Raw genomic sequence first — 55,346 nt, forward strand, 5'->3', positions numbered from 1 at the left:
CGGCGCCCGCGGCACCCGCACCGGCAGTCGCCCAGCCTGCGGTGCGAGCTGCGCGCCGTCAGCACGGTCCGGTCCCGCTGATATCGCTCGCGATCCACCGCGACCGAAATCGATCCCTCAATATTCATCTAAACCTGCCTGACCGCGGCGCGCGTCTACTGGGCGGACATGGCCACGGGAGGGAGACGGCGCGGGTGCGGGTCGACGAAGAGCGGGAGTACGTCGAGTACGTCCGGGCCCAGCTGCCCCGGCTGCACCGGGTCGCGGTGCTGGTGCTCGGGGACCGGGACCGCGCCGAGGATGCGGTGCAGAATGCGCTGACCACGCTGTACAAGCGATGGTCGAAACGGGGTGAGATCAGCAACCTCGACGCGTATGTGCACTCGATGGTGGTCCGGGCGTGCCTGTCCGACCAGCGGCGCCCGTGGACGAGGGTGTTCCTGCGCGGCTCGCCGCCCGACACCGAGGTGGACGCGGGCACGAGCCAGGTCGACGACCGGCTCGCGGTGCGGCAGGCATTGAAGCGCCTCCCCGAGCGCCAGCGGCTCGTCGTCGCGCTGCGGTTCCTGTGCGACATGTCGGTCGCGGACGTCGCGCTGGTGCTCGGGCGGTCCGAGGGGACGATCAAGGCGCAGACGTCGGTGGCGCTGCGCACGCTGCGGGAACTGTTCGAGGCGTCCGCGGGCGCCGAGCTGCCGGCGAGGAGGTCAGCGTGAGCCCCGAGGAATTGCTGCAACGGTACGCCGAGCAGGACATCGCCCCCACCCGCCGGTCCGCCGACGACGTCCTCGACGCGGCCAAGACGCAGATCCGGCGCGGACGGACCCGGGTCGCCGTGCTGACGGGCATCGCCGTCGTGCTCGTGGTGGCCGGGGCGGCGTTCGCGCTGCCGTCGCGCAAGCCGGACAAGGGGCTGCCCGCGGTACCGGCGACGCCCTCGCCGAGCTGGACCGAGCGCGAATATCCACCGGCGTTCAGCAAACCCGGCGCCGCGTTGCATTGCACGGCCAAAGCGCTGCCCGATCCGGCCGGAGCCGACCCCGTCCACCGGGCGGTGCAGGCGATGGACCCCACCGGGCGTTGGATTGTCGGCAGCTCCTCGCTCGGGCTGTTGGTCTGGGAGAACGGCCGGGTCAGCATCCCGTCCGGCGGCAAGTACTTCGCGCCCAACGCCGTCGACGCCAGCGGCACCGTCGCCGGGTACGAGGTGCTGAACAAGGGCGGTACGGCGGCCGCGATCTTCCGGAGCAACCGGATCACCCGGCTGCCGACGCCGGAGGAGGTCGGGGCGAGCCAGGCGATGCGCATCGACGCCCATGGCAACGTCCTCGGCTTCGGCGTCATCGGCGGCGACGGGCGGCGCGTGATCCTGTACTGGCCCGCGTCCGGCGGCGTCGTCAAGCTGCAGTCGCCGCCCGAACTCACGGACGAGTCCACCGGGCCGACCGGGCCGAGCGCGATGAACGACGACGGCGTCCTGATCGGCCACGTGTTCCAGGACAAGCGGCGGATGGCGTACCGCTGGAACGCCGACGGCACCGGCACCGTGCTCGACAGCCCGGCGTACGAGGGCATGCAGATGGGCGGCGACTGGGTGGTCGGCGACGGGCTGGTCGGGGCCGACCGGGAGTTCTTTTCCAACAACAAGGGGAATCCTTCGCCGTACTTCCCGCACGTGCGCTGGAATTTGCGGTCCGGCACCGCCGACGCGCTGGGCCGCTTCCAGACGATCGCGGTCAGCGCGAGCGGCCGCCTGGTCGGCATGGGGTACTCCGACTACTTCGGCCCGGCGGTGTGGAGCGACGGCACGGTGACCAAGTTGCCGCTGCTCAAGTCGTGGAAGAAGCCCGAGGTCCGGTACACCGCGATCTCCGCCGACGGCCGCACGATCGTGGCCAGCTCGCGCGAGGACGGCCACGGGGAGTACGACATCGTGCAGTGGACCTGCTGATGGATTTCACCACCCGGCCGCGTCGAGGAGCTCGTCGAGGACCGCCCCGGCGACCTCGGCATCGCGATGCGGACCCTCACCACCCCGCCGCGTCGAGAAGGTCGTCGAGAACGGCGCCGGCGACCTCGGCATCGCGATGCGGACCCTCACCACCCCGCCGCGTCGAGAAGGTCGCCGAGAACGGCGCCGGCGACCTCGGCATCGCGACGCGGACCCTCACCACCCCGCCGCGTCGAGAAGGTCGTCGAGGACGGCGCCGAAGTCGGCGAGGTGCCCGAGCCGGCCCGCCTGCGCGTCGAGGCGGGCCCGGGCGCCGGGGATGCGCGCGGCGAGCCAGGCCCCGTGCTCGAGCGCGAACCCCTGCCAGATCGCGACCGGCGCGCCGATCGCGGCCACGTCGAAGCCCCACGGCCGGACCAGCGCCAGATAGTCGTCGCGCCAGCCCGCCGCCCCGCGGGACAGCCCGAGGCGCACCAGTGCCCCGACCAACTCGCCCAGCCGGTACTCCGAGGCGTACATGCGCGCCCAGGCGGCGGCGAACACCGCGTCGTTGACCAGCCGGTACTGGTCCACGATGGGCTCCAGCTCGGCGATCAGCGCCCCCGGCCCGGACATCGCCGCCCGCAGCGTCTGCAGCTCGTCGGCGCCGATCCCGGTGCACCAGTCGAGCCCGTCGGCGTCGTACGGGGCCACCCCGTTCAGCGACGCCGCCGCCACGCACCGGCCGGGCAGCAGCGCCGCGCCGGCCAGGGCGTGCGGGCCGCCCTCCGACCAGCCGACGGTGACGAACTCGGCGTGCCCAAGGTAATCCAACACGGCGCCGATATCGGCCGCGGTGCTCGCCACCGAGCGGCCCGGCCGCGGGGTCGAACTCGAGTACCCGGGGCGCCCGCAGATCACCGTGCGCAGCCCGCGCGCGGCCGCCGGTTCGGTCAGTAACGGCAGGTCACCGGGGCCGAGCACGGTGGGCAGATGCAGCACCAGCGGGCGGCCCTGCGGGGGTCCGACGGTCACGACCTCCAGGCGGCCCCCGTCGCCGATGTCGATCAGCACCGCGCCACGGTACGGCACGGGGTTTCGTGCTTATCCTTCGGAGTGTGACCATCGCCGCGAGCCCCCCGCCGATCGCGTGGTACGGCGGGAGCTTCGTCTACTACGAGGACGAGCCCGAGCCCGTCCCCACCGACGCGGACCTCGACGCCGCCGCCGCCAAGGCCCGGGAGCGCCGCCTCGCCACGCCCGAACAGTTCGGACCCGAACCGGATCCGCAGCTGCGCACCGGGGTCGTGCTCGGCCGGTTCCTGCCCGTGCACGAGGGCCATCGGTACCTTGTTGAATTCGCCCAGGCGCACGCCGAGCGCGTACACATCTTCGTCCGCATTGCCGAGGACGACCCGATCCCGTGGGAGGTGCGCCGGCACTGGATGGCCGAACTGTTCCCCGGCGTCCCGGTCACCGCCATCGACGGCGGGCAGGACGAGTGGGTGCCGCGGATTCTCGCCGAGGTGAACCCGGACTACCTGTTCAGCGCCGAGCCCTGGGGCCCCGGGTTCGCCGCGAAGCTCGGCGCCCGGTTCGTCGGCGTCGACCGCCTCGCCGTCCCCGTGTCCGGCACCGCGGTGCGCAACGGGCCGTGGGATTACGAGCGCTACCTGCCACCGCCGGTGCGGGCCTGGTACGCGCGCCGGATCTGTCTCATCGGGGCGGAATCCACCGGCAAGACGACCCTGGCCCGCGACCTCGCCCGCAAGTTCGGCACCGTCTGGGTGCCCGAGCGGCTGCGCACCCTGAGCCCCGGCTTCGGCCCTGCCGACCTCGCCCTCGCGGCCCACGGCCAGCGCGCCGCCGAGGAGGCACTCGCCCGCCGCGCCAGTGTGGCGCTGTTCTGCGACACCGACCTGCTCGCCGTGCGCCTGTGGAGCGAGCGGCTGTTCGGCAGCGCCCCGGACTGGCTCGTCGAGGCTTCAAACCAACAAACGCCGCATTTGTACCTCCTGTGCGCACCCGATGTCGCATACGTCGGCGACGAGCAGCGCAACACCCCGGCCGAGCGGCGCGCGTTCCACGAGGCCTGCGAGCGGGAACTGAACCGGCTCGGCCGCGAGTACGTCCTGCTCGACGGCGACTTCGACCGCCGCTTCGACCGCGCCGTGGAGGCGGTGCGCGACCTGCTGGTACCGCGGCGCCGATGACGGACCCGCCCGCCGAGGACCTTCCGGCGACGACGGCGCCTGCCGCTGGGGACCTGGCCCCGACGACGGCGCCAGTCGCCCGGGTTCCCACAGCGCCGCCGGTCACGCCGCCCGCCACGCCGCCCGTCGCGGTGCCGGTCACGCCGCCCGCCACGCCGCCCGCCACGCCGCCCGCCACGCCGCCCGCCACGCCGCCCGTCGCGGTGCCGGTCACGCCGCCCGCCACGCCGCCCGCCACGCCGCCCGCCACGCCGCCCGTCGCGTCGCCCGTCGCGGTGCCGGTCACGCCGCCCGTCGCGGTGCCGGTCACGCCGCCCGTCGCGGTGCCGGTCACGCCGCCCGTCGCGGTGCCGGTCACGCCGCCCGTCGCGGTGCCGGTCACGCCGCCCGCCACTCCGCCGGTCACGCCGCCCGCCACTCCGCCGGTCGCATGGAATCCAACGCTGCGCCGATTCGTGGTCTCCGGCCACGCCGAGGTCGTCGCGGTGTTGCAGGACCCGGCGACGTACTCCTCGGCCGTGGCGCCCCCGGTCCCGCCGGCCGACCAGCCGCTGCTGGCCGACTTCGCCGCGTGGTCGGCCCGCTGGCTGTTCTTCCTCGACCCGCCCGAGCACACGGCCCGGCGCGCACCGGTCGCCCGCGCCCTGAATCCCCGCTCCGTTGGATTCCTGTCCGAGCCGGTACTGGAACTGGCCCGGCGCCTGGCCGCGGACCTGCCGGGCCGCGGGGAGTTCGACCTGCTCGCCGACTTCGCCCACCCCCTCGCCGCCCGGGTCGTGGCCGGGCTCCTGGTCGCGCCGGGCCCGCCGACGGAGGCGTTCCTGGCCCGGGCCCGGGCACTGGAGCACGCCGACGCCTACGCCCGCGACCCGGCCGCCCGCCGCGCCGGGCTGCAGGCGATCGCCGAGGCGACGGCGGAGCTGCGGTCCTCGGCCGACGAGGCTCCCGTACCGGTGGCGCTGCGGGCGGCGTGGGGCGACTCCGACTGGGTCCGCGCGCACAGCCTCATGCTGGTCTTCGCGGGCGTCGAGACCACCCAGAACCTGATCGTCAACACGATGCACGCCCTGCTCAGCCGGGGCCTGTGGAGCCCGTCGCTGCCGGTCGCCGGGGCCGTCGAGGAGGGCGCGCGGCTGGTCCCGCCGGTCCTCGGCGTCCTGCGGCGCACCACCCGCGAGGTCGTCCTCGGCGGGGTGGCGCTGCCGGAGGGCGCCGACCTGGTGGCGATGACCGCCGAGGCGAACCGCGACCCGGTGCGCTTCCGTGAGCCGGACCGCTTCGACGCGACCCGCAGCCCGAACCCGCACCTGTCGTACGGCCTCGGGCGACACTACTGTCCGGGCGCCGAGCTGACCCGCCTCACCGCGCGTGCGGCTTTGACGGCCCTGCTCGACGCCCTTCCTCAGCTGGAACTGGCCGAGGACGACCCGCCGTGGCGCGACCACGACCCGATCATCCGCGCCCCGAAACGCCTGCTCGGGCGGCGGCCGCACGGCACAGCGGACGTGTAGCGGCGCCGCACCGGGCCGCCCGTCTCAACCGACCGGCCTCGCGCAACGGCGGCGACGCAATCTGGCCACGCCGGCCCGCCCCACTCAGCCGACCGCCTCGCGCCACAGCGGCGACGTAGCCCGGCTGCACCGGCCTGCCCTGCTCAACCGACCGGCCTCGCGCAACGGCGGCGACACAGCCCGGCCACGCCGGCCCGCCCTGCTCAGCCGCCGGGCTCGCGGAACGGCGGTGTAGCCGGCCGGGCCTTCCGCACCGCTCAGCCGGCCGCCGAGCGGAACACCGGGAAATAGCCGCCGGACTGGCCCGCGGCCGTCGGGTGGTACGACTTGCTGATCGTCAGGTAATTCAACGCGTGCAGCCACTTCTCGCCGCCGCTGCACAGCTGGTGGCCGACGAACTGGGAGCGGACGTCGGCGAATTTCACGCCGTTGGCGCCGGCCGCGGCCTTGGTGGTGTCGTCGAGCAGGTTGATCCCCTCGTTGATCTTCGACCGGGAGTTGGCAGACAGCCCGACGCAGACCGTGCCGAGCTGGTAGAACACCGGGTAGCCGACCGCGACCACGCGGGCCGAGGGCGCCTTGCCCTTGATCCCCTTGTACACGTTGGCGAGCTTGGCAGGCAGCTCGCTGCGAATCTTGGCCTCGGCGGTGTTGATGGCGGCGATGCAGTCGGACTCGCCCATGAGCACGCAGGTGGTCATGATGCTGGTGAACCCGATGTCGTTGCCGCCGACGGTCACGCTCACGAGCGTCGTGGAGGTGGACAACGCCGACAGCTGCCCGCTGATGACATCGGCGGTGGTGGCACCGGAGCAGGCGACGGACTTGTAGGCGGCGGGCTTGACACTGGCGTTGTACAGGGCGGGGTAGGCGTTGGTGCTGCGCTGGCAGGAACCGCTCTCGGACGTGTAGTTGTCGGCGCCCACGCCGGAGGCGTAGGAGTCCCCGAGCGCCACGTACCGATCGGTGGCGGCCGCGGCGGCGGGACTGGCTGCACCGAACGCGACCGCGAGCGCGGCACCGACGGACAGGACGAGGGTAACGAGACGGGATCTCCGCACGTCGTACTCCTGTGCTGGAAGGAGTGTGTCGCACGGATTGATATCAAGCTATGTGTACCCATGGGAAGATCGTTTTGCGCCGGTCGATCAAAGGCGCAAATGATCATTTTCTGCCGCGCGGGCGGCCCGCCGATTGCGCACGCAGGAAGTGGACGCGCTCGCGGCCCGCCCCCGAGGCTGTGCGCATGCCGCACATCGCGCTCAATTCCAACGAACCAGGGATTCGAGGCCTTTTCCGGTACCGTCCGGAGACCGCCCTGCCCCTCAACGGCCTCGTCGAGGCGCTGCTGTGCGGCCCCGGCACCCTGACCCGGGGCGAACGGGAGCTGATCGCGGCGTTCGTCTCGGGCCGCAACGAGTGCCGGTACTGCTACTCGGCCCACGCCGCGTACGCCGCCGCGCAGCTGCCCGAGGGCATTGCCCTGGTCGAACGGGTCCACCAGGACGTCGACACGGCTCCGGTCACGCCGAAGATGCGCTCCCTGCTCGCCATCGCGGCCGCCGTCCAGCAGAGCGGCAAGTCGGTGACCGAGGACCTGGTCGCCGCCGCTCGCGCCGAGGACGCCACCGACCAGGAAATCCACGACACGGTCCTGATCGCGGCCGCGTTCTGCATGTTCAACCGGTACGTCGACGGCCTGGCCACCGCCCTGCCCGACGACCCCGCCTTCTACACCGACCGCGCGAAGCGGATCACCGCCCACGGCTACCTGGGCGTCCTGCAGCAGGAGGTCATCAGCCCGGCCACCGCATGACGGTCGCGAGACTGCGCCGCGGCGGTGGCCCGGCAGCAGCGGCCCGGCAGCAGCGGCCCGGGATTGGCGGACGCGGGCTGCCGGCTCGCCGCACCCGGGCTGAGGGACGGACCCCGAGCCGGTGCCTGACCGCCCCCGATCGACCCTGCGCACAGCGCAGCTGCCGTTGCGGCCAGACGAGCACGACGGCCGCGCCCGCCCAGTAGATGCGTCCGGCGCCCGGCCAGGTTTAGGTCAAATTTCCGCGCCCGGATGGATACAGTCGCGACCATGGGCATCGGTGTTGAGGTCGAGGTCGTCCGGGACGTGACCGACGAGATCGCGCAGGCGTTCTCCAGTCTGCTCCCGCAGCTGTCGCGATCGGCCGAGCCGCCGGCCGCCGAGGCGCTGCAGGCCCTGGTCACCTGGCCCGGCACCCACCAGCTGATCGCCCGCGCCGACGGCGCCATCGTCGGCGCACTGACCCTGGTGACGTTCCCGATCCCGACGGGCCTGCGGGCCTGGATCGAGGACGTGGTCGTCGACGAGGCCGCCCGCGGCCGGGGCGTCGGGGCCGCACTGACCCAGGAGGCCGTCCGCCTGGCGCGCGCGGCCGGCGCGCGCACCGTCGACCTGACGTCCCGCCCGTCCCGCGAGGCCGCGAACCGCCTGTACGAGCGGCTCGGCTTCCAGGTGCGCGACTCCAAGGTGTACCGGCTGTCCGCCGAGGCGTCCTGAGGCCGTCCGCCGCGGCGCGCGGGCCGCTGACGGTGGGGACCTCATGCGAGCGGCGGACGGTGGCGTCGGACGGGCGGCCGCGAGTGGCGTTTCGTTTCATGGATTCCGGGTTGCGTCTTCGGTACACCTGACGTGTGGTGGAGCAGGAGGACGCGCCCGGCAAGCGGCGCCGATTTCGCTGGCCCTCGTCGGCGGCGTGGACGAGCATCGGCAGCATCGCCACCGTCGCCGGCATCGTCCTCGCCGTGTTCGCCTGGCGGAATCCGCAGTCACCGGTGGTCGAGCCGACGCCGCCGGCCGTCGTGGCGGTGTCCGAGAAGGCGTCCGGGCAGGGGTCCGGGAATCCAACGGGCGATGCGATTCCGTCCGTGCTGCCGTCGGTGAGCTCGAAGACCTCGAAGGACCTGCCGTTCACGGCCACCGTCACGGTCAACGAGCACGCGTGTGAGGGGTCGACCGGCTATCACGTGGTGCCGCCCGAGCGGGTCGCGTCGGTGAAGCCGCGGCAGGGGGCGATGCCCGATCCGGCGCTGGTCGGGAATCCCGATGCCGCGTTCACCGATGTCGTCGTGACGTTGCAGGGCAGGCCCGGCGCGACGTCGGTGTTGTCCGGGATGACGGTGCACGTGGTGCAGCGGGGCACGCCGGCCGGGGTGGCGTACCACGATGGGGACGTCGAGTGCGGGGGGCTGCAGCCGGCCTTCTTCGGGATCGATCTGGACAAGTCGAGCGCGCGTGCCGTCGCGATGGCGGGGCCGCAGGGCGACGATCCGGCGCGGCCGTTTCCGTTCAAGGTCTCCGAGTCCGATCCCGAGGTGTTCCACATCTACGGGATCACCCATCACTGTGACTGCCTGTGGTACGTCGACATCGACTGGTCCAGCGGCGGCCGGACCGGGTTCCTGACGATCGACGACAGCGGGCATCCGTTCCGGACGGTCGGCACCGACGATCTGGACGTCGTCGACCTCACCCAGGATTACCAGCACTGGGCCCCGCCGCAGCGGAAGCAGATCTTCACGCCGAAGCTCGCGTGACGGCCGCATCGGCGGCGTGCAGGGCCAGCCGGGCGTGGTGCAGGTCGTCCTCCGCCGCCGGGATGTCCAGGATCAGCGACTCGACGCCGCAGGTCTGGTAGGCGGCCAGGTAGGCGGCCACCTCGTCGTAGTCGCCGACCAGGTACGGGCAGAAGGTGCGGTAGGTCTTGAACGGGTGCAGCCAGTAGACCCCGGCGTCGGCCACGGCGGAGAGTTGCGCGTGCCAGTGGGAGTCGGTCAGGCGGGTCACGATGCGGTGGCGGCGCTCCCCCATCGGGTCGCCCGGGAAGCGGTCGTGGGCCGCCTGCCACGCCTCGGCGCTCGTCGGGCGGGCGATGAGCCCGAGCCGGATGCCCGCCCCGGCCAGCTCCGACGGGGCGTAGTCGAAGGCCGGCCGCGGGTAGGCGAACCGGAGGATTCCCAGCGCCGCCGCGCACCGCTCGCTCGCGTCGCTCGAGCCGGACAGGACCAGGCGCGGGGACAGGGACGGCGGCGGGCGGTGCGGGAGGGACGCGGCCGAGAGCTGGTAGTACGCCCCCGTAAACGTGACCGGGCGGGGGGAATCCAGCAGCTGTTGGATGACGGTGCCGTATTCCAACAGCCGTTCGTAGCGCTCGTCGTGCTCCACGCCGTCGCCCAGCGCCGCCAGGTGTTGGCGGGAGCCACCGGTCACCAGGTTCAGGTGGACCTCGCGGCCGTGCAGGAAGGACAGGGTCGCGGCCAGGCGGGCGGCCGCGTACGGGGAGACGTACACCGGCTGGACCGCGACCAGCGGGGCGACGCGCTCGGACTCGTCGAGGATCAGCTGTGCCACCAGCCACGGGTCGATGAGGGTGTTGTCCGAGTACACCAGCATGCCCACGCCGCCGGCGGACTCGGTCCAGGCGGTGATGTCCGCGAGGCGGCGGCGGTACGCGGGGCCGTCGAGGCCGACCGAGGCCGGCGCCGTCGTGTACACGTCAAGCATGGCGTTTCCTCAGCTCGGCGAGGCCGATGGCGTCCTCTGGCTCGGTGTCGGGGACGTCGAAGTCGAAGCGGGCCAAGGGGCGGTACCGCATCGCGGCCAGGGCGATGACCGCGATCGCGGCGCCGAAGAGCAGGTACGTCGGGGCCAGGCCGATCGCCGCCGAGACGCCCGGGCCGATCAGCATGAAGCCGATCGGGAGGGTGCCGAAGGCGAAGACGGTGTTGACCGCGAACACCCGGCCGTGGGCCCGCGGCGGGACCTTGACCTGCACGATCGTGGCGTAGATGGCGTTCATGACGGTCAGGGCGACGAACATGCCGAACACGGCCACGGCGATGACCGGGATCGAGTGGAACACGCCGGCCAGGGCGGCGAACGCGGCGAAGGTCAGGGCGGACAGCAGGACCCCGCGCATGCGGCGGTGGGCCGGGCCGCCCCAGAACACCATGATGAGGCCGCCGGTCACGACGCCGGCGCCGCCCGCGACCGCGACCTGGGTCACCGCCCGCAGCCCGCCGACGCTCAAAACCAACGGCTGGACGAGGACCAGCACGGGGCCGAGGAACAGGTTCGACACGGCGAAGAACAGCAGCATGGCGCGGAAGCCGGGGGTGCCCATGGCGTAGCGGAAGCCGCTGCGGATCTCCTGGCCCATGGGTTCCTTGCGGCGGTACGCCATCAGCGCGGGGAATTTCACGAACGCGAGGACGACGACGGCGACGCCGTAGGAGATGACGTCCAGCGCGAGGATGCCGTCCAGGCCGATGGCGGCCATCACGCCGACCGCGGCGACGGGGACGAGGAACTGGGCGATGCCGAATCCGACCTGCACCATGCCGTTCGCGTGGCCCAGGTAGCGCTTGGGCACGAGCTGCGGTACCGCGGAGTTGTAGGCGAGGCGCTGGAAGGTCAGCGACACGGACAGTACACCCAACAGCACATAGATTTGCCAGAACTGCAGGCTGTCGGTGAGCAGCAGGGCCAGGAACGCGCCCTGGGTGAGCAGGGCCGCGCTGTCGGCGGCGAGCATCACCGCGCGGCGGCTGTAGCGGTCGACGAGGGCGCCGGCGACCGGGAGGACGAGCATGCCGGGGACGAGCGCGATGGTGGAGAACAGGGCGAGGCGCAGCAGGGAGTGCGTCTCCAGGTAGATCCACACCGGCACCGCGAACTCGGTCATCGCCGTGCCGAGCATGGACACCAGCTGGCTGGCGGCGACGCCGGTGAAGCGGCGCATGCTCGGTTCGGGGCCGCGGCGCTCCGCTGTGGACCGGGTGGAGGCGCCGAGCCGGCGCCAGGTGTCGGTGCCGTGCTCGGCGACGCCGTCGGTGATGGGGCGGCGGGCGGTGACGATGGCCGCGAGTTCCGCGGCGCGCCACTTGAGGAAGTAGTGGCCGGCCTCGTCGAGCACGTACAGGGCGGTGGACTCGGTGAGGAAGTGCCACTCCCGGTAGCGCTCCTGGTAATACATCGTGGCGTCGTCCCGCTCGCCGACGATCGACACGATGGGGGCGCGCAGTTTGGTGGCGCCGGACTGGTACAGGCCGGTGAAGTACTCCTCGGCCGCCTCGCTGTCGCTGCGCATCCGGCGGACCATCGCGCGGACCTGGGACTGGTCGAAGTCGCTCAAGTCCAGGCCGAGCGAGGTGAGCCAGTTGGAGTAGGACCGGTCGCTGCGCAGCCGATCGAAGCGGCTCAGCAGGCGGGCGACGGGACCGCGGGGGCGGGCGAACGGGAAGATGCCGCCGGCGAACACGGTCTCGACGTCGCGGCCGGCCGCCTCCAGCGCGCTCGCCACGGCCATCGCCAGGGCGCCGCCGATCGCGCAGTGGCCGTAGAGGGCGACCGGGCCCTCCACCCGCTCGAGGATTTCGGCGGCGGTGTCGGCGACGAGGGCGTGGAACTCGGCGCCCTCCTCCCGCAGCCCGACGTCGTTGCCGGGGATGGCCAGCGCGAGCAGGGCGTGCCGCGGCGGGAGCGCATCGGCGAGGGGTTGAAAGACGATTGCCGAGCCGCCGCCGTACGGCATGCAGACCAGCGTCAGCTCCGCCTGTCCCCCGGCGATCGGCCTGGTCAGCTCGTGCAGGAGCCGTTTGGGACCGCGGGCCTCCGCCGGGGTGTCGACGAGCGCGGCGAGTCCGCGCACCGTTGGATTCTTGAACAGCTCCATGACGCTGACCGGCACCGGCAGCACGGTGCGCAGCTTGGCCACGACCTGGGTGGCGAGCAGCGAGTGCCCGCCGAGGTCGAAGAAGTCGTCGTCGGCGCCGACCCGCGGCAGGGCGAGGACGTCGGCCCACACCGCGGCGATCGCGGTCTCGGTCGGGGTGGACGGCTCGGCGAACGAGGTGGCGGCGACGACCGGGGCGGGCAGGGCGCGGCGGTCGAGCTTGCCGTTGGCGGTCACCGGCAGCTCGGGCAGTTCCACATACGCGGCGGGGACCATCGCGTCGGGCAGGACCAGCTTGAGCGCGGCGCGCAGGTCGCCGTGGTCGGCGCCGACGACGTAGGCGACGAGCCGCTGGTCGCCGGGCCGGTCCTCGCGCACGATGACGGCCGCGTCGCGGACGCCGGGCTGGGCGCGCAGCACGGCCGCGATCTCCCCCGGCTCGATCCGCATGCCGCGCAGCTTCACCTGGTCGTCGAGGCGGCCGAGGTATTCCAACGTGCCGTCGGGGTCGCGCAGGACGAGGTCACCGGTGGCGTACCGGCCGCCGAGGAACCGCTCGGCGGTCAGCTCGGGGCGGTTGAGGTAGCCGGGGGCGACGCCGACGCCGGCGATGTGCAGCTCGCCGGGCACGCCGACGGGCACCGGTTCGCCGGCGGCGTCCAGGACGAGCAGGCGGATGTTCTGGATCGGCCGGCCGATCGGCACCCGGGAGCGGCCGTCCAGATTGGACGGGGTGCACTCCCAGGAGCTGACGTCGATCGCGGCCTCGGTCGGCCCGTACAGGTTGTGGACGGGGCAGCCGAGCCGGTCCAGCGCGGTGCGGGCCAGGTCTACGGGCAGCGCCTCGCCGCTGCAGACGACCCGGCGCAGGCTCGTGCACGCCTCGATGCCGTCCTCGGCGAGGAACATGGCGAGCATCGACGGTACGAAGTGGACGGTCGTGACGCCCTCGCCCGCGATGAGGTCGCGCAGGTAGGCGGCGTCGCGGTGGCCGCCGGGCCGGGCCAGGACGAGGCGGGCGCCGGTGATGAGCGGCCAGAAGAACTCCCACACCGACACGTCGAAGCCGATCGGGGTCTTCTGCAGGACGGCATCGTCGGCGCCGAGGCCGAAGGTGCGCTGCATCCAGTCGATGCGGTTGTGGATGGCGCGGTGCGTGTTGGGCACGCCCTTGGGCCGGCCGGTGGAGCCGGAGGTGTAGATGACGTAGGCGATGTCGTCGCGGTCCAGGGCCGCGCCGTCGGCCGCCTCGACCCCGGTCTCGGAGACCACGGCGACGGGGGCCGCATCGGTGATCATGAACGCGGTGCGGTCCGGCGGGTTGTCCGGGTCGAGGGGCAGGTAGGCGGCGCCGGTCCGCAGCACGGCGAGCAGCGCGACGACGAGGTCCGGGCCGCGTTCCAGGTGCACGGCGACGATGCGGCCGGGTCCGGCCCTGTGCGTGCGCAGGTCGGCCGCGAGCGTGTCGGCCTGGGCCAGCAGCTCACGGTACGAGATGGACCGCCCTTCGAACACGACGGCGGGTGCCGACGGTGTGCGCTCCGCCTGCTCGGCGATGAGCTCGTGCAGCAGGCGCACCGGGCCGATGTCCACGGTGGACTCGTTCACGGTGTCGAGGACGAACGCGCGCTCGTCGGGCCCGAGCATCGGGATGCGGCTCACGGGCTGCTCCGGCTCGGCGGCGACGGCCCGCAGCAGCTGCCCGAAGTGCTCGCCCATTCGCGCGATCGTGGCCGGGTCGAACAGGTCGCGGTTGTACGTGAAGAAGCCCCCGAGGCCGCCCGCGTCCGGGTCGTACATGTAGAGCTCGAGGTCGAAGCGGGTCTGGCGGACCGGGACCGGGTAATCCAACACCGCGAAGCCGGCCTCGGGCGGGGTCCCGCCGCCGTAGTTGAGCACCGTGAACGTGACCTGGAAGACCGGCGAGCGGGACACGTCGCGGGGCATCCGCAGCCGGGTGACGAGCCGGTCGAACGGCGTCTCCGGGTGGTCGAACGCGTCGAGGACCCGCTCGCGGACCCGGCCGAGCAACTCGGCGAAGGTCGGGTCGCCGCCCAGGTCGGCGCGCAGGGCGAGGACGTTCGCGAACAGCCCGACGACGCCCTCGAGCTCGGGCATGCTGCGCCCGGCGACGGTGGAGCCGACGGCGAAGTCGTCCTGCCGCGAGTACCGCATGAGCAGCGTCTCGTACGCCGCCAGCAGCACCATGTACGGGGTGACGCCGAAGCGGCGGCCGAGGGCGGCGACGTCCCGCGCGAGGTCCGCGCCGAAATCCAACGGGTGGGCGGAGCCGTTGAACGTCTGCTCGGGCGGCCGGGGCCGGTCGGTGGGCAGCTCCAGCGGCGGCACCCCGGCGAGCCGGTCGGCCCAGTACGCGAGGTCGCGTTCGAGCCGTTCGCCCGTGTAGCGGGCCCGCTGCCAGGCGGCGTAGTCGCCGTAGCGGACCGGCAGCGGGTCGAGGGCCTGCCCGGCGTAGGCGTGCAGCAGGTCCCGGTTGAACACGTCGATGGACCAGCCGTCGGAGCCGATGTGGTGCATGATCACGCTGAACACGTACTCGCCGTCGGCGACCCGGACGAGCTGGGCGCGCACGAGCGGGCCGGTGGTCAGGTCGAACGGGCGGGCCCCGAACTCGGCCACGATCGCGTCGACAACGTCCACATCGGACTCGGCGCGGATTTCCAACGGGACGCTGACGTGCTCGTCGACGGCCGCGGCCGGGCGCCCGTCGGGGTCGGTGACGAACCGGGTGCGCAGCGCCTCGTGCCGGGCGGCGACCGCGTCGAGGGCCGCCTGGAGCCGGTCGGGGTCCACGGGACCGCGGAGCCGCACCACGATCGGCACGATGTACGCGGCGGTGTCGGGCACCAGCTGGTCCATGAACCACAGCCGCTCCTGCGCGAAGGACAGCGGCGGATGCCCGTCGTCCTCGCGGCGCGGGATGCCGGCCGGGCGGCGCGTGGTGAGCCGGCGGCGCAGCAGCTCGGCCCGGGCGGTGCGGTCGATGTCGGTCGTCAACTGTGGTCCCCCGTCAATCTGTGCATCCGGCGACGTCCTGGGCGTACTCGACGAGCGAGCCGGTCATGATGCCGCCGCGTTCGGAGAGCATGAGGACCGCGAGGTCCGCGAGTTCGTCGGGCTTGGCGAGCCGGCCCATCGGCTGGGCGGCCTCGGCCGCGGCGAGCCAGCCGTCGCCGGCGCCGTGGGCCTGGCGTTGGATTGCGTCCTCGTGCGGGGTGTCGGTCCAGCCGAGCAGGATGCCGTTGACGCGGATGCGGTCGAAGCGGTGCGCGTGGGCGACGTTGCGGGTCAGCGTGGCCAGGGCGCCCTTGGACGCGGCGTACGCGGTGAGGTACGGCTGCCCGCCCCGCGCCGCGACGGAGACGATGTTCAGGATCGCGCCCGGCTCGCCGCGCCGGCGCATGTCCCGCACCGCCTCCTGCATGGTGAGCATCGGGGCGCGGACGTTGACGGCCATCATCCGGTCGAACAGCTCCGGCGTCGTCTCGTCCAGTGTGGACCGTTCGGTGCTGGCGGCGCAGTTCGCGAGGGCGTCGATGCGCCCGAACCACTCGACGGTGCGCAGGACCACCGATCGCGCGTCCTCCGCACGGTACAGGTCGACCTGGAGAAATCGGGTCGGGCAGCCCTTCGCGCTCAGCTCGGCCGCGATCCGCTCGCCGCGCGCCGAGTCCCGCCCGGCGATGGTCAGGCCCGCGGCCCCCTCGGCGGCGATGGCCCTGGCGATGGCCTCCCCCACGCCGCTGGTACCGCCGGTGACCGCCGCCACCCGCCCGTCGTAGCGCACGCTCAGCCCCCGTACCGCTTGGCGGGCTCGGTGTCCCAGACGAACGCCGGGTCGTCGGTCCAGCCGAACCCGGTCAGCAGCCGGTCGGGCCGGCCGAGCTGCCAGGCGGCCACGAACTCGCCGAAGTCGAAGCACCAGTCCAGGCCCGCGCAGGCGATCGACTCGGCGATGGATTGCAGGGTGGGGGCGTCCTCGCCGAGGCGCTCCCTGGCGTCGACGGCGAGCAGGACGGCGGCGACCGCGGGCAGCAGCACCGGTCCGGCGACGGCGGTGGCGGACAGGGTGGTGACCCGGTTGAGCTTGAACCGGCCGCGGCGCGGGTGCACGTCGAGCAGCCACTGGCCCGACTTGCCGTAGGTGACGAGGCGGCGGCAGACGGTACCGATGGATTCGATGCTGCTCTTGTCGTGCACGACGAGCGCCTCGCGGTCGCAGACGATGGCGTGGCCCGCTTCGGTGAGCCGCAGCCCGAGGTCGACGTCCTCGCCGCCGACGACGGTCAGCGGCCGTTCGGCGAAGCCGCCGACCGCCTCGAACGCGGACCGGCGCACGGCCAGGTTGCAGGTGGTGGCCCAGCCGACCCGGCTCGCCTGGGACGGCCACTCGAACGCGGAATTCAACAGCTTGGAGCGGGACATGATGCGGAACATCGCGTTGTCGACGCCCTGCACGAACGTCGGCCCGGCGACCGCGCCCACGGTGTCGTCGGCGGCGCGCAGGGTCCGCACGTGCCGCTGCAGCAGCTGCTCGGTGGCCAGGCAGTCGGAGTCGATGAACAGGATCAGGTCGTAGGCGGCGGCCTTCACCCCGTCGTTGCGTTTCGCGCCGACGTGCCGGGGGCCGCGCAGGTACTGGGCCTGGAAGGTGGCGCAGTGCTCCTGGTGGGCGCGGGCGTCGGCGGGCTCGGAGTCGTCGACGACGAGGATTTCGACCGGCTCGTCGCAGGCCTCGATGGCCGGGCCGAGACTTTCCAACAGCCGGCGCATTTCGGCGACGCGGCCCTTGACCGGGATGACGACGGAGAGTCCCTTGTCGCTCATACGGCCTCCAATGCGTTCATGGCGACGGTCTCGAACGCGTCCATGACGGCGTCGACCGCTACGGGGACCAGGGGTGGGCCGCCGGCCGGGCCCGGCACCGCGTGGCCCATCCCGTCGAGCAGGACCATGAGGACCTCGCCGGGCGCGCACGGGCCGTAGCCGCGCTTGTTGTCGGCGGCGAGCACGGCGCGGATCGCGGCCCGGTCGAGGCCGTCGAGGCGGGCGGCGGCGTCGGGCAAATCCAACGGGGCGACGAGCCGGTGGTGGGCGGCCACGTCGGCGTCGCCGAGGCCGTGGCGGCGCCGGGCGACCTCGGCCGCGATGAGCATGCCCCAGGCGACCGCCTCGCCGTGACGGATCGCGCCGCCGCTGACGAACTCGATGGCGTGCCCGGCGGTGTGCCCGTACTCGAAGATCAGCGCCCCGCCCCGCTCCCGCGGATCGGCGGCCACGTACGGCGCCTTGGCCTCAACCCCGATCTCCAGCAGCGCCCGCAGCGCCGCCGCCGGGTCGAGGGTCAGGTCGTCGAGGGCCCGCAGCAGCTTGGCCTCCAGGGCGGGCGCGGCGACCAGGACGTTCTTCACCATTTCGGCCAGCCCGGTCAGCAGGTCATGCCTCGGTACCGTCGACAGCCACGCCAGATCGCAGGCGATGAGGGCGGGCACGAAGTACGTGCCGGCGAGGTTCTTGCCGGCGCTGAGGTTCACGCCCTGCTTGAGCGAGACGGTGGCGTCGAACGCGGCGACGGGCGTCGTCGGCAGGTGCACGAGCCGGGTGCCCCGGAACAGCAGGGCCGCGGCGAGCCCGGCGATGTTGCCGACGGTGCCGCCGCCCATGGCCACGACGGCCGAGCGGCGGGTCAGCCCCCGCGCGACCGCGGATTCCAACAGGTGTTGGACGGTCGGCAGGGTCTTGTGCCGCTCGTGGGCCTCGACGGCGACGGCCTCGACCCGCACCCGCCGGCCGAGCTCGGCGGCGACGGCGTCGGCGTGCCCGCGGACCCCGTCGTCGAGCACGAGCAGGACGGTGTCGACGTCGCCGAGCCGGTCGACGACGGCGTCGGCGAGCGCGGGGGTGCAGTCGGTGCCGTAGAGGTACGGCACGGCGGCGTCGCCGAACGCGAGCCCGAGCTCCTCATACGGGGAGCGCATCGTAGTTCACCTTCCCGTTGGCCCGGCGCGGCAGCCGGTCGATCGCGGTCACCCGCACCGCGGTGCGGTGGATGCCGAGCACACGGCCGACGTGCGCCGCGACCTCGGTGGCGCGGACGGCGGCGAGGCCCTCGCACCACACGAGGATCCGGTCGTCGCCGGCCAGGGCCGCGGCCGGCGCGAGCGCGGCGGCGGCGAGCTCGACGGCGTCGAGGTCGACCCGGACCCCGTACGCCTTGCCGATCCGGTTGAGCCGCCCGGACAGCCACAGGTGCCCGTCGGCGTCGAGCCGGCCCCGGTCCCCGGTGGCGAGGACCCCGCCGAGGTCGTCGCCGCGGGCGAGGTCCTCGGCGGTCTCGGCGTACCCGAGCATGATGGATTTGCCGTGGCAGACGACCTCGCCGCCGTCGGTGACGCTCAGGCGCATCCCGTCGACGGGCGGGCCGACGCAGCCGACCTTGGCCGGGAGGTGTTCGGGCGGCAGGACGCAGATCCGGGAGCCGGCTTCCGTCTGGCCGTACATCGGGTAGAACGCGGGCAGCGCCGTGTTGAATTGCCGCACCAGGTCGTCGCGCAGCCGGCCGCCGGACACGGACATGCTGCGCACGGACGGACTGGTCGCCGGCGTCCACGGCAGGCGGGCGAGCAGTTCGAAGGTGTGCGGGACGCCGGTGATGGCGGTGACCCGGTGTTCGTCGACGGTTGCCCAGAAGCCGGGGTCGATGACACCGCGGGGTTCGAGCACGACGGTGGCGCCAGCGAGCAGGTGGCTGTGCAGGACGCTGAGGCCGAGGGTGTGGAACAGCGGCAGGCTGGTGACGGCGACGTCGTCGGCCCCGATGCGCAGCGCCTTGACGATCGCGGTGGCGGCGGCGACGACGGCGGGCCCGGAGTGCCGCACGAGCCGGGGCGCGCCGGTGGACCCGGACGTGGCGAGCATGAGCGCCAGGTCGGGATGGATGTCCTGCGCGCCGCCGAACCGCGCGGTGAGCTCGTCGGCGGCGGCCGGGTCGCAGACGAGCGCCGGCCGACCGGCGGCGAGGGCGGCGAGGTAGTGGAGCACCGAGGGCGCGTCGGCGCGCATGGGGCAGATCACGACGCCACGCTCGGGAAGGTCCGCCGCGGTGAGCCGGTCCCCGGTGTACTCGTCGCCGGTGACCGCATCGATCACGCGGGCGCCGGGGCCGATGAGGTCGGTCATCGTCCCGCTTCCTCGGCCAGGAGGCGGCGGACCTCGTCGTCGTCGAGCGCTTCGATCTCGGCCAGGAGCAGGTCCTCCACGGCGACGGCGAGTAATCCAACGGTTGTTGCGGTGAAGATCGTCCGCAGTGGTACCTCGATGCCGGCCCCCGCCCGCAGCCGCGCGACGACCCGGGTGGCGAGCAGGGAGTGCCCGCCGAGGTCGAAGAAGTCGTCGTCGGCGCGGATGCCGGTGACGCCGAGGACGTCCCGCCACACCTCGGCGACGAGCCGCTCGGCGTCGGTCTCGGGCGGGCGGCCCTCCCCGGCCTCGGCGGCGACGGGCGGGAGGGCGGCGCGGTCGACCTTGCCGTTGCGGGTCATCGGGAGCCGCTCGAGCACCGCGTACGCCCTCGGCTGCAGGTACGTCGGCAGCAGGTCGTCGAGGTGGGCCCGGATGTCGCCCGGCGTGGGTGCGGTGGTGCCGGGGGCGGCGACGAGGTGGGCGACGAGCCGCCCGTCGTCGGCACTCACGACGGCGTGACCGATGGCGGGATGGGTCAGCAGGGCGGCCTCGACCTCGCCGGGTTCGATCCGATAGCCGCGGACCTTCAGCTGCTCGTCGATCCGCCCGAGAAACTCGAACGCCCCGCCGAAGGCCCCGTCATGGCGGGTGCGGCGGCGGGCGCGGTCGCCTGTCCGGTAGTGCCGGACGCCGCCGAGTTCGACGAACCGTTCGGCGGTGAGCTCCGGGTTGCCGAGGTAGCCGTCGGCGAGGCCGGCTCCGCCGATGACGAGTTCCCCGGCGACGCCGTCTGGCACCGGAGCACTGCCGAGGCCGATGACGTGCACGCAGGTGTCGCCGATGGGGTGCCCGATCGGCGGGCGCCCGTGGGTGTCGGCCGGGGTGAGGTGGGCGGCGGTGGCGATGATGGTGGCCTCGGTCGGGCCGTACGTGTTCAGCACCTCGACGCCCGCGCCGACGTGCGCGAACCAGCGCCGCAGGGCGTCGGCCCGGACCTGCTCGCCGCCGAGGATCAGCAGCCGCAGGTCCTTCGGCCAGGCGACGGCGGCGGGGTCGGCGCACAGCTCGTGCCAGTACGACGTGGGCAGGTCGAGCACCGTGATGCCCTGCCCCTGCGGCGTGGCGAGGAAGTCGGGGAGCTCGGCCCGGTTCCCGGTCGGGATGACGAGGGTGGCGCCGGCGGCGAGGCACGGGTACACCTCTTCGCCGAAGGTGTCGAAGGACGGCGACGCGAACTGCAGGACCCGGTCGGCGGGCGTGAGCTTGTACCGTTCCCGCATCCACTCGACCCGCGCGGCGAGGGCGTGGTGCGGCACGGCGACGGCCTTGGGCCGGCCGGTCGATCCCGACGTGTACATGGCGTAGGCGATGGACGGCACGTGCGCGCCGGCGAGCAGTTCGATGCCGTCGGCGGTGATGACGGCCCCGGCGCCGCTGTCGGCGAGCTGCTCCCCGATCCGCTTCGCCGGCGCGTCGGGGTCGAGGGGCAGGTAGCCGCCGCCGGCCCGCCACGTGGCGAGCAGCGCGACGACGAGGTCGATGCCGGGGGCGAGCCGGACCCCGGCGAGGCCTCCGCCGAGCTGCGCCGCCATCGCGCGGACGCGGGCGTCGAGCTCCACATAGGACAGTGATGCGTCGCCACAGACCAGTGCGGTCGACGCCGAAGAGAAGTCGATGAGGTTGAGCACTCGCCGGTCCGCTGCCGACCGGCTGCAATCCCAGGAACCCTGTTCTGCCGCGGCAAGTCCAGTATAGAGCTCCGACAGCCGCGCGTCCGGATCGTTGGCTGCCAAACGAATCAGCTCGCCGAACCGCCGCACGAGCACCGCGACGGTGTCCGCGTCGAACAGGTCGCGCCGGTACTGGGCGACGACCTTGAACGCAGGACCCGTGAAGCATTCGAAGGTCAGGTCGAACTTCACCGCACGGTGGCCCGGATCGACGTACGACGACGAGATCCCCGGCAGCGACAGGCCCTCGTCCTCAGATCCACTGTGGACCACCAGCATGGTGTCGAACAGCGGCGTGCGGGCCGGGTCGCGGCGCACGTCGAGGCGGGCGATGAGGTCCTCGAACGGCAGCTCCCGGTGCGAGTACGCCTCCAGCGCCGTCGCCTTCACACGCGCCAGCAGCTCGCGGAACGTCGGGTCGCCGGCCAGGTCGCCGCGCAGCACGATGGTGTCGAGGAAGTACCCGATGAGCGGCTCGGCGTCGGTCCGGTCCCGGCCGCTGACCGGCGAGCCGACGCTGATGTCGTCCTGGCCGGTGGTGAGGCCGAGCAGCGCGAGATAGGCGGCCATCACGGTCATGAACGGCGTGGTCCGGCCCGCCGTCGCCAGGGTCCGCAGGTCCGCCGCCCGCTCCGGGCCGAGTTCGAAGCCGTCGAAGCTCCCCTCGCTGCCACGGTGGGCCGGGCGGGGCCGGTCCGTGGGCAGTTCCAGGACCGGCGCCCCGGCGAGCTGCTCGGTCCAGTACGCGAGGGTCGCGGCACCGTCCGGGCGCGGCAGGGCGGCCAGATCCGCGTACTGCGTGGCCAGCGGTGGCAAATCCAACGCGGCGTAGATTGCCGCCAGCTCGGTGCGCAGCAGCCGCAGGGACCAGGCGTCGGCGACGATGTGGTGCAGTACCAACACGAACACGTGCTCGTCGGGTGCCGTGCGCAGGATCGCGGCACGGACCGGGGGCGCCGCGGTCAGGTCGAACGGGGTGTTGGCCAGGGCCGCGATGTCGCCCGCGTCGAGGATCGGGACCTCGGGGCGCCAGTCGGGCAGGACCTCCTGGACCGGGCCGGCGCCGTCGAGCGGGAAGCGGGTGCGCAGCGCGCCGTGCCGGGCCACGACCGCCCGCAGCGCGTCGGCGAGGGCCGCGGCGTCCAACGGTCCGCGGAGCCGGTAGGCGAGCGGGATGTGCCAATCCAACGCGCCGGGGTCGACCTGGGCCAGGAACCACAGGCGCCGCTGGGCCGGGGTGACGGGTGCCCTCATGCGTGCGACTCCACCGCGGCGGCGACGTCAGCGGCGGCACCGGCCGCGTGCGTCTCCACCGCGGCGGCCAGGTCGGCGACGGTACCGGCGTTGAAATACTCGGCCAGCGGCAGCTCGACCCCCAGCCGCTCCCGGACCCGGGCGGCGGTGCGGGCGATGAGCAGCGAGTCGAAGCCGAGGGCGAACAGGTCGTCCTCGGGGCGGACCGGGCGCTCGAGCACCTCGTCGACGATGGCGTACACGGCGCGGGCGGTCGTCATCGGCGCGCGTTGTCGATGATCTCGGCGATCGCCGCGAGGGACGGGGCCGACAGCAGGTCGCCGAGGGTCAGGTCGGCCTCGAGGCGCTCGTTGGTGAGGTCGAGCAGCAGCGCGGCGGTCATCGAGTCGCCGCCGAGGTCGAGGAAGTTGTCGTCGGCGGCGACCCGGGTGCGCCCGAGGGTCTCGGCCCAGATCTCGGCCAGGTCCTCCTCGGTGGGGGTGGACGGGGCGCGGAAGGTGTGGCTGCCGGGGCCGTCGAGGTCCGGGTCGGCGGCGGGCAGCGCGTCGACGGCGACGAGCACGTCGGGCAGTTCGGCCTGGTCGAGCGCGTCCCACAGGTGGTCGCGCAGGTCGACCGGCGCGGCGGCGAGGCCGGGGACCACGGCGAGGACGCGGCGGCCGTCGGGGGCGCGCTGGGCGGCGGCGTCGGTGACGCCCGGGTGCTCCCGCATCAGCTTGACGGCGTTATCCAACTCAGACATGTGCATCCCTTTCCACGATGTACTGCGCCAGCTCGCGCACGGTCGGCGCCTCCAGCACGGCGATGGTGTCCACGTCGACACCGAGGCGTTCGCGGGCGGTGGCGGCGATCCGCGTGGCGGCGAGCGAGTCGCCGCCGATCTCGAAGAAGTTGTCGGCCGCGCCGACCGCGCCGGTCTGCAGCACCTCGGCCCACACGGCGGCCAGGCCCTGCTCGAGCTCGGTGCGCGGGGCGAGGTACTCGGCGGCGCCGGGCTCGTCCAGCAGCGCCGGCAGCTCCCGCTTGACGACCTTGCCGGCCTCGTTGCGGGGCAGGTCGGCGACGAGTCGGACCACGGCGGGCAGCTCGGCGCGGGTGAGCTGTTCGGCGGCGTGGCGGCGCAGGTCCCGTACCGTGGCGTCGTCGTGTCCTTGTCTCAACACCACGAACGCGGCCACGATCTGGCCGAGGACCGGGTGGTCGGCGCCGCACACGGCGGCCTCGGCGACGGCCGGGTGCCGGGTGAGGACCTGCTCGACGCGGCCGGTGGAGACGTTGAACCCGCCGACGATGACGACGTCGGAGGCGCGGCCGGTGAGGAACAGGGTGCCGTCGGCGTCGACGTAGCCGAGGTCGCCGGTGCGCGTCCATCCGTCCGACACATCGACGGTACCGGCGTCAAGCAGTTCCCTTGGCGGCGCTCCCCCGGCTCGCAGCCACACCTCGCCGGGCTCGCCGGAATCCAACACGCCGCCGTCCGGCCCGGTGATGCGCACGGCGCTGGTGCCGACCGGCCGGCCGACGGCCTCGGGGCGGGCCGGGTCGAAGCGGGTGGCGACGCGTGCCGGGTACGTCTCGGTCGAGGTGTAGAAGTTGTGGAACGCCGCGTTGGGGAACAGGGCGGTGAGGTCGGCCATGATCGGTACCGGCAAAGGGGCCCCGGAGAAGCTGACGCCCTTGACGGTGGGCATCGGGGTCGCCTCGCCCGCCGTGGCGCGGACCAGCCAGTGGCCCATGGCGGGGACGAGGCAGACGGTGACGGCCCGCTCCCGGGCAGCCAGCGCGGTGAACCGGGCCACGTCGAAGGTGGGCGTGGCGAGCAGGGTGTGCTGGCCGCCGACGCAGTTGAGCAGCACGGCCTGCGCGGCGACGGACCCGACGGGCAGGGCGTGCGCGCACGGCTGGTTGGCCCGCCGCGCGGTCGGCCAGGCGACCTGGGCGCGCAGCAGGTTGGCGTGGGTGGCGACGACGCCGCGGGGCCGGTCGGTGGTGCCGGACGTGAACACGACCTCGGCCGCGTCCTCGGGTGCGACGCTCGCCGCCAGGGGTTCTTCGGGCTGCCCGGCACCGAGGTCGTCGCCGGCCCGCACGACCCTGGCGACGTGGTAGCCGTCGGCGATCCGGGCGAGTTCGTCCGCGCCGAACCGGGTGCCGACGAGCAGGGCGACGGCGCCGAGCTTGAGGGTGCCGAAATAGGCGATGGCGTACTGCGGCCAGTCCGCCCCGCCCAGCGCCAGCGCGACCCGGTCGCCGTGGCCGACGCCGTGCTCGCGCAGCCCGCGGGCGAACGCGTCGGAGCGGGCGTCGAGCTCGGCGAAGGTGAGGGTGTGGGGCGAGTCGCCGCCGAGCACGATGGCGGGCCGGTCCGGAACGAGCCGGGCGGACTGGCGCAGCAGATCGGGAACCGTCCTCATGCGACCTCCTCGCGAAGGCGGGTGGCCAGCTCGGCCGGGGTTGGCGCGTCGAACACGTCGAGCAGGGTCACGCCGCCGCCGAGGCGGGCGGCAAGGATGGCTGCCAGCAGCGAGTGCCCGCCGCTGGTGAAGAAGTTGCTGTCCGGGCCGATGTCGTCGCGGCCGAGCACGTCGCGGAACAGCGCCACGACGGGGTCGGCGCCGGCCGCGTCGGGCCCGACTGGCGCGTCGACGACCGCCACCACCGGGGCGGCCGGCGGTTCCGGGAGGGCCTTGTGGTCGACCTTGCCGTTGGCGTTGCGCGGCAGGGCGTCGAGCGGGACGAGGTCGGCGGGCACGAGCCAGTACGGCAGGTGTTCGCGCGCGTGTACCCGCACCGACTCCAGGTCGACGTCGGCGGGCTGGAGGTAGCCGACCAGGCGCCCGTCGCTCTGCGGGTCGCCGGCGAGGACGACGGCGGCGGCGGTGACGGCGGGGTGGCGTTCCAGGGCGGCTTCGATTTCGCCGGGTTCGATCCGGCGGCCGCGGAGTTTGACCTGGCGGTCGGCCCGGCCGAGCAGGGTGACGGTGCCGTCGGGGCGCCAGGTGGCAAGGTCGCCGGTGCGGTACAGGCGGCCGCGGTCCGGGTCGTCGACGAACCGCTGGGCGGTGAGGTCGGGCGCGCCGGCGTAGCCGCGGGCGAGGCCGGTGCCGCCGATCCACAGTTCGCCGACGAGGCCGGGCGGGGCGTCCTGGCCGTGCTCGTCGATGACGTGGAACGACGTCTCGGCGATGGGCGCGCCGATGCTGACCGGGTCGGCGACGCCGGGGCCGATCCGGGCGCTGGAGGACCAGATGGTCGTCTCGGTCGGGCCGTACACGTTGTACAGCACGCAGCCGGTCCGCAGCAGCCGCTCGGCGAGCGCGGCGTTGAGCGGCTCCCCGCCGCACAGCACCCGCCGCCCGCGCAGCTGGCCGCCGCCCGAGCCGGCGGTGCGACCCGAGCCGCCAGCGCCAGCCGCGCCGCTCGAACTGCCAGCGCCGCTCGAACCGCCAGGGCCGCTCGAACCGCCAGGGCCGCTCGAACCGCCAGGGCCGCTCGAACCGCCAGCGTCGCTCGAACCGCCATCGCCAGCCGCAACGCCCGAGTGCGCCGCGCCGGTCGAAGCGCCAGCCGCGCCGGTCGAAGCGCCAGCCGCGCCGCCCGAATCGCCGACGCCTGTCGCGCCGCCCAAGCCGGCTGAGCCTGCGGCGAGGCGCCAGATGGTCGGGGTGGCCTGCACGATGGCGACGTCGTGCCGGGCGACGAGGTCGAGCATGAGTGCCGGGTCGGTCTGGGCCTCGTCGGGCGCGACCACCGCGCCGCCCCCGTAGGCGAGGGACAGGAACAGCTCCAGCGCGGAGATGTCGAACCCGAACGTGGTCAGCCACAGCACCCGATCGGTTGCCGAGACGTCCAGTTCGTTGGCGAAATGCCGCACCAGGTTCGCCAGGGCCCGATGCGGGATCTGCACACCCTTGGGCCGGCCGGTCGACCCGGAGGTGAAGATCACGTAGGCGAGGTCGTCTTCCCCCACATTCTCCAACCCCGCCACGACCGCGTCAACGTCCACAGTGGACTCCGCGCGAGCGGCGGCCTCGCCGTCGACCGTCACCGTAGCCCCGGCCCGTGCGAGCTGATCACGCAGCCGGGCCGAGGGCTGGCGCGGATCAACCGGCAGATAGGCGGCCCCGAGCGACCACACGGCAAGCACCGCGGCCGCCAGATCGACCCCGCGCGGCAACGCGACCGCGACGACATCCCCGCGTCCGACCGCCTGCTCAACCAGCCATTCCCGCACCCCGGCAGCCCGCGCCATCAACGACCGTCGTGTATGGACAGTCCCGTCCGCGTCAATCAACGCCGGCTCGTCCGAGTCGTGCCGCCGCCCGATCAGCGCCGCCACGGACGCGGACGGCACCGGCACCACGGCCCGCGTCACCGCAAGCCGTTCCGCGGCAGTCCACATCGGCAGCGAGGCCAGGGACCGCTGCGGGTCGGCCGCCGCGGCCGCGAGGAGCAGCTCGAACCGGTCGGCCAGGGACCGTACCGTGGCCTCGTCGTGAAGCTCGGTGCTGTAGACGGCCTGCAGCGCAACCCGTCCCGCCGACCGCAGCACCACGAACTGCACGTCGTGCCGGTCGGCCCCGAGGTCGACGGTCACCCAGGCGGAGTCCGGCAGCTCCCCCGGCGCCGCGTTCTGCGCCGCCGGCAGGAAGTTGAACATGTGCCGGAACAGCGGCGACCGCCAGCTCCCGCCCGGCACCTCCCCCAGCAGGTGCTCGAACGACACGTCGGCGTGCTCGATCGCCTCCACCATCCGGTCCCGCACCTGCGCCGCCAGCGCGGCGAACCCGCCGTTCAGGTCGACGGTCAGGCGTACCGGCAGCGTGTTGATGTGATATCCAACAGCCGATGGATTACCAGGCCGCCGCACGTTCGCCGGCACCCCGATGACGAGGTCGGGCCCGGCGCCGTGCCGGGCGAGCAGCGTGGCGTACGCGGCGAGGAGCACCATGTTGTCGGTCACCCGCAACCGCGACCGCAGCCGGGCGACCGGCGCCGGGTCGAGGTCGCGCTCGAATCGCGCGCCGGCGAACGTGGGCCGGGCGGGTTCCGGGCGAGCCGACGACAGCGCCAGCCGGGACGGGTCGACGCCGGAGAGCCGATCCAGCCAGTACCGCAGACTCTCCCCCGACGCCGCCGGCTCCGTGAACGACTCGCTGACCGTGGCCGGCTCGAGCGGAATCCCGTTGGCGATCCGGTGGTAGGTGGTCGCGAGGTCCGGGAGCACCACCCCGCCCGACGCGCCGTCGAACACGATGTGGTGCGACACCAGGCAGAGGACGCTGCCGCCCTCGTCGAGGGCGATGCCGTACACCCGCAGCGGCAGATCGGCCTCGAGGTCGAACGGCCGCAGTGCCAGCTCGGTGAGCACCGCGCCGAGCTTCGCCTCGGACGCGTTGAGCACCGCGACCGGAACCTCGTCGTGGTCAGGAGTGGCGATGGAACGGTAGGGGACCCCGCCGCGTTGCGGGAAGTGGGTGCGCAGCGCGGGGTACCGGCGAAGGATCTCAGCGGTCGCGGACGTCAGCGCGGCCGGGTCGAGCGGCGCACTGGTGCGGATCGCGAGCGGCTGGTTGTCGACGGCGACGCCGGGGGCGAGGCGCTGGAACAGCCATAACGCCTCCTCCTTGCGGCTCAGCGCGCTCATCGCGGCATCACACCGCGAGCCGCGGCACGCTCCGACGCCCGTCGCGCCCAGTGAGCCGCGCCGTCGTGAGCCGCGCCGCCGCGTGCTCCAGCGCCCATCGCCGCATCACGGCCCGCGCCGCGGCGTACTCCGGCGCCCGCGCCGCCGCGTGCTCCAGCGCCCATCGCCGCATCACGGCCCGCGCCACGGCGTGCTTCGGCGCCCGCGCCGCGTCGGGTCCCGGGGCTCATCGCGGCATCGCGGCCCGCGCCGCGTCAGGTTCGGCCAGCAGTCGTTCCTGCGGTACGTCGAGGCGCAGGTGGGGCCGGTCCGCCAGCGCGGCCGGCAGCTCGTGGTCGCGGGAGAGCACGACGAGGTCAGGTGCCAGCCCGTCGAGGCCGGCGGCGCGGCACATCGCGAGGTACCGCAGGTTCGCCCCCACCCGCGCGCACAACTCGGTCGCGATCGAGTCGGGTACGCCCTGCTCGCCGAGGACCTTGCGCGCCACGACGCCGTAGCGCTCGGCGAGTTCGTCCGCGTCGGCGGCCGCATCGGCGGTGGGCTCGGCGGGGACGCCCATCCGGCGCACGGCGTCGGCGTAGTGCTCGGCGATCGTGCGGGCCGTCACGTCCACCGGGTCGAAGAGCACCAGCCGCCCGTCCGGACCGGCCAACGCGCCGGCGAGTGCACCGCCCGCGCAGAAACCCAACGCGGCGTGAAAGTTTCCCAGCGCGGCGCTGCGCTCGCGCCACGCGGCGAGGTGTTCGCGGGGGTCGCCGGGGCCGGTCGGCCAGCCGGTCTCGTCGGTGCCCCAGATCGCGCAGTCGCCCGGCAGGTGCGGGGCCAGGTCGCCGAAGTTGGCCTGGGCCCGGACCTTGGCCAGGGTGAAGTCGACCGCCACCACGGTCCGTGCCTTGGACGCACTGCTCAGCAGGCGCCATCCCCCGATCGCCACGCCGACGACGGTAAATCACCCATTAGGGTGACGTCGAGGGTTTCGGGGGCTTCGACTTTTTTCGAAACTTCAATGTCTGTCCCGGGACTTGACAATGCGCGCGGGGCCGGGCAAGGCTTTGTGACCATGAGTCGGGGTGCCTCTCGGCTGGCGCGTAGTCAGGAGGCGCTGTGGGAGTTCGTGTCCTGCTTCGCGCCTGATGATCCGGGCGTGCTGGGCTACAACGTTTTCGAAATCACGACCTGGCATGAGTCGGTTGACGTCAATGCGTTTCGTGTTGCCGTCGCCGATGTGTGCGCGCGTCACGACGCCCTGAGAATGGTTTTCGATTCGATCGACATCGAACCGTTGATTCGTTTTCCGGACAGCATCGAGCCGCCGGTTTCGTTCACCGACCTCACCGCCGAGCCGGCCTCGCGGCGCGGGCTGCTGCGGGGCAGCATCCTCGGGTACGAGCGCGGCCGGCCCTTCGATCTGCGGGCCGGTCCACTGTGGAGTGTCGTGCTGCTGCGCGAGGCCCCGGACCGGCACACCGTGGCGGTGACGCTGTTCCACCTCATCGCCGACGGCTGGTCGACGAGCGTGCTGCTGCGGGACCTCAAGGCCGCGTACCGGGCGCGCACCGGCACCGGCCCCGCCCTGCCGCCGCTGAAGCTGTCCTACGCGGCGGCGACGGCGGCCCCGGACCTCGGCCCGGCGGATCGGCGCCGCCGGGACGAGTTCTGGCGGCGCACCCTGTCGCCGTTGCCCACGCGGTGGCCGTTTCCGCGCTCCGTTGGATTACCTGACGTGACGGCGGAGGCGACGCTGGGCCTGCCGATCGAGGCGGGCCTGATCGGGCGGCTGCACGCGTTCGCGCGGGCGCACCGCATCACGCCGTTCCTGTTGTACCTGGCCGCGTACCGGATCCTGCTCGGCGCGCGGACCGGGGAGCCGCGACTGGTGCTCGGCACGGCGACGGCGGGCCGCGACGAGCCGGGCGCCGAGGACCTGGTCGGGCAGTTCACGAACAACGTGTACATCGCGACGAGCATGGGCCCGGACACGACGCTGCTGGACGGGATCGGCCTGGTGCGCGGCGCGATGTACGACGCCGTGCGGCACACCGCGTCGTTCACCGAGATCGCGCGGGCGGTCAATCCAACGTTCGATGGGCAACGGCCGTGGCCGTTCCTGCTGCTGTACCACTCCTGGTTCCAGTCGGCCGCGCCCACCACCGACCCGCCTCCGGACCGCCGCGAGCACCGCTCCCGCGCCCGCAAACCGGCGGGCACCGTCCTCGATGAGCGGGCCACGGCGCTGTGGTCCAAGCGCGGCGAGCCGGGCCTGGTCGTCCGCCACGACCGGCGCGGCGCCTCGATGAATTACAACCCGACAATCTATCCGCGGATGGATATGCTGGCGACGCTCGAGGGGTACACGGCCGTGCTGAGCGCCCTGCTCGCCGACCCGGATCAGCGCATCGGCGAGGTCAAGCTGCCGTAGGCTGGGCCGATGTGGTGGATCGGCGGCTCGCCGTGCTCGGGCAAGAGCACGATCGCGGCAACGCTCAGCGGTCGGCCGCGCCCGGGCGAGAGCACGGCCGCCGCAACGCTCGGCGGCGGCGGCGGCGGCGCCGGCGACGGCGGCCCGGTCTACTCGTGCGACGACGCGTTCGAGCGGCACGGCGGACCGACGTTCGACCTGGTCCGGGCGATGAGCATCGGGCAGCGCCTGGCCCAGCCGATCGAGGTCCAGGTCGAACAGCAGTTCCGCCTGTACCGCGAGCAGTGGCCCCAGATCCTCGCCGACCTCACCGCACCGTCGATTGTGGAGGGTGCGGCGCTGATCCCCGAACTGTTGGATTCGCACGGGGTGCCCCGCGACCGCGCCGTGTTCGTCGTGCCCACGGCGGAGTTTCAGCGCCGGCAGTACCGTCGCCGCTCCTGGGTCTGGACGCTCCTTGCCACCACCGGCGATCCCGAGGACGCCTTCGACCGGTGGATGCGGCGGGACGAGACCTTCGCCCTGCTCGTCGCCGACCAGGCGCGCGACGCCGGCTATCGGGTGCTCACCGTCGACGGCACCGAGTCCGCCGCCGACCTGGCCACCGCCGTCAGCGTGCTGCTCGCGCCGGAGCGTGCGCCCGGTCCACACTGACGGCGCGGCCGCCCCGCCGCCAACGTGCGGCCCGCACCGGAGCGTGCACCCGGGCCGCGATGACGACGCAGCCGCCCGGCCGCCCCGCCGCCAACGTGCGGCCCACACCGGAGCGCGCACCCGGGCCACACTGACGGCGCGGCCGCCCCGCCGTCAGCGTGCGGCCCGCACCGCAGCGCGCACCCGGTCCACACTGACGGCGCGGCCGCCCCGCCGCTACCGTGTGGCCCGCGCCGGAGCGTGGACCCGCGCCGCGATGACGGCGCCCAGCGCGAAGGCGGCCAGCACCAGGAACACGGGCGCGTCGGCGTTCACGTCGTCGGCGATGGTGAAGCTCTCCTGCCAGGTCGAGCCCCAGCTGCCGATCCCCAGCGAGGCCGGCATCCACCACGGCCAGCGGGACTGGTCGAACGGCCAGTACGGGTCGCCGAGGTAGCGCACCGCGTAGCCGACGTCCACTGCCGCGAGCCCGCCCGCGATCCCGGCGATCCACCCCGGCCACTGCCGCCCGCCGCGGACCAGCAGCGCGGCGACGGCCAGGGCGACCATGAGCAGCCAGCAGAACACGACGACCTCGCGGGCCGTCTTGTCGAACGTGACCGGCCGACCGGCGCCGAGGTCGTACACGACGGCGTAGAGCGCGCCGCCGGGCAGGGTCACCGCCGGAATCAGCAGCGCGATCGGCATCCGGCGCGGCCCGAACCGGCCGCCGACGACCGCCATGACCACGGCCCCGGCGAGCGGCCCGACCAGCGGAAGGCACGAGGCCGCGAGCCCGACCAGGACCGCCGCGACCGGCAGCACCACCAGCAGCCGCGCCCCGGACCAGGCCCGGCGGGCGGCCGGCGCGAGCGAGAAGCGCCGTACCCGCGGGCGGGTCGCGGCCAGGCTGAACGCGAACGTGAACGCCCGCCAGTGCCGCCCGGCCGCCGCCAGCTCATGGACCTCGCCCGACCACTCGGCCAGCATCTCCTCGCGCAGCTCACCCGGCCAGCGCAAGGCGGCAAGGCGCAGCAACAGCCCGGTCACCACGCCGGCCGCGTCTCGCCGGCCGCGCTCGGCCCGGCCGGCCGCGCGCGCAGCAGCACCCCGGTCACCACGCCGGCCGCGCTCGGCCCGTCCAGCCGCGCACGCACCAGCAGCCCGGTCACCACGCCGGCCGCGCTCGGCCCGTCCAGCCGCGCACGCACCAGCACCCCGGTCACCACGCCGGCCGCGCTTCGCCCGCCGCCGCGGTCGGCCCGTCCAGCTGCGCGCGCAGCTCCGCAAGCGCCTGCCGCGCCGCGACGACGCCCTCGGCCGTGAGCCGGTAGAAGCGCCGCGCGGGCCGCCCGGCCGCGACCGGGTCGATGGCCTCCCAGCGCCGCTCCAGCCAGCCGGCCTCGGTGAGCCGGGTCAGGATCGGGTACAGCGTCCCGCTGGCCAGCCCCGCCGCCTGCATCAGCTCCAGCCCGTAGTGGTCGTCCTCGGGCCGCGCGAGCAGGGCGGCGAGCACCCTGGCCGTCGGCACGGTGATCCGCATGCGCTCACTATATCGCTGCTCTACATAGGGTCAAGCCTCAGTCCATCTCGTGCTTCCACCCGTGGATGACCTCGGCGTCGAACCGCTCGGCCAGGGCGCGCGCCTCGTCCTCCCGCATCGGCGGGACGAGCAGGTCGACGGTCTTGTGGTGCTGCACGCCGTACCGGCCGCGGACCGCGCTGGTGAACACCAGCCGCAACGGCGCCCCGGTGACCTCGACCGCGTGCAGCGTGCCCCCGGCCGCGAACGCCGTGTAGCCGCCGGGCCGGCGCAGCACCCCGTGCGCCCCGATCCGCACCTCCCCCGACTCGTCGTCGGCGAGCCGCAGCGAGAGGTTGCCCAGCCGGGCGAGGACCAGCATGACCACGGCGAGGACGAACACGACGCCCCCCGCGCCGGCCAGTACGGTGTCCCCGGCGGCCAGCCCGACGAGCGCGAGCAGCACCGCGAGCCCGATGGCCACGTACAGCCCGATGAGGCTGCGCCGCAGCCGAGCCGCCTCGACCTGCCTGGCCGCGGCCCACTGCTCCCGGCTGTACGGCCAGGTCGCCCACGCCCGCCCGGCCTCCAGGCGCGCGACGTCGCGCAGGTACCGGCCCGGGTTCATCACCATCACCGTGATCCCCAGCGTGAGCACGATCAGCGCCAGCACCGTGCCCGGCACGAGCCAGTTGACGAGCGTCACGAGCTGCGGGTCGGCGTCGCCGCCGAGCACCAGCCGCAGGAATCCCCACATCGCGACCCCGAACAGCGGGAACCCGCCCAGCACGACCAGCAGCAGCGTGCGCAGATGCCCGATCGAGAACACCTTCGTCATGCCGCCCGACGGTAGGCAACGACCGCGATCAACAGCAAGCACGGACGCCAACCGGACAGCGGCTCAGCCCGCCTCGGCCGCCAGCAGTTCCTCCAGCGCCGCGGCGACCTGCTCGACGGTGGTGTTCACGAACAGCAGCGACAGCGGCACCTCGAGGTCGAGCGCGGCCCGGAACCTGGCCGCGACCCGCGCCGCCAGCACCGAGTGCCCGCCGATCGCGAAGAACTCGTCGTGCACCCCGATCCGCTCGATCCCCAGCACCTCGGACCAGACCTCGGCCACAAACTCCTCGGATGTCGTACGGGGCAGCTCAACGGACACGCCGCCAGCATATCGGTCCCCGGCGATCCGGCGCGGCCCCGCGGCGCGCGCGGCTACACTGGGGACCGGCTTCCAGGGAGCCGCCGGTCCGCGGGAATGGGCGCAGCCCACCTGGTGCGAGCACCTGGCGTCACCCTCGCTTCCTTTCGGCCTGACCGCGGACACAGGCAGACGAGAGGAGGCCACCGTGCCGGCCCGAGGCATGCCCGAACGCCCCAACCTGGAGCACTTCCGCCGCCAGGCGCGCACCCTGCAGCGGGCCGCCCGCGCGGGCGAGACCGACGCCGTGCGGCGCATCACCGCGCTGCATCCTGCTCCGGTACCCCCAGTGCCCGCCCTCCCGCTCAGTGCCGCCCAGCTCGTGGTGGCCCGCGAGTACGGGTTCGCCAGCTGGCCCCGCCTCACCCGCTACGTCCACACCGTCGCCGAGCACGGCTGGGACACGAGCCTCGGCGCGCAGCCGGCCTCCGATCCGGCGGACGAGTTCTGCCGGCTCGCCTGCCTCAGGTACAGCGGCGACGACGGCCCCGACCGCTGGACCCAGGCCCGCGACCTGCTGGCCCGCCACCCCGACCTGACCGCCGGGCACATCTGGGCGGCGGCCGCGGCGGCCCGCCCCGACGAGGTGCGCCGGCTGCTCGCCGACCGTCCCGACCTCGCCTCGGCACCCGGCGGCCCGTTACGCTGGCGGCCGCTGTTCTCCCTGGTGTACTCCCGGTTCGACGCACAGGTCCCGCAGGACGACGTGCTGGCGGCGGCCCGCGCCCTCCTGGACGCCGGCGCCGACCCGAACGACGGGTACCTCTTCGACGGCCTCCCCTCCCCCTTCACCCTGCTGACCGGGGTCTTCGGCGCCGGGGAGCAGGGCCGGCACCGCCAGCCGACCCATCCGCACTGGCGCGCCCTGGCCCGGCTGCTGCTGGACGCGGGCGCGGACCCGAATGACGCGCAGACGCTGTACAACCGGATGTTCGAACCTGACGACACCCACCTGGAACTGCTGTTCGCCCATGGTCTCGGCACCGGCGACGGCGGCCCGTGGAAGGCGCGGATCGACACGCTGGACACCCCGGCGCAGATGCTGCGCATCCAGCTGCGCTGGGCGGTCGAGCACGGCCAGGCGGCCCGGGTCCGCCTGCTGGCCGGGCACGGCGTCGACGTGGCCGCCCCGTTCACCGACGACGGTCCGCGCTGGGCTCCCGGCGACGGCCGCACCCCGCTGGAGCTCGCCGAGTTGTACGGTGCCGCCGAGATCGCCGCGTTCCTGGTCGCGCAGGGCGTGCCCCGGCCCGCGTCCGACCCGGCGCACGAGCTGATCGCCGCCGCGTTCCGGGCCGACCGGTCCACTGTGGAGCGCCTGGCCGCCGAGCACCCGGAGGCCGCGGCCGAGGCGAGGCGCCGCCGTCCCGGGCTCATGGTGTGGGCCGCCGCCCGCGCCTCGGCCGGGACCGTCGCGCTGCTGGCCGGGCTGGGGTTCGACGTCAACGCCTACGGCCGCGGCGACGCACCGGCCGACGGCGCCTGGGAGACCGCCCTGCACCACGCGGCGGCCAACGGCGACGTGGCCCTGGCCCGGCTGCTGCTGGACCTGGGCGCCGATCCGGCTCTGCACGACCGGCGCTTCGGCGCCACCCCGCTGGACTGGGCCCGGCATTTCCAGCGGGAGGCGACGATCGCGCTACTCGCTCCGCTTGCGCCCGGCGCTGCGGAGGAGTGAGGGCACCACGACGCCGGCGGCCGCGGCGACGGCGAGGACGAGCCAGAGCCACGGGTGGCCGTTGGAGTCGCGGTCGAAGCGGATGAAGGTGTACCAGTACCAGCCGTGCAGCAGCTGCGCGACCCGGCCCTCGTCGGCGTGTTCCCAGGCCGCTTCGAGCAGCAGCAGGAGGCTGCAGCCGGCGATCACGGTGAAGCCGACCCGGGCCCCGTCGGTGTGGGTCGCGGGGTCGCGGACCACGGCCGGGCGCAGGAGGGCGGCCAGGGACAGGGCGGCGGTGAGCATCAGGGTGAGGCCGAACAGGAAGCCGCCCCACCAGGCCAGCTCGCCGCCGGAGCCGATCAGGCCGCCGAGGGGCTGCAGGTCCTCCATGCCGTCGCCGTCGAGGCCCGCGTACGGCAGTCTGATCGGGCTGTTGCTCGCGATCACCAGCACCGCGCCGGCGGCGGCCCACGCGGCGAACCAGCGGACGCGGCCCGGGCGGGGCGGGCCGAGCGGGTCGGCGGTGTGCGGGCGGGCGATGCGGTAGAGCGCGGCGAGCAGGGCCAGCGCGGCGCCGGCGGCAAGCAGCCAGGGGCCGGCGTCGGTGTACTCGTGGTCGCCGCCGGAGTGGCCGTTGCCGTCGACGGACAGGGCGTACTCCGGTTCGTGGATCAGGGCCAGCACCAGCAGGCCGAGTACGCCTCCGGCGGCGGCGACCACGGCGGGACCCAGCGACCGGTACGCCGGTCCGCGCGGGCCGCCCGGCCGGCCGCCCACCGCCACCGCCGTCATCATGGCGAGCAGGACGAACAGCGAGGCCGGCTGCAGCGGGGTGAGCAGGCCGGACAGGAACGGCGGGGACACCCGGTCGTACGTGTCGCGCACCAGCAGCGACAGCGCCCCGAGGCCGGCGATGACCGCGAACGCGACGACCGACCACAGACCTGGCAACCGCCGCGGCGCCTCGGCCTCCGGCGCCTCGGCTTTCGACGCGCTGGGCTCAGGTGCCGCCGCCTCAGGCTCCGCCGACGACTCGTCCGTCGGTGGCGAAGTCGGTGGCGAAGTCGGTGGCGAAGTCGGAGCGGCAGACGGTGGCGAGACCGGCGCGGCCACGGCAACGGCGGCCCGCGCGACCGGCCCGGCAGATCCGTTTCCGGACGCCGCGCCGAGCCCGGCCGCGGGTGTCGTCTCGAACCCGGCGCCGGGCGCCGGCACGGGCGCCGCGGACACCGGAACGGCCGACACCGGCGCCGCCGCAAAGGCAGCCGTGGTAGGAGCGGCAGCGAAGGCGGCCGTGGCCGGGGCGTCGGCGAGGAGACTGCCGTGCGCGACCACCAGCTCCGGCTGCTCCAGGATCACCGGCGCGATCCCGAGCGCCTGGTGCAGCAGCGTCGCCACGAGCGGCACCCGGCTCCCCCCGCCGACCAGGAACACCCCGGCCAGCCGCCCCGCGGTCACGTCGCTGGCGAACAGCGTCGCCGTGGTCAGGGCGATCGTCCGGTCCAGCCACGGCCGCGCGAGGGCCTCGAACTCCGGCCGGGTCAGGTACAGGTCGACGTCCAGCAGCGGAATCGCCATCGCCGCCGTCGTGGAGCGGCTCAGCAGTTCCTTGGTCGAGCGGGCGTCCTCCCACAGGGCGCGGCGGTGGCGGCGGTCGGCGACCGTGGCCGGCTGTTCGAGGCGCTGCCACACCTCCGGGTTGCGGGTGGCGATCCCGGCCCGGATGCGCTCGACGATGGCGGCGTCGAGGTCGATGCCGCCGACGTCGTCGAGGCCGTTGGCGGCGGCCACGTGCCAGCCGTCGCCGGTGCGGCGCACGACGCTGATGTCGAAGGTGCCGCCGCCGAAGTCGTACACGACGACGGCGTGGCCGTCGGGGACGCGGTGGCCGAGGACGCCGGTGAAGTACATGGCGGCGGCGACCGGCTCGGCGACCAGGGTGGCGGCGGGCAGCCCGGCGGCGGTCGCGGCGTCGGTGAGCAGGGTGCGGCGGGTCGCGCCCCAGCCGGCCGGGTGGGTCAGGACCGTCGCGCCGGGCGGGCCGCCCAGCGTGCGGGTGGCCTCCTCGGCGACCCGGCGCAGGATCGCCTCGACGAGGGTCGGCACCGGCACGTCGTGGCCGTTGAGCAGGACGCTGCCGTCGTCGATGCGGCGTTTCGGGTGCGGCTCGTAGGCGCTGGGCTCGATCCGCGCGCTGCGTTCGGCGTCGCGGCCGACGAGCAGGCCGTCGGCGCCGAGGTACACGGCCGAGGGCAGCAGCGGCGAGGCCTCGAACAGCAGGGCGTCGGCGCGGCCGCCGTCGCGGGCCAGGACGGCGACGGTGTGCGAGGTGCCGAAGTCGATCCCGATCCGGGCGGTCTGCATGATCGTTCTACCTCCAAGACGACGTCCACCGAGTGACGGATGGGCGCGGCCCGCGTTTGATACAGGCTCAGCAATTGACGTCGAAGTCGATGCCGGCCGAGCCGACGTTGGTCTCGTACTCGAACTTGACGCTGAACTTCCGCCGCTCCGCCGGGTACGTGCCGCGGATCTTGACCACGACGCTCGCGCCGGAGGCCAGGGTGCCGGTGGCCGGGGTGACGGTCACGCTGCCGCCCGGCTCGGCGACCCGCGAGGTCCAGGCGACCGACCCGTTCGCCGCGATCAGCTGCACCTCGGTCTGAATGTCCGAACAGGACACCCGCTGGCGGGTCTGCGCGGTGCTGCGCGAGGTCAGCGTGCCGGTCTTCGCGGCCTTCGTGGTGGCCTTGGCCTGCGGGGTGGCGGCCTTCGTGGTGGCCGGTGCGGGCGCGGGCCGCTCGGGTTCGGGCTGGGTCTGCGGTTCCGGCTTGGTCGTGAACCCGCAGCCGAGCAGGAACACGGCGGCCACGGCGGCGGCGAGGCGGACCTTCATGCGCCCACGATCGCCGCCCGGGCGGGCGATGTCGTCAGGGCTGGCACGGATGACAGCGCGCGGGAACCCGGTCATGGTGGCCCGATGAGGCCCCGGGTGCTGATCGTCGACGACCACGCCGGGTTCCGCCTGCTGGCCCGCACGTCCCTGGAGGCCGCCGGCTGCACCGTCGCCGGGGAGGCCGCGACCGGCCGCGACGCCCTGCAGCTGCTCGCGACGACCGTTCCGGATGTGGTACTGCTCGATATCCGCCTCCCCGACGCCGACGGGTTCGCGGTCTGCCGGGCGATCCGCGCGCTGCGGCCGGCGGTGCGGGTCGTGCTGTGCTCGGTCCACCCGGTCGCCGACTACGGTCCCGCCTACGCGGAGTGCGGCGCCGACGGCTTCGTACCGAAGCACGAGTTCACGGCGGATGCGCTCATGCGCGGGCCTGGCGCAGCCGCTGGTACATGAGCACCGCGAGCACCCGCTGGTGCGTGTCCCGCTCGTCCTCGATGCCCAGCGCCCGGTAGACGGCGCGGGTGTGGGTCTCGACGGTACGGTCGTTGATGCCGAGCCGGGCCGCGATCGCGCTGTTGCTCAGCCCGCCGGCCATCAGCTCCACGACCTCCGTCTGCCGGTCGGTGAGTGCGCCGAGCCCGTCGGGGGCCCGGCCGCGCAGCAGCAGCGCGGAGATCTCCGGGTCGACCACGCAGCCGCCGCCCGCGATCCGGCGGACCGCGCCGAGCAGCCCGTCCTTGCCGCTGACGCGCTCCTTGAGCAGGTAGCCGACGCGGTGCATGCCGCCTGAGACGAGCGCCATGAAGTACTCGGCCTCGACGTACTGGGACAGCAGCAGCAGCCCGATGCCGGGGTCGCGGCGGCGGATCTCCACGGCGGCGTGCAGGCCGGTCGGGCCGGGGCCGGGCGGCAGCTGGATGTCGATGATGGCGACGTCGGGCTGCGCCGCCCGCACGGCCTGGACGAGCCGCGGCGCGTCGGGGGCCTCGGCGACCACGTCGACGCCCTGGTGCTTGAGATGGTCGACGAGCAGCTCACGGTACAAGTGATGGTCTTCGGCAATGACGACGCGCATCAGGCCACCTCTGCGAGCGCGGGCAGCACCGCGGCGACGGTCGTGCCCCGGCCGGGCGGGCTGGTGACGGTGAACGTGCCGCCGACGGCGTGGACGCGGTCCTGCAGGCCGAGCAGCCCGCGGCCGCCGTCCGGGGCCGCGCCGCCGGTGCCGTCGTCGGTCACGGCCACGTGCAGGGCGGCGCCGGTGTGCCGCAGCACCACCTCGGCCCGGCCGGCCCGGCCGTGCTTGAGGGTGTTCGCGAACGCCTCCTTGACCAGCAGATACACGGTGTACTCCACGGTCGGCGCCAGCCGCGGCACGTCGAAGCCGGTCAGCGTCACCGGGATCGGCATGGTCGCGGCCAGTGAGCGCACCGCCGGGCCGATGCCGAGGTCGGTCAGGGCCGCGGGGCGCAGGCCGTGCGCGATCTCCCGCAGTTCCCGGGTGACGTCGCGCAGGGCCTGGTCGCTGCGGCGCAGGGCGTCGAGGGCGGGCTCGTCGGCGGTACCGTCGAGGCGGTGCACGGCTTGGTTGAGGTAAGCGGCGGCGACGGCAAGATTCTGTTGGGCCCCGTCGTGCAGGTCCTGGCCGAACCGGCGGCGTTCGGCGTCGGTGGCGGCCACGATCCGCTCCCGGGAGCGTTCGACCTCGGCCAGCATGGCCCCGGCGAGCCGGTGGCGTTCCAGCGCGACGGCGGCCCCCGCGACCACCGCGTCGAGCCGGACGGGGTCCTCCCGCAGCGCCGGATCGTGCACCAGCAGGCCGAGCGGCCGCCCGTCGAAGTCGATGCGGGTGGACGTGCGGGGTTCGTGTGGCTCCGGCGGTACCAACGCGGCGTTGTCGGCGTCGAGGTAGCGCTGGGAGGCGGGGTCCCACACGCCGACCTCCACGGTGTCGTCGCGCAGGCTGCGGCGCAGGAGCGTGCGCAGCGCCGGGATCGAGGCGCCGGCCGGGGACGCGAGCTCGACGAGCAGTTCGTCGACGCGGGTCGGGCCGATGCGCAGCCGCAGCACGCCGGCGAGGAACCCGAGCGGCAGCAGGCAGCACCACGCCTTGTACGCGAGCAGGACCGCCTGGCCGCTGGGGCTGTCGTAGCCGGCGACGCCGCCGACCGCGGTCGCGAGGGCCCCGCCGACGCCGGTGATGAACACCGGGGCGAGGATGAGCCGCAGCGGCGGGCCGGCCGTAATCCAACGGCGGACGAGCACGACGAGGACGCCGAGCGCGACGATGCCGCCGCCGAGTTCCATGCTGTCGGCGACGAACTGGCAGAAGCCGGGTTCGTCCCAGATCATCAGCAGGTTCGGCGGTTTGGTCTGGCCGCGGCTGGCCGGGTTGTAGAACAGCATCCCGAACGCGGGCCAGCCGACGGCGACCACATAGGACAGTGCGGCGAGGCCCTGCTGGACGCGGGTGGTGAGCCGGCCGGTCGGGTACGCGAGCACCAGGTGGGCGCCGAGCGCGGTCGAGAGGTGCGCGCAGAGGCCGCCGATGGCGAAGATCCACGGTGCCCACGAGAACTGCAGGTCCTCGGCGAACCAGCCGGTGCCGTAGAGGACCATGAGCAGCCCGACGCGGTTGCCGGGGCGGCGGCGGTCGGCGACCAGGCCGGCGGCGAGGAACGCGAACCCGGTGATGCCGCCGAACACCAGGTCGGCGATGGGGTGGGAACCGTCGGCGGCCTTGAGGGTCAGCCCGGCCACCCCGACGACGGTGCCGAGCGCCGCGATCGCCGGGACCAGCGCACGGGACAGGCGCATGGCGGGATTGTCGGGCACCGCGGGGGTTTCGTGGCGGCGCCCGACAGAAATCCGTCAGAACGCGTGCCGCCACCCGCCGGCCGCGCTGATGTCCACGCCGTCGCGGATGCCGTGCTCCTCGGCGAGGAAGCCGAGGACCTCGGTGCCGTCGTCGAGGGTGATCCGGCCGAGGCCGAGCGGGGCGGGGACCCCGTCGAGCAGGGCGCCGAGGGCGGGCCGCGGCAGCCGCCACACCTCCAGGGCGATCCCGGCGGCCGGCCCGTCGCCGGTGCGGACCAGCCCGGGCCGGGGGACGCCGGGGCCGGGGAGGCGGAACAGCCGGTACCCGGATGCGGTGCGGGCCCGGTATTCCAGCGCGGCGCCGAGACCCACGAGCTCCCCGTTGAGCGGCAGCCCCGACATGTGCGCCCCGACGACGGCCACGAGCGTCGTGCCCGGTTCCCCCGGTTTCCCGGCCTGTTGGATTGTTTCGCCGGTCCACCGCGCGGCCAAATCCAACAGTGCGTGATCGGCGAACGCAGGCCCGATGAACTGCACCCCGAACGGCAGCCGATCGGGGCGGTGACCGGCCGGAACGGCGACGGCGCACAAATCCAGCAGGTTGACGAAGTTCGTGTACGTCCCCAGCCGCGCGTTGACCGCCACCGGCTCCGCGGCCACGTCGGCGAACGTCGGGTGGCCCGGGGTGGTGGGCAGCAGGAGGGCGTCGATGCCGTACCAGATCGGCTCGGTCGCCTGCCGGAACCCCGCGAGCCGGTCCAGGCCCGCGAACACCTCGGCCCCGGTGACGTTCCGCCCGGGTGTGACGATCCCCTTCACGATCGGGTCGGCGGTCTCGAGGAGATGCCCGAACCCGTGCCAGCGTTCGGCGAGCCACGGCCCGCCGTACAACAGCGTGGCGGCGGCGAGGAAATCCCCGATCGGCACCGGCACCAGCCGCCCGACCCTGGCCGCGTGGTCGAGTGCCGCCTTCCAGGCCACGGCGTGCTCGGGGTCGAGATCGATCGGCCCGTCGGGGACGCCGATGACCCGCGGCCGGGCGGCGACGTGCGCGGGCGGCCGCGGCGGGGCGGCCCGCGACCACGCGTCGTCCGGATCGGCCCCGACCAGGAGATCAAGGGCCTGCCGGGCGGCGCCGACGGTGCGGGTGAACGTCGTGACACAGTCCAGGGACCGGCACGCGGGCAGCACCCCGGCGGTGGAGACCAGCCCGCGGGTCGGCTTGAGCCCGACGATCCCGTTGAACGCGGCGGGCACCCGCCCCGACCCGGCGGTGTCGGTCCCGAGCGCGAGCGGCACCTCCCCGGCGGCCACGGCCAGGGCGCTGCCGGAGCTGCTGCCGCCGCTGACGTGGGCGGCGCTGAACACCGAACCGCTCGCCCCGTACGGGCTGCGCGTCCCCACGAGACCGGTGGCGAACTGGTCCATGTTGGTCTTGCCGAGCGGTACGGCGCCCGCCTCCTCCAGCCGCCGCACGGCGGTCGCCGACCGCTTCGCGACCCGGTCCTCCAGCGCGGGACAGGCGGCGGTGGTGGCCAGGCCCTCGACGTCGATGTTGTCCTTGACCGCGAACGCCTGCCCGTGCAGCGGCCCGTCGGGCGCGTCCCGGCGCCGCCGCTCGACCTCGGCGGGATCGAAGCGGCTGATCCAGATCATGTGTGTCATGGGACCACCCCGTTGTTTCCCGCGCGTGAATACTGATCCGGTGATCGAACGCCGCAATCCGCCGGGCGTGCACCCCACGGCCGGCTACAGCCACATCACCGTGTCGACCGGGCGGCTCGCGCATCTCGCGGGTCAGTGTCCCCTGGATCTCGGCGGTTCGGTGGTCGGCCCGGGCGACCACGCGGCCCAGACCGACCAGGTGATCGCCAACTGCCTGGCCGTGCTCGCCGCCGCCGGTGCCGCCCCGGCCGACGTCGTCCGGTCCGTCATCTACGTCGTCAGCGCCGAGAGTTCGGTGCTGTCGGCGGTGTGGCGGCGGCTCAACGACTCCCCGCTCGGCCCCGCGTTCACCTCGGCCAGCACCCTGCTCGGCGTGGCCGCGCTGGGCTACGAGGGCCAGCTCGTCGAGGTCGACCTGACCGCCGCCCTGCCGTGAGCGCGCGCGGCGCCCGGCGTGGAGAGCTCGCCCTGCGCGACTGGCTGCGGCCCCGGCTCACCCCCGCGATGCTCGACGACCTCGCCCGCCTCGACCACGGCATGCAGGTCGAGGAACACCGCGCCGCCCTGCAGGAGCTGCTGCTCGTCAAGCACCTGCCGACCGAGCTGGACTGGACCCCGCGCGAGGTCCTCGAGCTGGCCTCCCACGAGGCACCCCCGCTGCCGCGGCTGTTCGCGTGCACCGTCCTCGTCCGGGCCGGCGCGCTCAACCCGGCCCGCATCGTCGCGGCACTGGTCGACGAGGCCCTCGCCCTCGGCCCGGACGCGACCGATGCCGCGGCGGACTTCCTGACCTGGTGCCGCGACCACGAACCCGACGACGACGTACGCCCGATCCTGGCTCAGGCCCTGACCCGGCTCGCATAGGCCGCCCGGCTGGTCTCGATGTCCGCCCCGTGCTCGCTCGCCCACCCGGCCAGCGCCAGCGCGGGCGCGATCAGGCTGCGACCGAGCTCCGTCAGGTTGTACTCGACCCGCGGCGGCACCTCCGCGTGCACCGTCCGCGCGACGAGCCCGTCCCGCTCCAGATTGCGCAGCGTGAGCGTCAGCATACGCTGGGAGATGCCAGGAATCTGCGCCTGCAGGTCGGTGAAGCGCACCGTGCGCTGATCCAGCGTGGCGACCACGAGCAACGTCCACTTGTTGCAGATCTGGTCGAGAATGGGCCGGATCGTCCGCCCGCCGTCACCGCGGATCAGGCACAGCTTGCTGGGGTTGGGCACATGCATGTTCCTTTTGTACGCCCCGATTCCGTGCCCCATCATCGGTCCCATGGAGCTTGCGTACTGGATTCTCGGCGGACTGCTCGCCCTCTTCTACCTCTACGCCGGCGGCAAGAAGGCGGTGCAGAGCCGCGAGCAGCTGCTGCCGATGATGGGCTGGGTCGACACCATGCCCATGCCGCTGGTACGGACCATCGGCGTCCTCGAGCTGCTCGGCGCCGTCGGCCTGATCCTCCCGCCGCTGACCGGCATCGCCCCGGCGCTCGCCCTCGCCGCCGCGGCCGGCCTGGTGCTGATCCAGATCGGCGGCATCGTCACGCACCTGCGCCGCGGCGAGGCCCGCCTCATCGGCCTCAACATCGGCCTGCTGCTCGCCGCCGCCGTCACGGTCTGGCTCGCCACCGTTTGGCTCTGATGTTCCGGCCCCGCGCGGTGCCATACTCCCCCGCATGAAACCCACGGTCCAGTCCTGGACGCTGATGATCGCCGGCGGCGTCTTCATCCTCATCGGGCTGGCCGCGTCGGTCGGCATGCTGAAGTCCCGCTTCAGCATGGTCGTGGCGATCGCCGTGGGCCTGGTCCTGCTGACGGTGGGCGTCAGCCTCTACCTCCGGCCCCTGGCCTCGCATTGACGGTTCGCGTTCAACCAACCGCCTTCGTGTGTACAGCCTGTGCCCCTACCTTCGCCGCATGCGTCGACCGGTGGCGGGCGTGCTCGCGTCCCTCGTCATGGCATGTTCCCTCAGCACCGCACCGGCGGCCGCGGCGGCTGATCCGGTCGGCGGTCCCGGCGGCATCCGCTTGCGGGTGATGACCCTCAACATCCTCTACGGCGGCGACGACTACGACCTGTCCACCGGCGACTTCTGCGCCGAACCGGACGGCTGCCCGCAGACCCTCCGCGAGCTGGAACGCCTCATCCGCGACGCCCGGGCAGACGTGGTCGGCGTGCAGGAGCCGGAGCGCAACGCCGAGCGGATCGCCGCCGACCTCGGCTGGTACGGCAGCAACCGCGCCCACGTCATCTCCCGCTACCCGCTGATCGACCCGCCCGGCAGCGGCGGCCTGTACGTCTTCGTCCAGGTCGCCCCGGGCCGCGTGATCGCGGTCGCGAACACCCACCTCCCCTCGGACCCGTACGGCCCGTACCTGGTCCGCGACGGCGGCACCCGCGACGAGGTCCTGGCCCTGGAGCGCAGCGTCCGCCTGCCGGCCGTCCAGCCGCTGGTGCGCGTCCTGCCGACCCTGGCCCGCCAGGGCATCCCGGTCCTGCTCACCGGCGACTTCAACAGCCCGTCCCACCTGGACTGGACGCCGCCGGTCGCCGCGGTACGCCCGGAGGTCCGCTACCCGGTCCGCTGGCCCGCGAGCGCCGCCCTGGCCGACGCCGGCCTCGTCGACACCTTCCGCGAGGCCCACCCCGACCCGGTCCGCACGCCTGGCTTCACCTGGACCCCGGGCGGCCCCGAGACCGACCCCCACGAGGTGTACGACCGCATCGACTGGGTCCTGCGCGCCGGCCCCACCCGCACCATCGCCAGCGAGGTCGTGCCCTGGTCCCGCGCGCCGCACCCGTCCGCCACCACCGACGCCACGCTCGCGACCACCACCTCCTCGCCCGCCGCCGACCACCTCAGTGGCACGTCGGTTGCCGGCCCGTCGTCCTCGGCCACAGATCGCAGCGCCACGACCGCGGGTCGTGCACCGCACGCGGCCGGCAGCACGGCCGCCGCGACCGGCGCCGCGACGGCAGATGCCGGGCGCGCGCCGTACCCGACCGACCACCGCGGCGTCGTGTCCACTGTGGACGTGCAGGCCGCGGTGCCGCCCGCGCTGGTCGCCCCGGCCACGCGGCGCGTGACGGTCGGGCAGCCGCTGGCGGTCGCGTTCCACCAGCCGGCGTCCCGCGGCGGCGCGGTCGCCCTGGTCGACGACCGCGGCCGGACGGTCGCCGCCCAGCCGACGGGCCGCACCGACGGGACCGTCACCTTCCGCACCAAGGGCCTGGCGCGGGGCCACTACCGCCTCGTGCTGCTGGCGGCGGGAGGGCGGCAGCTGTCGGGTACCGACGCGTGGTTCTATGCCCCTGAAGAAGGCACGTCGTTGACCGTGGATCGGCCCGTGTTCAAGGCCGGGCAGCCGATCGGGCTGCACTTCACCGGTGCCCCGGGGATGGGGCTCGACTGGGTTTCGATCTTCCGCTGCACCTCCGATGGCTGCGCCGGGAACGACGAGTACCTGGTCTACGCCTACACGGGCTCCGCGATCGAGGGCGCTGTGTCGATCGGCCCCGGCTCGACTGCCGGTTACGAGTCGTGGCCGCTGCCGCCCGGCCGCTATGTCGCGCGCCTGCTGCCGGACGACGGTCTTCGCTCGGTTGCCTCGTCCTCGGAGTTCCGCATCGCCGCCTGACCATCATTGCACCGCGCGACCGACTATGGCAAACTGCAATAGTGCGAGATGCCATAGGAGGTGGGAGATGCGGAAGCCGGACCGGGACATGGCCTCGCTGACCGTCCTCGCCCTCCTGCTCACCGGCCCGCGGCACACCTACGAGATGGCCCTGCTGATCGAGCGGACCCACAAGACGTTCGTGACGGGCCTGCCCCGCAGCCTCTACCACGCCGTCGACAAGCTCCTCGCCGCCGGCCACATCCAGGTCGCCGACACCACCCGCGACGGCGCCCGCCCCGAACGCACCGTCTACGAGCTCACCGACGACGGCCGGCTGCGCCTCGTCGAATGGGTCCACCTGATCCTCAGCGAGCCCGACACCGACTCGTCGCTGTTCGGCCCCGCCCTCACCTACTGCGGCTGCCTGCCCCCGATGGAGGTCACCGAGGCGCTGCGCTACCGACGCACCGAACTCGACCGCCGGGCCGCCGAAACCCGCCGCGTCCTGGAGGCGACCCGCGACACGGTGCCCAGAATCCTCATGGTCGAGGTGGAGTACGAGGCCGCGCGCCTGGAGGCCGAGCGGGCCTTCGTCGACGGGCTGCTCGCCGACATCAAAACGGGCCGCCTCACCTGGTCCACCAACCCCGACGACCTGGCCGACATCGACGAGCTCCTGCGGGAGGACGGATGAAGCTGCTGTACTCCGCGACCGCCCCGATCAACGCCCCGCTCGCCGACGTCCTGCCCCTGATCGACGGCGACTTCGCCCTCGACGTCATGGTGCCCCCGGCCGCGCGCGCCCACGTCGACGTCGACCACCGCCCGGGCGTGCTCGGCTTCCAGGGCCACTGGTGGTACCGCGGCGAGCTCGAGGCCACCGCCACCCCGACCGGCACCGACCTGACCTACCGCGTCTACAACATCGCCAAGCGCGGCAGCGCCTGGGCCGTCCCGCTGGCCAACAAACTGTTCATCGGCTACGACCAGACCGTCCGCGCCGGCGTCACCGGCGTGGCCGCCGCGATCGAACGGCACCTCGCCACCTGACGCTCCCCCACCCGCGCCCCACTCCGGCGCGGCGCGCACCCCGATCGTCCGCGACCCACCCGACGCCCGCCCCGAGCCACGGTGAACGGCCGGCCGACGAGCGACCCGGTCCATCGACGGGCTAAGGCCGCTCCAGAGCGGCCCGGATGTCGGCACCGAGCGCCTCGAACTCCCCCGGCGCGAGGTCCAGGATCCCGCGCTCGGCCATCAGCGCCCGGTACTGCTGCTCCCCGTACGGCACGCCGGGCGGCAACGGCGCCACGTGCCAGTGCACGTGGGCGTTGCCCTGCATGCTGCCGAGCGACAGCAGATAGGTCCGCTCGGGCCGCACCACCTCCGCGACCGCGCGAGCGACCAGGTGCACCACGCCCTGCATCGCGAGGTACTCCTCCGGACCCAGCCCGCCGACCACGTCCTCGACGTGCCGGCGCGGGGCGACGAGCGTGTACCCGCGCAGCGTCGGGTACCGGTTGAGCCAGGCCACGTGGACGCCGTCGTCGTACACGAGGACGTGCTCGTATCCCGGCTCACCGGCCACGAACGCGCAGATGAAGCAGCGCCCCGTCCGCACCCGCCGCTCGTAGCCGGCCAGATCCATCGCCACCCGCCGGTCGCCGCCGCTCATCCGGTGACCGTACTGCCAGGAACTCCCTCGACCGGCCCACCTTCGACGGAGGCCCGGCGGCAATCCTCGCCGGACAGCACACGACCAGGGCGATCCCGGACGACTTCCACGATCCGGACGACACCCGCCCGGTTCACGCCGTTCCCGCAGGCGGGCTCAGGACGCGTCGGCGGGCACGGCAGCGGCCTCGAACTTGGCCACGGCCTCGGCGAACTGCACGACCGCCGCCTCGGCCTCCGCACGACCGGTGGCGCCGAAATAGTCGCGGGCGGCGATCTTCGCGATCCAGGTGCGGAACCGCTCCAGCTCGGCCTCGGACTCCTCCACCTCCGCGTACGTCACCCGGCCGCGGGCGGCCCCGGCGGCGAGCTCGGCCAGCAGCGGGGGCGTCCGCTCCAGGATCTCCCCGTACTCGGCGTCGCGGGCCACATTGAACTGGTCCACGACGCTGGCCAGCTCCCGCGGGTCGTCGAGCGTGACGGTGAGCACCTGCCCGGTGCCCCCTTTGGCCAGCACCTGCCCGATGAGCCGCCGCACCTGGCGCGCGATCTCCTCGCGGGCCGGCAGCAGGCACACCGACTGCTGCAGGTACAGGGCGCCGAGCGCGCGCAGGTTGCGCCACACCGTCACCCGCAGGCCGGAGGTGCCGCCGGCGGTCGAGACCGAGATCAGCAGGAACGGCTCGGCGTCAACCACGCAACGAACGTAACACGTCGATGCAACGACTGTTGCACCACATGGTCACGACCGAACTCCATGGGTGCGACCACGTCGCGTCCCGCGTCCTAGGAAACTAGGAGCTGGCTGAGGAACTGACCGCAGCCGCGACCGCAGCCGGTGTTCGGCGCATGGGCAGCAGCAGGGCCGGGATCAGCGTCAGGGCGGTGAAGGCCAGAACCCACCAGAATGTCCGCGCGAAGGCCTCCGCACCAGGGGCGCTGCGCTGCAGGATCGCGGCCAGCACCGCCGCCCCCACCGAGGCGCCCACCGTCTGGATCATCGTCAGGGCGCTCGTCGCCGCCGGGATGGACGACGGGTCCAGGCCCTGGTACGCCGCTGCCGAGACCGGGACCGCCACCGCCGCGATGCCGATGCCCCACACCAGCAGGGCCGCCGCGAGGAGCAGGGCCGGCGGGTGGCGGTCGACCTGGGTGTAGGCCACCGCGGCCGCCGTGGAGATGGCGATGCCGGCCAGCACGACCGGCCGGGCGCCCACGCGATCGGTCAGGCGGCCCACGTACGGCAGGGCGAGCATCGTGCCCAGGGCCTGCGGCGCCAGGAACAGGCCGGCCGAGAGCGCGGTGCGGCCGGCGGACTGCTGGAAGTACAAGGGAATCAGCATCAGGGCGCCGAAGATGGACAGCCGGGACAGGAAGTTGAGCGCCGACGCCGCGCTCAGGGCGCGGTGGGAGAACAGGCGCACGTCGATGAGCGGGTCGGGCGTGCGCAGGGCGTGCACCGCGAACGCGGCCAGCAGCGCCGTGCCGATCGGGAGCAGCCACCACAGCGGGCGGGACAGGGCGTACACGAGGATCGCCAGCGCGGGCGACAGCAGCGCCACGCCGAGCAGGTCGAGGGCGGCGGGGCGGCGCGGGCCGGCGGTGATCGTGCGGTACGAGAGGAGGACGGAGAACAGGCCGATCGGGACGTTGACGAAGAAGATCCAGCGCCAGCCGAGGCCGTCGACGATCGCGCCGCCGAGCAGCGGGCCGGCGATCGGGGCGAGCTGGGCGGGGACGGCGGCCAGGGCCATCACGCGGCCGCGCCGCGACTCGCCCGCCGCGGTGGCCAGGATCATCAGGCCGAGCGGAATGATCATGCCGCCGCCGAGGCCCTGCAGGGCGCGGAAGGCGATCAGGGACGCGGCGTTCCAGGCGAGGCCGCACAGCAGCGAGCCCGCGACGAAGACGGCCAGCGCGGACAGCCACACCGCGCGGGTGCCGAAGCGGGTGGCCAGGCTGCCGGTGAGCGGGACGACCATCGCGATCGTGAGCAGGTACACCGTGTTGACCCACTGCACGACCGCGAACTCGCGGCCCAGGTCGGCCAGGGCGATGGACACCATCGTCATGTCGAGCATCGCGGTGAAGGTTCCGGCCACCACGACGGCGCCGAGTTTCCAGAGGGCCATGGCTACACTGTACGGTGTAGTACATGATTCGTGAGGGGTCGGCCGCCAAGCGGGCGGCGATCGTGCGCGCCGCGCTGGACGTGTTCGTGCGCGAGGGGTATGCGCGGGCCGGCATGGACGCCATCGCCGAAGCGGCCGGGGTCTCCAAGCGCACGATCTACGACTACTACGGCGGCAAGGAGCGGCTGTTCCTCGAGACGCTGGAGGCGACGCAGGAGGCGCACACGGCGGCGTTCGAAGCGCTGCTCGCCGGTACCGTCGAATCGGACGCCGACCTCGCCGGCGCGCTCACCGCGTTCGGCCGCGCGTTCGCCCGCGAGGTCGCGCGCTCACCGCAGCGCGCCGCCCTCCTGCGCCTGATGATCGCCGAGGCGCCGCACTTCCCCCAACTGCTCGACCGGGCCGGGGCCGCCGGGGCGGTGCAGCGCGCCCTCGCCGACCGGCTCGCCGGGCTGGCCGCCCGCGGGCTGCTGGACATCGCCGACCCGATGGAGGCCGCGGAGGTCCTGGGGCTGCTGGTCACGGGGCGGGTGCACGCCCGTTCCTGGTACGGCGCCGTCCCCCTCGACGACGCCGAGATCGACCGTCTCGCCACCGCCGGGGTGCAGGTGTTCCTGCGGGCGTACGCCCGGCGGTAGCGGCTCCAGGTCCGCCCGCCACGCCACCCAGCGGCTCTGCGGGCGGAGGCGTTTCGCCTGGTACATCGCGGTGTCCGCGCGGTGCACGAGCTCGTCGTGGGTCAGCTCCCCCGGCGCCGACACCGCCACCCCGATGCTCGCGGCCAGGGTGATCGCCTTGCCGTCGATGATCACCGGGTGGGTGGAGGCGGCGATCCGGCCGGCCACGCGGTACGCCTCGGCCGGGCTGAGCAGGCCCGGCAGCACCACCGCGAACTCGTCCCCGCCGAGGCGCGCCGGCAGGCCGTTGCGGGGCACGCACCGGCGCAGCAGTTCGGCGAAGCGCAGCAGGGCCGTGTCACCCGACGCGTGGCCGAGGGTGTCGTTGATCTGCTTGAAGCCGTTCATGTCGAGCACGAGCACGCCGGCGTACCGCCCGGTGCGCGCGCCCCGCTCCAGCGCGCGGTTCGACGTGGCCCGGAAGCGGGTGCGGTTGGCCAGGCCGGTCAGGGTGTCGGTGACCGCCTGCTCGTCGCTCTCCCGCTGCACCAGCGTGAGCCGGGCGAGCACGAGCGCGCTGAGCGTGGCGCCGCCGAGGGCCAGGCCGCCCCACGGGTAGAACGCGCCCTCGGTGGCGGCCGCCGAGAGCATGAGCGCGTGGACGCCGCCGACCGCGACGAAGGGCAGACAGCGCGCCGGGAACAGCCCTCTTCGGCGGGTACGGGCGGTGCGGCCATCCGTCCGGCACTGCTCGACCGAGGCGGCGGCGAGCAGGGCGTCCGCGGCGACCCAGCAGACGAACTGCCACGGCGAGTGCAGGCCGGCCTGGCCGCGGCCGTTGAGGTACCCGTGGACGGCGTCACCGGCGAAGAGGACCATCGCGCCGGCGGCGAGCGTGCGCAGGGGCTGGTTGCCGGCGCCGTCCGGGCCGCGCAGCAGCACCCGGGCCACGCTGAAGAGCAGAGCAAGATCCGCCACCGGGTACACCACAATGCTCACCAGTGCGGGCGCGGACAGGCCGTGGCGGCTGACGTAGGGGCCGAACGCGGTGAACCAGAGCAGCATCGAGCCGCCGACCAGCACGGTGAGCGCGTCGATGGCGGTCTTCCAGCGCCCGCGGCGGTTCGTCGGGGCGAGCGGGAACAGCTGGACGGCGACGAGCAGCGCGACCACGAACGCGATGTGCGTGACGTCCGCCGCGAATGTGAGGCCATCGGCGCCGGTGAGCACCAGCAGCGGCGGCGAGGCGACGAGGATCGCGAAGCTCACCGCCACCGCCCGCCACGCCGGTCCCGCGCGGCGCCCGGCGCGCACGGCGGCCACGAGCCCGATGACGCCGAACGTGATGCGCGACAGTTCGGCGGCGCCCTGGTACGCGCGCGACCCGGCCGGCAGCAGGCCGCCGGCGAGCACCAGGACCACGACCGCGTACAGCAGCCCCAGCAGCAGATGCGGTCGCCACGCGCGCACGAGGTCTGATCGGCGCGCTGTTCGGGTACCTGAGCAATAGGTCCCACGCTGTTAAGGTGGTGCGTCGTGACCGTCTCCGCCTGGGTCTGGGCCGCGACGCTGGCCGGCGTGGGCGTCATGCTCCTGGTCGACCTGGCCATCGTCGCCCGCCGGCCGCATGAGCCCTCGATCCGGGAGTCGTCGATCTGGGTCAGCGTGTACATCGCGCTCGCGCTGCTCTTCGGCCTGTTCGTGCTGCTCAAGTGGGGTCAGGACCCGGCCGGCGCGTTCTACGGCGGCTGGCTCACGGAGTACAGCCTGTCCGCCGACAACCTCATCGTCTTCGTCATCATCATGGGCCGCTTCCGGGTCCCGCGCGAGCAGCAGCAGCGGGTGCTCATGGTCGGCATCGTGCTGGCCCTGGTCCTGCGCGGCGTGTTCATCGCGGCCGGGGCCGCCGCCATCAGCCGGTTCTCGTGGGTGTTCTACATCTTCAGCCTGTTCCTCGTGTACACGGCGGTGCGCATGGTCACCGACGGCGAGCCGGACGGCGAGGGATTCAAGGAGAACCCGCTCGTGCGCTGGTCGCGGCGGGTGCTGTCGCCGACCGTGGTGGTGCTGGTGGCGATCGGCACGACGGACCTCATCTTCGCGCTGGATTCCATCCCGGCGGTGTTCGGGCTGACGTCCGAGCCGTACCTGGTCCTCACCGCCAACGTGTTCGCGCTGATGGGGTTGCGGCAGCTGTACTTCCTCATCGGCGGGCTGCTGGACCGGCTCGTGTACCTGTCGCTGGGGCTGGCGGTGGTGCTGGGCTTCATCGGCGTGAAGCTCTTCCTGGAGGCCCTCGCCGACAACTCCCTGCCGTTCGTCAACGGCGGCGACCCGGTGCACTGGGCCCCGCACATCGGCATCCCGCTCTCCCTCGGGGTCATCATCGCCACCCTGGCCGTGACCACGGTCGCCTCGCTGATCAAGTCGAAGCGCGACGCCCGGGCCGGCCGCTGATGCTGACCCTGTCCCGCACCGACGCCCGCCGCCTGGCCGTGCGCGCCCAGCTGCTCGCGTCCCCGCGCCCGACCGGCCTGTTCGCGACAATCCAACACCTCGCGGAACTGCAGAACGACCCGACGGCGTACGTCGCCCGCAACGCCGACCTCGTCCTGTGGACCCGCCTCGGCCCGTCCTACGAGCCTTCCGGCCTGCGCGACGCCCTCGACGAGCAGGCGCTGCTGGAGCTGCAGGGCATGATCATGGTGCCGGAGGACCTGGCGCTGTACCGCGCCGAGATGGCGGCCTGGCCGACGCAGGACTGGCAGGAGGGCCTGAGCGTCTGGGTCGAGGCCAACACCGGGTGCCGCCTCGACATCCTGGCGCGGCTGCGCGCCGACGGGCCGCTGCCCGTGCGCGACCTGCCGGACACCTGCGACGTACCGTGGCGCTCCTCCGGCTGGAGCAACAACCGCAACGTGGGCCGGATGCTCGACGCCCTGGTCCAGCGCGGCGAGGTGGCCGCGGCCGGCCGCCGGGGCCAGGAGCGCCTCTGGGACCTGGCCGACCGCATCTATCCCGACGAGATCGTGCCGCTGGATGAGGCCCTGCGCATTCGCGACGAGCGCCGCCTGCGGTCCCTGGGCATCGCGCGCGGCGGGACGGCGGGCGAGCCGGCCGTGGTCGAGGGCGTGCGCGGCGAGTGGCGGGTAATCCCCGAGCTGTTGGATACCGCGTTCCGGGGCCGCACGGCGTTGGTTTCCCCGCTGGACCGCCTCGTCTACGACCGCAGACGCATGACCGAACTGTTCGAGTACGAGTACCAGCTGGAGATGTACAAGCCGGCCGCCAAGCGCCGCTGGGGCTACTGGGCGCTGCCGATCCTGCACGGGGACCGCCTCATCGGCAAGCTGGACGCGGCCGCCGACCACCGCGCCGGGGTGTTGCGGGTCGCTGCGGTCCACGAGGACGCGCCCTTTTCCAAAGCCCAGGCCGCAGCGGTACGGCGTGAGCTCACCGCCCTCGCCGCCTGGCTTCACCTCGACTTGTAAACACCCACGAATGCGCGCGCCGCCGCCAGGTGCTCCCGGACGGCCGCGGCGTGGGCGGGCCGAGCGGCCGCGATGGCCTCGAGCCGGCGGCGGCGATGGTGACCGACGCGTTGGACGGCCCCTGCGCGGCCCGGGTGAGCAGCCCCCGCTCGGCCATCCGGGTCAGCTGATGCGACAGCCGGCTCTTGTGCCACCGCATCGACGCCGTCTACCTGGCGGCGAAGTCGGCGGTCGAGACGATGACCCGCGCGGCCGCGAAGGAACTGGCGCCCGGGGGCATTACCGTCAACGCCGTCGCACCGGGCGCCATCGCGTCGCCGATGTTCTTCGAAGGCAAGACGCCGGAGCAGATCGAACAGGCGGCCCGCAACCATCCGGCCGGCCGGCTCGGCACCCCGGACGACATCGCCGCCGCCGTCGCCCTGCTGCTGAGCCCGGACGCCGCCTGGATCAGCGGCCAGACCCTCCGCGTCAACGGCGGCGCCGCCTGACCACCCACAGCGCGGCCCCGGGTGGCGGGATTGTCGAATTACTGGATTACCAATAATCGTAATCGCGGTAATTCGGCGGCGGTCACTCCGCGTGACAACCGGGCTCGTGCCAACTTCGGGCGGCGGCGTCAGAAGGCCCAGTCACCGCCCGCCGGGCAGTAGGTGCAGCCGTCCGCGGTGTGCAGGGCCGTGTAGGCGTGACTGCTGAACCGCCGGTCCCGCTCGCGGGCGCAGTCCGGGCCCAGGCTGCACGTGTCGTCCAGCTCGTGCACCGTCGCCGTGCCGGGGCAGGTCCAGCGGCCCGGCACGGCGGGCGGCCCCG

Annotated in this window: 53 protein-coding genes and 1 pseudogene (1 of these 54 cut by a window edge); 22 read left to right on the forward strand and 32 right to left on the reverse strand. The window is 73.7% G+C overall.

All coding sequences use genetic code 11. From position 1 onward, the window contains the following. Positions 1 to 194 precede the first annotated feature (194 nt). Positions 195 to 716 carry a SigE family RNA polymerase sigma factor gene (locus ACQPZ4_RS26370; RefSeq protein WP_433040506.1) on the forward strand — a complete coding sequence of 174 codons (522 nt, stop codon included), beginning with the start codon at positions 195 to 197 and terminating at the stop codon, positions 714 to 716. After that, positions 713 to 1,951, forward strand: a complete 1,239-nt coding sequence (locus ACQPZ4_RS26375; protein ID WP_433040509.1) for a hypothetical protein — start codon at positions 713 to 715, stop codon at positions 1,949 to 1,951. Before ACQPZ4_RS26370 ends, ACQPZ4_RS26375 begins: the two co-directional genes overlap by 4 nt. Positions 1,952 to 1,957: 6 nt before the next feature. Here the strand turns inward: ACQPZ4_RS26375 and ACQPZ4_RS26380 are convergent, their stop codons facing one another. Together ACQPZ4_RS26380 and ACQPZ4_RS26385 are read right to left on the reverse strand one after the other, a co-directional pair. Continuing rightward, a complete protein-coding gene (locus ACQPZ4_RS26380; RefSeq protein WP_433040512.1) occupies positions 1,958 to 2,083 on the reverse strand; it encodes a hypothetical protein in 126 nt (41 codons plus the stop codon). A gap of 84 nt (positions 2,084 to 2,167) precedes the next feature. After that, on the reverse strand, positions 2,168 to 3,004 hold the full coding sequence (locus tag ACQPZ4_RS26385; RefSeq protein ID WP_433040515.1) for an alpha/beta hydrolase: 837 nt from the start codon (positions 3,002 to 3,004) through the stop codon (positions 2,168 to 2,170). A gap of 44 nt (positions 3,005 to 3,048) precedes the next feature. Here ACQPZ4_RS26385 and ACQPZ4_RS26390 point away from each other — a divergent pair, with 44 nt between their 5' ends. Beyond that, positions 3,049 to 4,143 carry an AAA family ATPase gene (locus tag ACQPZ4_RS26390; RefSeq protein ID WP_433040518.1) on the forward strand — a complete coding sequence of 365 codons (1,095 nt, stop codon included), beginning with the start codon at positions 3,049 to 3,051 and terminating at the stop codon, positions 4,141 to 4,143. Continuing rightward, a complete protein-coding gene (locus tag ACQPZ4_RS26395; RefSeq protein ID WP_433040521.1) occupies positions 4,140 to 5,654 on the forward strand; it encodes a cytochrome P450 in 1,515 nt (504 codons plus the stop codon). Before ACQPZ4_RS26390 ends, ACQPZ4_RS26395 begins: the two co-directional genes overlap by 4 nt. 257 nt (positions 5,655 to 5,911) lie before the next feature. On the opposite strand, the gene ACQPZ4_RS26400 is transcribed toward ACQPZ4_RS26395, so the two are convergent. Then, positions 5,912 to 6,715, reverse strand: a complete 804-nt coding sequence (locus tag ACQPZ4_RS26400; RefSeq protein ID WP_433040524.1) for an SGNH/GDSL hydrolase family protein — start codon at positions 6,713 to 6,715, stop codon at positions 5,912 to 5,914. A 185-nt stretch (positions 6,716 to 6,900) separates the two neighbouring features. Here ACQPZ4_RS26400 and ACQPZ4_RS26405 point away from each other — a divergent pair, with 185 nt between their 5' ends. The 3 genes from ACQPZ4_RS26405 to ACQPZ4_RS26415 all read left to right on the forward strand — a co-directional run bounded on the left by ACQPZ4_RS26405 (position 6,901) and on the right by ACQPZ4_RS26415 (position 9,224). Then, positions 6,901 to 7,470, forward strand: coding sequence for a carboxymuconolactone decarboxylase family protein (locus ACQPZ4_RS26405; RefSeq protein ID WP_433040527.1), 570 nt, complete (start codon positions 6,901 to 6,903; stop codon positions 7,468 to 7,470). Between the two features lie 270 nt (positions 7,471 to 7,740). Beyond that, on the forward strand, positions 7,741 to 8,187 hold the full coding sequence (locus ACQPZ4_RS26410) for a GNAT family N-acetyltransferase (RefSeq protein ID WP_433040530.1): 447 nt from the start codon (positions 7,741 to 7,743) through the stop codon (positions 8,185 to 8,187). A 134-nt stretch (positions 8,188 to 8,321) separates the two neighbouring features. Further along, positions 8,322 to 9,224, forward strand: coding sequence for a hypothetical protein (locus tag ACQPZ4_RS26415; RefSeq protein WP_433040533.1), 903 nt, complete (start codon positions 8,322 to 8,324; stop codon positions 9,222 to 9,224). Here ACQPZ4_RS26415 and ACQPZ4_RS26420 read toward each other — a convergent pair. From ACQPZ4_RS26420 to ACQPZ4_RS26480, 13 genes are read right to left on the reverse strand one after another with little or no spacing between them, the layout of a single operon-like run. Beyond that, positions 9,205 to 10,191 carry an LLM class flavin-dependent oxidoreductase gene (locus ACQPZ4_RS26420; protein ID WP_433040535.1) on the reverse strand — a complete coding sequence of 329 codons (987 nt, stop codon included), beginning with the start codon at positions 10,189 to 10,191 and terminating at the stop codon, positions 9,205 to 9,207. The genes ACQPZ4_RS26415 and ACQPZ4_RS26420 overlap by 20 nt on opposite strands. Continuing rightward, positions 10,184 to 15,379 carry a non-ribosomal peptide synthetase/MFS transporter gene (locus ACQPZ4_RS26425; protein ID WP_433040538.1) on the reverse strand — a complete coding sequence of 1,732 codons (5,196 nt, stop codon included), beginning with the start codon at positions 15,377 to 15,379 and terminating at the stop codon, positions 10,184 to 10,186. Before ACQPZ4_RS26425 ends, ACQPZ4_RS26420 begins: the two co-directional genes overlap by 8 nt. 13 nt (positions 15,380 to 15,392) lie before the next feature. Continuing rightward, a complete protein-coding gene (locus ACQPZ4_RS26430; protein ID WP_433040541.1) occupies positions 15,393 to 16,169 on the reverse strand; it encodes an SDR family oxidoreductase in 777 nt (258 codons plus the stop codon). 2 nt (positions 16,170 to 16,171) lie between these two features. Further along, positions 16,172 to 17,209 carry a glycosyltransferase family 2 protein gene (locus tag ACQPZ4_RS26435; RefSeq protein ID WP_433040544.1) on the reverse strand — a complete coding sequence of 346 codons (1,038 nt, stop codon included), beginning with the start codon at positions 17,207 to 17,209 and terminating at the stop codon, positions 16,172 to 16,174. Beyond that, a complete protein-coding gene (locus ACQPZ4_RS26440; protein WP_433040547.1) occupies positions 17,206 to 18,360 on the reverse strand; it encodes a 3-dehydroquinate synthase family protein in 1,155 nt (384 codons plus the stop codon). Before ACQPZ4_RS26440 ends, ACQPZ4_RS26435 begins: the two co-directional genes overlap by 4 nt. Then, positions 18,344 to 19,561, reverse strand: coding sequence for an AMP-binding protein (locus ACQPZ4_RS26445; RefSeq protein WP_433040550.1), 1,218 nt, complete (start codon positions 19,559 to 19,561; stop codon positions 18,344 to 18,346). The genes ACQPZ4_RS26440 and ACQPZ4_RS26445 overlap by 17 nt, the downstream gene beginning before the upstream one ends. Continuing rightward, positions 19,558 to 22,548 (reverse strand): condensation domain-containing protein, encoded by a 2,991-nt coding sequence (locus tag ACQPZ4_RS26450; protein ID WP_433040553.1) that lies wholly within the window; start codon positions 22,546 to 22,548, stop codon positions 19,558 to 19,560. Before ACQPZ4_RS26450 ends, ACQPZ4_RS26445 begins: the two co-directional genes overlap by 4 nt. Then, positions 22,545 to 22,808 (reverse strand): acyl carrier protein, encoded by a 264-nt coding sequence (locus tag ACQPZ4_RS26455; RefSeq protein WP_433040556.1) that lies wholly within the window; start codon positions 22,806 to 22,808, stop codon positions 22,545 to 22,547. Before ACQPZ4_RS26455 ends, ACQPZ4_RS26450 begins: the two co-directional genes overlap by 4 nt. Next, positions 22,805 to 23,290 carry a phosphopantetheine-binding protein gene (locus tag ACQPZ4_RS26460; RefSeq protein WP_433040559.1) on the reverse strand — a complete coding sequence of 162 codons (486 nt, stop codon included), beginning with the start codon at positions 23,288 to 23,290 and terminating at the stop codon, positions 22,805 to 22,807. The genes ACQPZ4_RS26455 and ACQPZ4_RS26460 overlap by 4 nt, the downstream gene beginning before the upstream one ends. Beyond that, positions 23,283 to 24,962 (reverse strand): AMP-binding protein, encoded by a 1,680-nt coding sequence (locus ACQPZ4_RS26465; protein WP_433040562.1) that lies wholly within the window; start codon positions 24,960 to 24,962, stop codon positions 23,283 to 23,285. The genes ACQPZ4_RS26460 and ACQPZ4_RS26465 overlap by 8 nt, the downstream gene beginning before the upstream one ends. Continuing rightward, positions 24,959 to 28,195, reverse strand: coding sequence for a non-ribosomal peptide synthetase (locus ACQPZ4_RS26470; protein ID WP_433040565.1), 3,237 nt, complete (start codon positions 28,193 to 28,195; stop codon positions 24,959 to 24,961). The genes ACQPZ4_RS26465 and ACQPZ4_RS26470 overlap by 4 nt, the downstream gene beginning before the upstream one ends. 7 nt (positions 28,196 to 28,202) lie before the next feature. Continuing rightward, positions 28,203 to 28,382: a hypothetical protein gene (locus ACQPZ4_RS26475; protein ID WP_433040568.1), complete on the reverse strand. Its 180-nt coding sequence runs from the start codon at positions 28,380 to 28,382 to the stop codon at positions 28,203 to 28,205. A gap of 39 nt (positions 28,383 to 28,421) precedes the next feature. Beyond that, positions 28,422 to 29,129 carry a hypothetical protein gene (locus ACQPZ4_RS26480; protein WP_433040571.1) on the reverse strand — a complete coding sequence of 236 codons (708 nt, stop codon included), beginning with the start codon at positions 29,127 to 29,129 and terminating at the stop codon, positions 28,422 to 28,424. A 210-nt stretch (positions 29,130 to 29,339) separates the two neighbouring features. Here ACQPZ4_RS26480 and ACQPZ4_RS26485 point away from each other — a divergent pair, with 210 nt between their 5' ends. Both ACQPZ4_RS26485 and ACQPZ4_RS26490 read left to right on the forward strand, forming a co-directional pair. Then, the gene (locus tag ACQPZ4_RS26485) at positions 29,340 to 30,614 is read left to right on the forward strand and encodes a condensation domain-containing protein (protein WP_433040574.1); all 1,275 of its coding nucleotides are present in this window, start codon (positions 29,340 to 29,342) and stop codon (positions 30,612 to 30,614) included. A gap of 9 nt (positions 30,615 to 30,623) precedes the next feature. Continuing rightward, a complete protein-coding gene (locus ACQPZ4_RS26490) occupies positions 30,624 to 31,268 on the forward strand; it encodes a hypothetical protein (protein WP_433040577.1) in 645 nt (214 codons plus the stop codon). A 216-nt stretch (positions 31,269 to 31,484) separates the two neighbouring features. Here the strand turns inward: ACQPZ4_RS26490 and ACQPZ4_RS26495 are convergent, their stop codons facing one another. The 5 genes from ACQPZ4_RS26495 to ACQPZ4_RS26515 all read right to left on the reverse strand — a co-directional run bounded on the left by ACQPZ4_RS26495 (position 31,485) and on the right by ACQPZ4_RS26515 (position 33,928). After that, positions 31,485 to 32,297 (reverse strand): hypothetical protein, encoded by an 813-nt coding sequence (locus ACQPZ4_RS26495; protein ID WP_433040580.1) that lies wholly within the window; start codon positions 32,295 to 32,297, stop codon positions 31,485 to 31,487. Further along, the gene (locus tag ACQPZ4_RS26500; protein WP_433040583.1) at positions 32,294 to 32,464 is read right to left on the reverse strand and encodes a hypothetical protein; all 171 of its coding nucleotides are present in this window, start codon (positions 32,462 to 32,464) and stop codon (positions 32,294 to 32,296) included. The genes ACQPZ4_RS26495 and ACQPZ4_RS26500 overlap by 4 nt, the downstream gene beginning before the upstream one ends. A gap of 5 nt (positions 32,465 to 32,469) precedes the next feature. Beyond that, positions 32,470 to 32,790: a PadR family transcriptional regulator gene (locus ACQPZ4_RS26505; RefSeq protein WP_433040586.1), complete on the reverse strand. Its 321-nt coding sequence runs from the start codon at positions 32,788 to 32,790 to the stop codon at positions 32,470 to 32,472. A gap of 37 nt (positions 32,791 to 32,827) precedes the next feature. Next, the gene (locus ACQPZ4_RS26510; RefSeq protein ID WP_433040589.1) at positions 32,828 to 33,607 is read right to left on the reverse strand and encodes a hypothetical protein; all 780 of its coding nucleotides are present in this window, start codon (positions 33,605 to 33,607) and stop codon (positions 32,828 to 32,830) included. Between the two features lie 63 nt (positions 33,608 to 33,670). After that, on the reverse strand, positions 33,671 to 33,928 hold the full coding sequence (locus ACQPZ4_RS26515; RefSeq protein WP_433040592.1) for a phosphopantetheine-binding protein: 258 nt from the start codon (positions 33,926 to 33,928) through the stop codon (positions 33,671 to 33,673). Between the two features lie 202 nt (positions 33,929 to 34,130). On the opposite strand from ACQPZ4_RS26515, the gene ACQPZ4_RS26520 reads away from it, so the two are divergent. After that, positions 34,131 to 35,645, forward strand: a complete 1,515-nt coding sequence (locus ACQPZ4_RS26520) for an ankyrin repeat domain-containing protein (protein ID WP_433040595.1) — start codon at positions 34,131 to 34,133, stop codon at positions 35,643 to 35,645. Here the strand turns inward: ACQPZ4_RS26520 and ACQPZ4_RS26525 are convergent. Continuing rightward, positions 35,607 to 37,991 (reverse strand): Hsp70 family protein, encoded by a 2,385-nt coding sequence (locus ACQPZ4_RS26525; RefSeq protein ID WP_433040598.1) that lies wholly within the window; start codon positions 37,989 to 37,991, stop codon positions 35,607 to 35,609. The two genes, ACQPZ4_RS26520 and ACQPZ4_RS26525, sit on opposite strands and share 39 nt — an antisense overlap. Before the next feature lie 67 nt (positions 37,992 to 38,058). Further along, positions 38,059 to 38,523, reverse strand: coding sequence for a hypothetical protein (locus ACQPZ4_RS26530; RefSeq protein WP_433040601.1), 465 nt, complete (start codon positions 38,521 to 38,523; stop codon positions 38,059 to 38,061). Between the two features lie 84 nt (positions 38,524 to 38,607). Between ACQPZ4_RS26530 and ACQPZ4_RS26535 the strand changes: the two genes are divergently transcribed. Then, a complete protein-coding gene (locus ACQPZ4_RS26535) occupies positions 38,608 to 38,976 on the forward strand; it encodes a response regulator (protein ID WP_433040603.1) in 369 nt (122 codons plus the stop codon). Here ACQPZ4_RS26535 and ACQPZ4_RS26540 read toward each other — a convergent pair. From ACQPZ4_RS26540 to atzF, 3 genes are read right to left on the reverse strand one after another with little or no spacing between them, the layout of a single operon-like run. Then, the gene (locus tag ACQPZ4_RS26540) at positions 38,942 to 39,598 is read right to left on the reverse strand and encodes a response regulator transcription factor (RefSeq protein ID WP_433040606.1); all 657 of its coding nucleotides are present in this window, start codon (positions 39,596 to 39,598) and stop codon (positions 38,942 to 38,944) included. The two genes, ACQPZ4_RS26535 and ACQPZ4_RS26540, sit on opposite strands and share 35 nt — an antisense overlap. Then, the gene (locus ACQPZ4_RS26545; protein WP_433040609.1) at positions 39,598 to 41,340 is read right to left on the reverse strand and encodes a sensor histidine kinase; all 1,743 of its coding nucleotides are present in this window, start codon (positions 41,338 to 41,340) and stop codon (positions 39,598 to 39,600) included. Before ACQPZ4_RS26545 ends, ACQPZ4_RS26540 begins: the two co-directional genes overlap by 1 nt. A 54-nt stretch (positions 41,341 to 41,394) precedes the next feature. Next, a complete protein-coding gene (gene atzF, locus ACQPZ4_RS26550; protein WP_433040612.1) occupies positions 41,395 to 43,005 on the reverse strand; it encodes an allophanate hydrolase in 1,611 nt (536 codons plus the stop codon). A 40-nt stretch (positions 43,006 to 43,045) separates the two neighbouring features. Between atzF and ACQPZ4_RS26555 the strand changes: the two genes are divergently transcribed. Both ACQPZ4_RS26555 and ACQPZ4_RS26560 read left to right on the forward strand, forming a co-directional pair. Next, on the forward strand, positions 43,046 to 43,441 hold the full coding sequence (locus tag ACQPZ4_RS26555) for a RidA family protein (protein WP_433040615.1): 396 nt from the start codon (positions 43,046 to 43,048) through the stop codon (positions 43,439 to 43,441). Beyond that, positions 43,438 to 43,869 (forward strand): hypothetical protein, encoded by a 432-nt coding sequence (locus tag ACQPZ4_RS26560; protein ID WP_433040618.1) that lies wholly within the window; start codon positions 43,438 to 43,440, stop codon positions 43,867 to 43,869. The genes ACQPZ4_RS26555 and ACQPZ4_RS26560 overlap by 4 nt, the downstream gene beginning before the upstream one ends. On the opposite strand, the gene ACQPZ4_RS26565 is transcribed toward ACQPZ4_RS26560, so the two are convergent. Then, positions 43,845 to 44,231, reverse strand: coding sequence for a winged helix-turn-helix transcriptional regulator (locus ACQPZ4_RS26565; RefSeq protein WP_433040621.1), 387 nt, complete (start codon positions 44,229 to 44,231; stop codon positions 43,845 to 43,847). The genes ACQPZ4_RS26560 and ACQPZ4_RS26565 overlap by 25 nt on opposite strands. A gap of 43 nt (positions 44,232 to 44,274) precedes the next feature. Between ACQPZ4_RS26565 and ACQPZ4_RS26570 the strand changes: the two genes are divergently transcribed. The 5 genes from ACQPZ4_RS26570 (at position 44,275) to ACQPZ4_RS26590 (ending at position 47,669) form a co-directional block, all read left to right on the forward strand. After that, positions 44,275 to 44,640, forward strand: a complete 366-nt coding sequence (locus ACQPZ4_RS26570) for a DoxX family protein (protein ID WP_433040624.1) — start codon at positions 44,275 to 44,277, stop codon at positions 44,638 to 44,640. A gap of 34 nt (positions 44,641 to 44,674) precedes the next feature. Beyond that, on the forward strand, positions 44,675 to 44,857 hold the full coding sequence (locus tag ACQPZ4_RS26575; protein WP_433040627.1) for a hypothetical protein: 183 nt from the start codon (positions 44,675 to 44,677) through the stop codon (positions 44,855 to 44,857). 178 nt (positions 44,858 to 45,035) lie between these two features. Then, positions 45,036 to 46,637, forward strand: a complete 1,602-nt coding sequence (locus tag ACQPZ4_RS26580; protein ID WP_433040630.1) for an endonuclease/exonuclease/phosphatase family protein — start codon at positions 45,036 to 45,038, stop codon at positions 46,635 to 46,637. A gap of 67 nt (positions 46,638 to 46,704) precedes the next feature. Next, positions 46,705 to 47,313 carry a PadR family transcriptional regulator gene (locus ACQPZ4_RS26585; protein WP_433040633.1) on the forward strand — a complete coding sequence of 203 codons (609 nt, stop codon included), beginning with the start codon at positions 46,705 to 46,707 and terminating at the stop codon, positions 47,311 to 47,313. Next, positions 47,310 to 47,669, forward strand: coding sequence for a hypothetical protein (locus ACQPZ4_RS26590; RefSeq protein ID WP_433040636.1), 360 nt, complete (start codon positions 47,310 to 47,312; stop codon positions 47,667 to 47,669). Before ACQPZ4_RS26585 ends, ACQPZ4_RS26590 begins: the two co-directional genes overlap by 4 nt. A gap of 121 nt (positions 47,670 to 47,790) precedes the next feature. Here the strand turns inward: ACQPZ4_RS26590 and ACQPZ4_RS26595 are convergent, their stop codons facing one another. From ACQPZ4_RS26595 to ACQPZ4_RS26605, 3 genes are all read right to left on the reverse strand, one after another. Beyond that, entirely contained in the window at positions 47,791 to 48,294 is a 504-nt protein-coding gene (locus ACQPZ4_RS26595) for an HIT family protein (protein WP_433040639.1), read from the reverse strand. Positions 48,295 to 48,450: 156 nt separating this feature from the next. After that, positions 48,451 to 48,990 (reverse strand): Chromate resistance protein ChrB, encoded by a 540-nt coding sequence (locus ACQPZ4_RS26600; RefSeq protein ID WP_433040642.1) that lies wholly within the window; start codon positions 48,988 to 48,990, stop codon positions 48,451 to 48,453. Positions 48,991 to 49,087: 97 nt separating this feature from the next. Then, positions 49,088 to 50,425, reverse strand: coding sequence for a DHA2 family efflux MFS transporter permease subunit (locus ACQPZ4_RS26605; protein ID WP_433040645.1), 1,338 nt, complete (start codon positions 50,423 to 50,425; stop codon positions 49,088 to 49,090). Positions 50,426 to 50,448: 23 nt separating this feature from the next. Between ACQPZ4_RS26605 and ACQPZ4_RS26610 the strand changes: the two genes are divergently transcribed. Beyond that, positions 50,449 to 51,063, forward strand: a complete 615-nt coding sequence (locus tag ACQPZ4_RS26610) for a TetR/AcrR family transcriptional regulator (protein WP_433040648.1) — start codon at positions 50,449 to 50,451, stop codon at positions 51,061 to 51,063. Between the two features lie 108 nt (positions 51,064 to 51,171). On the opposite strand, the pseudogene ACQPZ4_RS26615 reads toward ACQPZ4_RS26610, so the two are convergent. Next, positions 51,172 to 52,107 (reverse strand): annotated as a pseudogene (locus ACQPZ4_RS26615) (diguanylate cyclase domain-containing protein); the annotation flags it as partial. Positions 52,108 to 52,578: 471 nt separating this feature from the next. Between ACQPZ4_RS26615 and ACQPZ4_RS26620 the strand changes: the two are divergent. The 3 genes from ACQPZ4_RS26620 (at position 52,579) to ACQPZ4_RS26630 (ending at position 55,024) form a co-directional block, all read left to right on the forward strand. Further along, positions 52,579 to 53,499, forward strand: a complete 921-nt coding sequence (locus ACQPZ4_RS26620) for a TerC family protein (protein ID WP_433040651.1) — start codon at positions 52,579 to 52,581, stop codon at positions 53,497 to 53,499. After that, positions 53,499 to 54,533: a DNA glycosylase AlkZ-like family protein gene (locus ACQPZ4_RS26625; RefSeq protein ID WP_433040654.1), complete on the forward strand. Its 1,035-nt coding sequence runs from the start codon at positions 53,499 to 53,501 to the stop codon at positions 54,531 to 54,533. Before ACQPZ4_RS26620 ends, ACQPZ4_RS26625 begins: the two co-directional genes overlap by 1 nt. 185 nt (positions 54,534 to 54,718) lie before the next feature. Then, on the forward strand, positions 54,719 to 55,024 hold the full coding sequence (locus ACQPZ4_RS26630; RefSeq protein ID WP_433040657.1) for an SDR family oxidoreductase: 306 nt from the start codon (positions 54,719 to 54,721) through the stop codon (positions 55,022 to 55,024). 128 nt (positions 55,025 to 55,152) lie between these two features. On the opposite strand, the gene ACQPZ4_RS26635 is transcribed toward ACQPZ4_RS26630, so the two are convergent. Then, positions 55,153 to 55,346, reverse strand: partial view of a hypothetical protein gene (locus ACQPZ4_RS26635; protein WP_433040660.1) — the end only. The gene runs 367 nt beyond the window's last position; the window shows 194 of its 561 coding nt (coding positions 368-561); its start codon lies beyond the right edge, outside the window; its stop codon occupies positions 55,153 to 55,155.

This window comes from Dactylosporangium sp. CS-033363 (genome assembly GCF_050942475.1).
Classification (GTDB): domain Bacteria; phylum Actinomycetota; class Actinomycetes; order Mycobacteriales; family Micromonosporaceae; genus Dactylosporangium.

Coding starts and splice junctions, on each gene's coding strand:
- ACQPZ4_RS26380 (WP_433040512.1), bottom strand. CDS start 2,083: ATGCCGAGGTCGCCGGCGCCGTTCTCGACGACCTTCTCGACGCGGCGG.
- ACQPZ4_RS26395 (WP_433040521.1), top strand. CDS start 4,140: ATGACGGACCCGCCCGCCGAGGACCTTCCGGCGACGACGGCGCCTGCC.
- ACQPZ4_RS26405 (WP_433040527.1), top strand. CDS start 6,901: ATGCCGCACATCGCGCTCAATTCCAACGAACCAGGGATTCGAGGCCTT.
- ACQPZ4_RS26410 (WP_433040530.1), top strand. CDS start 7,741: ATGGGCATCGGTGTTGAGGTCGAGGTCGTCCGGGACGTGACCGACGAG.
- ACQPZ4_RS26420 (WP_433040535.1), bottom strand. CDS start 10,191: ATGCTTGACGTGTACACGACGGCGCCGGCCTCGGTCGGCCTCGACGGC.
- ACQPZ4_RS26435 (WP_433040544.1), bottom strand. CDS start 17,209: ATGAGCGACAAGGGACTCTCCGTCGTCATCCCGGTCAAGGGCCGCGTC.
- ACQPZ4_RS26440 (WP_433040547.1), bottom strand. CDS start 18,360: ATGCGCTCCCCGTATGAGGAGCTCGGGCTCGCGTTCGGCGACGCCGCC.
- ACQPZ4_RS26445 (WP_433040550.1), bottom strand. CDS start 19,561: ATGACCGACCTCATCGGCCCCGGCGCCCGCGTGATCGATGCGGTCACC.
- ACQPZ4_RS26450 (WP_433040553.1), bottom strand. CDS start 22,548: ATGAGGGCACCCGTCACCCCGGCCCAGCGGCGCCTGTGGTTCCTGGCC.
- ACQPZ4_RS26455 (WP_433040556.1), bottom strand. CDS start 22,808: ATGACGACCGCCCGCGCCGTGTACGCCATCGTCGACGAGGTGCTCGAG.
- ACQPZ4_RS26460 (WP_433040559.1), bottom strand. CDS start 23,290: ATGTCTGAGTTGGATAACGCCGTCAAGCTGATGCGGGAGCACCCGGGC.
- ACQPZ4_RS26465 (WP_433040562.1), bottom strand. CDS start 24,962: ATGAGGACGGTTCCCGATCTGCTGCGCCAGTCCGCCCGGCTCGTTCCG.
- ACQPZ4_RS26470 (WP_433040565.1), bottom strand. CDS start 28,195: ATGAGCGCGCTGAGCCGCAAGGAGGAGGCGTTATGGCTGTTCCAGCGC.
- ACQPZ4_RS26490 (WP_433040577.1), top strand. CDS start 30,624: ATGTGGTGGATCGGCGGCTCGCCGTGCTCGGGCAAGAGCACGATCGCG.
- ACQPZ4_RS26505 (WP_433040586.1), bottom strand. CDS start 32,790: ATGCGGATCACCGTGCCGACGGCCAGGGTGCTCGCCGCCCTGCTCGCG.
- ACQPZ4_RS26510 (WP_433040589.1), bottom strand. CDS start 33,607: ATGACGAAGGTGTTCTCGATCGGGCATCTGCGCACGCTGCTGCTGGTC.
- ACQPZ4_RS26520 (WP_433040595.1), top strand. CDS start 34,131: ATGCCCGAACGCCCCAACCTGGAGCACTTCCGCCGCCAGGCGCGCACC.
- ACQPZ4_RS26525 (WP_433040598.1), bottom strand. CDS start 37,991: ATGCAGACCGCCCGGATCGGGATCGACTTCGGCACCTCGCACACCGTC.
- ACQPZ4_RS26530 (WP_433040601.1), bottom strand. CDS start 38,523: ATGAAGGTCCGCCTCGCCGCCGCCGTGGCCGCCGTGTTCCTGCTCGGC.
- ACQPZ4_RS26535 (WP_433040603.1), top strand. CDS start 38,608: ATGAGGCCCCGGGTGCTGATCGTCGACGACCACGCCGGGTTCCGCCTG.
- ACQPZ4_RS26540 (WP_433040606.1), bottom strand. CDS start 39,598: ATGCGCGTCGTCATTGCCGAAGACCATCACTTGTACCGTGAGCTGCTC.
- ACQPZ4_RS26545 (WP_433040609.1), bottom strand. CDS start 41,340: ATGCGCCTGTCCCGTGCGCTGGTCCCGGCGATCGCGGCGCTCGGCACC.
- atzF (WP_433040612.1), bottom strand. CDS start 43,005: ATGACACACATGATCTGGATCAGCCGCTTCGATCCCGCCGAGGTCGAG.
- ACQPZ4_RS26565 (WP_433040621.1), bottom strand. CDS start 44,231: ATGCATGTGCCCAACCCCAGCAAGCTGTGCCTGATCCGCGGTGACGGC.
- ACQPZ4_RS26570 (WP_433040624.1), top strand. CDS start 44,275: ATGGAGCTTGCGTACTGGATTCTCGGCGGACTGCTCGCCCTCTTCTAC.
- ACQPZ4_RS26575 (WP_433040627.1), top strand. CDS start 44,675: ATGAAACCCACGGTCCAGTCCTGGACGCTGATGATCGCCGGCGGCGTC.
- ACQPZ4_RS26580 (WP_433040630.1), top strand. CDS start 45,036: ATGACCCTCAACATCCTCTACGGCGGCGACGACTACGACCTGTCCACC.
- ACQPZ4_RS26585 (WP_433040633.1), top strand. CDS start 46,705: ATGCGGAAGCCGGACCGGGACATGGCCTCGCTGACCGTCCTCGCCCTC.
- ACQPZ4_RS26590 (WP_433040636.1), top strand. CDS start 47,310: ATGAAGCTGCTGTACTCCGCGACCGCCCCGATCAACGCCCCGCTCGCC.
- ACQPZ4_RS26595 (WP_433040639.1), bottom strand. CDS start 48,294: ATGAGCGGCGGCGACCGGCGGGTGGCGATGGATCTGGCCGGCTACGAG.
- ACQPZ4_RS26605 (WP_433040645.1), bottom strand. CDS start 50,425: ATGGCCCTCTGGAAACTCGGCGCCGTCGTGGTGGCCGGAACCTTCACC.
- ACQPZ4_RS26610 (WP_433040648.1), top strand. CDS start 50,449: ATGATTCGTGAGGGGTCGGCCGCCAAGCGGGCGGCGATCGTGCGCGCC.
- ACQPZ4_RS26625 (WP_433040654.1), top strand. CDS start 53,499: ATGCTGACCCTGTCCCGCACCGACGCCCGCCGCCTGGCCGTGCGCGCC.